The sequence below is a fragment of the Mesorhizobium sp. L2C084A000 genome, from assembly GCF_000502875.1.
In the GTDB taxonomy this organism is placed as follows: domain Bacteria; phylum Pseudomonadota; class Alphaproteobacteria; order Rhizobiales; family Rhizobiaceae; genus Mesorhizobium.
In genome coordinates, this window is sequence record NZ_AYWX01000009.1 from 392,447 (window position 1) to 450,117 (window position 57,671).

Genomic DNA, 57,671 nt, shown 5'->3' on the forward strand with positions numbered 1-57,671 from the left:
GCGAGTGCAAAGAACTCGACGGCTTTGGATTCATAGAGAACGGCGGCACGGTTGAGGATGGCAGCGCGCTCGGCGACGGAACGTTTTGCCCATGCCGGCTGCGCTTCCACCGCAAAGCGCACGGCGGTCGCGACTTGCTTGGCGGCGGCTTCGCTGACCGTACCGACCACTTCGGAAGGCTTTGCTGGGTTGACTATGGGACGCTGCTTGCCGTAGCCGGCGGCACGGGTGATCGGCTTGGCATGCCAACGATCCGGCCCAGCGAAGGCCACCCTGGCCTTGTCGATCGCCGCCAGCGTCACCGTGTCGGTGATGTCGAATCCTTTCGAATTGCGACGCCCGGCCCCAAAAATCTCGGAAGGCCGGGCAATCGCCGGATTGGTGGCCGGACCCTGGCTCTCGACCGTTTCGAGCGGATCGCGCGCAATGTCCTCCGGCTCGACGTCCTCGTCGGTCAGTTGGTGCACGAAGGAGGAATTGGCGCCGTTCTCCAGCAACCGGCGGACCAGATAGGCCAGCAGATCGGAATGCGCACCGACCGGCGCGTAGATGCGGCAGCGTGTGCCTTCGGACCGTCGCACCGTCTCGTGCAGCGCCTCGCCCATGCCGTGCAGGCGCTGGAACTCGAAGGAATCGCGATTATCCGCCATCGCCAAGATGGCGGCGACGGTGTGGGCATTGTGGGTGGCGAATTGCGGATAGATGCGGTCGGTCATCGATAGCAGCTTTTTCGCGCAAGCCATGTAGGAAACGTCGGTGTTGGTCTTGCGGGTGAAGACGGGATAGCCTGACAGTCCGAGCGTCTGCGCCCGCTTAATCTCGGTGTCCCAATAGGCACCCTTGACCAGCCGCACCATGATGTTGCGGTCGTATTTCCTGGCCAGCGCATAGAGCCAATCGATGGCGAAGGCCGCGCGTGGCCCATACGCTTGCACCACCACGCCGAAGCCGTTCCAGCCGGCGAGCTCCGGCTCGGCCAGCACCCGCTCGATGACGTCGAGCGACAGATCGAGGCGATCGGCCTCCTCGGCATCGATGTTGAGGCCCATACGCGAATGGCGCGCGGCAAGCGCCAGCGACAAGAGCCGCTCGGCCATCACAGGCAGCATCTCTTCCTTCTGCGCCACCTCGTAGCGAGGATGCAGCGCCGAAAGCTTGACCGAAATGCCGTGGTTCTGCCTGATGTCAGGACCGTTGGAGCCGGAATCGAGCGACGAAATCGCGTCGGCATAGGCCTTGTGATAGCGCAAGGCGTCGGCCTCGGTGCGGGCCGCCTCGCCCAGCATGTCGAAGGAATAGAGGTAGCCCTTCTGCGTCATCGGCCGGCCGCGCTTGACGGCTTCCGTGATGGTGCGGCCGAGCACGAACTGCTCGCCCATCTCGCGCATGGCGGCGGCCACCGCCTTGCGGATGACCGGCTCGCCCAACCGCCGCACCATCGAGCGCAGCGTGCCTTCGATGCCGCCCTCGCCCTCATCGAGGACGCGGCCGGTCAGCATCAGCGCCCAAGTCGAGGCGTTGACGAAGATGGAGCTCGAACCGCCCGAATGCGCCGACCAGTCGTGCGGCGCGATCTTGTCGGCGATGAGGTCGTCCATCGTTTCGGTATCGGGCACGCGCAACAGTGCCTCGGCCAGGCACATCAGCGCGACGCCTTCCTTGGTGGAGAGACCATAGGCCGAGAGGAAGACTTCCATCAGCCGGGGATCGGACGAACCGCGCACCGCCCGCACCAGATCGGCGGCGCGGGCCGAGATCGCCTTGCGGTCTTTCCCGGAGAGCGCCGTCGCGTCGGCAAGCCGCTTCACGGCCTCGTCTTCATCGGGCAGGTAGTTGGCGCGGATCTGCTGGCGGATGGCATCGAGCGCTGGCATGGCGGTCCCATGGATCGAGCAAAGGGATCGGGCCGGCGGTCACCGGACCGAATGGTGGAAGCTAGCACAGATGCGAATTTTCAATCGGTCCGAAGAAATCGACATTGCAGGTCATTCGATCTATCGTAGCAGCTCAAAACCGACATATGGACTGCATTTTCGATGACAGAAGACCAATTGGACCGCATCGACAGGAATATCCTGGCGGCGCTGGCAAGCGATGGCCGGCTTTCGATGTCAGAACTGGCGGCAAACGTCGGCCTGTCGAAAACGCCGGTGCAGGCGCGGGTGAAGCGGCTGGAGAAGGACGGCTACATCAGGGGCTACCAGGCGATCATCGACCGCGAGCGCATGGGCGAAGGCCATGTTGCATTCGTCCAGGTGAAATTGTCCGACACCAGGTCCGCCGCGCTCGATGCCTTCAACCGATCCGTGCAGGCCGTGCCGGAAATCGAGCAGTGCCACATGATGGCGTCGAGCTTCGACTATCTGCTGAAAGTCCGCACCAGGGACATCGCCGCCTACCGCCGCGTCCTCGGCGAACGCATCTCGGCCCTGCCCCACGTCGCCCAGACCTCGACCTTCGTGGCGATGGAGACAGTCAAGGATCGATGACCATGATCCCGAAAAGTGGAAGCCGGTTTTCGGACAAGATCATGGTCAAACGTAGAGCCCCATCCCGATACATCGGGATGGATCGGGCTCTAACTCACTCCGAAAGCGTCTTCAGGAAAGCCACCAGCGCCGCACGTTCACGATCCGACAGCCCCAGCGGATGAACTTCGGACGTACCCTCCACGCTGGGTGCAGCCTTGGCGTAGTGCGCCACGACCTCGTCGAGCGACGAAAACTGCCCGGCATGCATGTAGGGCGACCGCGTTGCCGCACCGCGCAGCGATGGCGTCTTGTAGGCGCGAACGAGTTCGGGCGCATCCTTGACCATGAAGCGCAACTCGCCGCAGGCGCTGGCGTCGCCATCGCGATAGGCGCCGAAGCAGTTGAACGGGTCCGCCTCGACTTGGCGCACGGCATCGATGCGGCCGCGGTCCGGCGGCAGGCCCGCAATGGGTGGCACGCCGGTGTTGTGAAAGCTGTTGTCGGTGAAGCGCGGGCCGTTGTGACAGGTCACGCAATTGGCCTTGCCGATGAACAGTTTCAGCCCAAGGATTTCTTGCTTGGAAAAGACCGCATGGCCTTTCGGCTCAGCGCCGGTGACGAGATCCAGCGCAAAACGGTCGAAACGCGTCGGCGCCGGCTCGATCGAGCGTTCGAAGGCGGCGATCGCCTTGCCGATATTGGCAAAGACGCCGTCGATTGCGCTGCGCTGCGCGCCGCTCATCGCATTCCAGGCCGCCTTCTCGGCATCGTTTCCAAGCGGGCTGGCATTCGACGGCATGCCCGAAAGATCGGGCAGCGGCCCGAAGATGCGCTCATAGCGCTCGCCGAAGCGCGCCTTGATGTAATGCGCGTAGGCGGTGCGGTTTCCCGCCTGCTCCAGCGGGTTTTCGAGCGGCGTCAGCGCTTGCGCCCACAGGCTGTCGCGGCGGCCGTCCCAGAAGAACCAGGGATCGCGCGCGACGCCGGCCAGCGGCATGGTCCGCCGGCTGGTACGGCCGACGCCGACGGCTTGCGGCAGGTCGTCCTGGAACTGGCGGTCGATCTTGTGGCATGTCGAACAGGATATCGACCCGTCACCGCTCATGCCCTGGTCGAAGAACAGCGTCGAGCCGAGTGCGGCAGCCGCCGGCACGTCGGCAAAACGATCGGTGGTGTCGGGCTTGAGCGCCGGCAGCGACGACAGCGCCAGCGAGGCGATGGTCGTCTTCTCGGCGTCGGAAAAATCCGGCTTCGTGCAGCCGGTAAGGACAACGGCCACCATTAGCGCCAGAAAACGCGAACGCCGCCTCATGTCCTGCTCACAGCACCACGTTGAAGAGCACCGTATCGGAGCCTGCGGTGGCCGAGATGGCGAAATGCAGCTGCCACCAGCCGCTCATGGTGAATTTCACCCCTTCGATCCGGTAACGCCCGTCGCCGAGATAGTCGGTCGCTTGCGGGCTGGTCGGCAGGCCGTGACTGTGCAGCGGCATGCCGCCGGAGATCGCGATCGCCGCCCCTTCCACCGGAGCTCCAGCCTTTGTCTTCAGCGTCAGCAGCCAGGATTGCAGTTGGCCTAGCCGCACAACGCCTCGCTCCGGCGCGAAGCTTGCCACGAACAGCCCGTTGGCGGTGTTCTTCGTCCGAGAGACATCCGGGCCGGCGGGCCGCGCCGACCGCGGCGCCGTCAGGTAAACGACCGCGAGAATGCCGACCAGCAAGGCAGCCAGACCAAGACCTGCCAGAAGATAACGCCATATCGATGCCAAACCGGTTCCTCTTCTGCAGACAACGCTCTGCCGAACGGATCGCATCCCGCCAGCCTGTGGGAAAACGCTGTGGCGGAAAAAACCCTGCTTGCCAAGCATGGCGCTGCCGGTGGCAAAAAGCTACAGCACCGAGATCACTGGAGGATTGCAGATGGCGGGAAACGGCGTCGCCTCGATCGGCGAATGCATGCTCGAACTGTCGGGCCAGACGGGACCGAACTGGCGCATAGGCTTTGCCGGCGACACGTTCAACACGCTGTGGGCGCTGCATGCNTCGGCATCGGCTCCAGCCCGCTCATAGCGGGCGCGCGGCCCGGCCTCTATGCCATCACGCTGACGGGAGCCGAACGTTCCTTCACCTATTGGCGTGGCGACGCCGCCGCGCGGCAGCTTGTCTCGGACCCGGCCGCATTATCGAAAAACCTGGAAAATCAGGCACTTGTCTATTTTTCCGGAATCACTTTGGCAATTCTGGACGAAGCCGCGCGCGCTGAGTTGCTGGCCGCCGTCGCCAAGGCGCGTTCGGCTGGTTCACTTATCGCCTTCGACCCCAACTATCGGCCGCGGCTCTGGCGTGAGCGCGAGGATGCGCAGGCAGCGATCGTCGAAGCCCTTGCCGCCACCGACATCGCATTGCCGACCTTCCCCGACGAGCAGATGCTGTTCGGCGATCCAACACCGCAAGCCACAGCGAAGCGGCTCGGGCAACTCGTCGGCGAGGTCGTCGTCAAGAACGGCGAAGCACCGGCACTGATTGCCCAAGCAGGAACGCTGCGCGAAGTCCCGGCAATCCATGTCGCCGCTCCCGCCGATACGACGGGCGCCGGCGATTCCTTCAACGGCGGCTATCTTGCGGCTCGACTTGCCGGCCACGACCCGCTTGAAGCAGCACGCCGTGCGCATCGCGTCGCCGCCGCCGTGGTGCAGGTGCGCGGCGCGCTGGCGCCGTTCGAGACGCTGCGCGCGGCCTTCGCCGGCTAAAGTCTGTTGCGATTCTGGTCAGGCGGGCTTCACCTGAACATTGGCAGGCCTCAGGGCAGACGGAATCTGTATTCCGTCACGTGGTGGTAGATCGCGCCCGGCCACAGCGTCGCCTGCGGGAAATAAGGCCGGTTCGGCGCGTCCGGCCAAATCTGCGGCTCCAGGCAGAAGCCGCAAAAAGCCTTGTAGTCGCGGCCTTCCAACCCGGTGCGCGGCGTCACGTACTGGCCGGTATAGAGCTGGACGCCCGGCTCAGTGGTCCAGACCTCCATCTCGACACCGGAACTGGCGCCTTGCGCCCATGCCGCCTGCTTGAGCGGCCCGCGTGCCGAAGCGAGGCAGAAATTCTGGTCGTAGGGCAGCTGTTCGCCCTCGGTCTCCATGCGCAGCGGCCGCGCCTGGCGGAAATCGAACGGCGTACCGTCAACCGGCTTGACCACGCCGGTCGGGATCATGTCGCCATCGACCGGCAGGTAGGCGCCGGCATTCAGCATCATCCTGTGGTCGAGAATGTCGCCGGCGCCGCCATCATCCAGGTTGAAATAGGAATGCTGGGTCAGATTGCACAGCGTCGGCTCCTCGCAGGTGGCGGTCAGCTCGACGCTGAGCGTGCCGGGGATCTTCAACCGGTAGGTGCAGGTGACATCGAGCGCGCCGGGAAAACCCATCGCGCCGTCGGGATCGTGCAACGTCAGCGTGACGAAATCCCTGCCATGCAGCGAAACCGTCCACGGCCTGTGGGAATAGCCTTGCGAGCCGCCATGCAGCGTATGCTTGTCGAGGAAGTTTTGCTCGGTCTGGTAGCGGCTGCCGGCGATGGTAAAGCGGCCGTCGCGGATGCGGTTGGCATAGCGGCCGACAACCGCTCCAAAGAAGCCCGTATCCGTCTCGTAGGCCGCCAGATTGTCGTAGCCAAGCACCAGCGGCGCATCGTGCCCGGTCAGGCGCAGATCCTGGATGATCGCGCCCAGACCGATGATGTTGGCGGTGATACCGCCGCCCCTGATCGTGAAGCGACGCACCGGCTCGCCTGCCTGCGTCGTGCCGAAAACCTCGCCGTCCTTCATCGCCATGCCCGTAAATGCCAGTTGATCCAGAAGACTTCGGCTGGTTTTCCCATGAGAGATGGGCAGGCTATCGGCCTGCTCATCTCCGGGATAGAATATCAGAGGCCGAGGCCGCCGATGCAGACATATTTGGTGTCGAGGTAATCCTCGATGCCCTGATGTCCGCCTTCCTTGCCGAGGCCGGATTCCTTAACGCCGCCGAACGGCGCCTCCGGCGTGGTGATGAGGCCTTCATTGACGCCGACCATGCCGTATTTCAGCCCTTCCATGACGCGGAAGGCGCGGCCGAGATCGCCGGTGTAGAAATAGCAGGCGAGGCCGAATTCGGTGTCGTTGGCGAGTGCTATCGCCTCCTCTTCGGTCTCGAACTTGAACACCGGTGCGACCGGGCCAAAGATCTCTTCCTTCATGAAGCGCATCTTGGGCGTCGCATTGGCAATGACCGTCGGCTGGAAGAACGAACCGCCGAGCGCATGGCGCTTGCCGCCGGCAACGATCTTGCCGCCCTTGGATGTGGCGTCGGCGATCAGTTCTTCGACCTTCTCGACCGCCTTCTCGTCGATCAGCGGCCCCTGCTGCACGCCGTCCTCGAGGCCGGAGCCGACCTTCAGCCCGTTGCTGGCGGCAGCGAGCTTCTCGACGAACTTGTCATAGACACCAGCCTGGACAAGGAAGCGGTTGGTGCAGACGCAGGTCTGGCCGGAATTGCGATACTTGGCGGTGATCGCACCAGCGACCGCACGCTCGAGGTCGGCGTCATCGAAGACAATGAACGGCGCGTTGCCACCGAGCTCCATCGACACTTTCTTGACGGTGACCGACGACTTCTGGATGAGAAGCTTGCCGACTTCGGTCGATCCGGTGAAGGTGATCTTCGACACCAGCGGATTGGCGCAGATCTCGTCGCCGATCTCGCTTGCCGAACCGGTCAGGATGTTGACGACGCCCTTGGGGAAGCCGACCTCCGCTGCGAGCGCACCCCAGGCGAGGCCCGAATATGGCGTCTGCGAGGCCGGCTTGACCACTGCGGTGCAGCCGGCGGCGAGCGCCGGGCCGAGCTTGCGGGCCAGCATCGAGGACGGGAAATTCCACGGCGTGATGGCGGCGATGACGCCGACCGGTTCCTTGGTCACCAGGATACGGCGATCCGCCCACGGCGACGGCACCACGTCGCCATAGGTGCGGCGGCCTTCCTCGGCGAACCACAATATATAGGCCGCGGCGGAGCCGATCTCGCCCTTCGATTCGAACAGCGACTTGCCCTGTTCGATGGTCAGCAGTTCGGCCAGCACGTCCTGATTGTCCATCATCGCGTCATGCAGCTTGCGCAGCAGCTTCGAGCGCTCGAGCGCGGTCGTCTTGCGCCAGGTCTTGAAAGCTTCCGCGGCGGCTTCGATGGNGCGCAGCAGCTTCGAGCGCTCGAGCGCGGTCGTCTTGCGCCAGGTCTTGAAAGCTTCCGCGGCGGCTTCGATGGCGCGGCGGGTCTCGGCTTTGCCCGACTTCGGCACGGTGCCGATCTTGAGACCGGTGGCCGGGTTGTTGACGTCGACCGTCTGGCCGCTGTCGGCCTGCACCCATTCGCCGTTGATGAGATTGGCCTGCCGCATGAAATGGCTGGTTTTCTGAAGCATGGTCTATCCTCCGTTCGGCGCGCTGACGGGCCGGTCTGTGAAATCTTCGGTGAGCGTGCGCCATGGACTGAAGCCGGCACGCCGGAGCCACTGCTCTTTACCGAGGGCAAGGCCCGCAAGCAATCGCAAGATGGCATATAGGGGTTGGACCAGCCAGAGGCGAGAGCAGGCCGGACATATGCCGTGCCGATCGCTGGCCGCACTATCTGACTATCGACATATCCTATCCGAAAACGTGGAGCACCACCGTCAGCCAGAAGGCGGTTGTAACAACCGCGCTCGCCGTGGCGATTGTCATCTGGTTCGACGCCAGCGCCTGGCCGGTGTTGAACTGCACGGCGATGAGATAGGAATTGATGCCGGATGGTAGCGCCGCCACCACCACCGCCACTTTGGCCGTCAATGGCGGCAGGCCAAGCAGCCAGACCAGACCGAGAACCAGAGCCGGCATCAGGAACAATTTCAGCACCGAAAGCGCCAGAGCCGGCCGGACATTGCCGGAGATACCGAAGCGGCGCAGGCTGAGGCCCATGGCGAACAGCGCCACTGGCCCGGCAGTGTCAGCCAGCGCATCGACCAGCCGCGTGGCAAGGTTCGGCAGCGGCGCGCCGGTTAGGCGCCATGCCAGCCCGGCCAGGATGCCGATGATCAGGGGATTGGTGAACAGTCTTCTCAGAAAGCTCTGGATGATGCGCAGCGGGTGTACGGGCTCGCTGCCACCGCGGCCAAATATCTCGAACATGATGATCGACGCCATCATCATGGTCGGCAGATGCACGGAAACGAGCAGCGACAGCACTTCGAATCCGCTGGACCCGAAAGATCGGAAGAGCGTCGTGTAGNGGCCAAATATCTCGAACATGATGATCGACGCCATCATCATGGTCGGCAGATGCACGGAAACGAGCAGCGACAGCACTTCGAATCCGCTGGACCCGAATACGCCGAGAACGAAGGGAATGCCCAGCAACACCACATTCGAGAAGGACGACGACACTCCACCGACGATACCTGTGCGTGCGTCCCGCCCGAAGATTCGCGTCGTCACCAGATGGCCGGCAGCCCATGTCATTGCAACCGCGGTGAAGTAAGCGCCCCACAGCGACCATGGCGCCACGCCATGGAAATCGGAATTCACCATCGTCCGAAACAGCAGCAGCGGCATCGCCACGTTGATGGCGAATTCGGAGATGCCGTCCCCGCTGGCCGGCTTTAGATAGCCGGTGAGCCCGGTGAGATAGCCGAGCGCGACGAGGCTGAAGACGAAAAGAACGGTTTCGGTGAGCGGCGACATTTTTCAGGGATAGGCGAGCCACGGCCGCGGCGCAATCGCGCCCGAATTTGATCATGCCCTAATTTGATCATGGCCAAATTTGATCATGGTCCATTGGCAGCGTTATAGAGGGCTTGGATCATCAGGGCGGATGCGAACGACAAATGACCTTTGTCGAAACCTCGAAGCTTAATCTTTTGCGGCGGGCATGGCTGACGGCTTTCATCGCCGCACTGCTTTGCCTTGCCGCGACCGCGCTTGCAGTTGCCGAGACAAAAAGCCTTAAGGGCGTGGCGCTGATCATCGGCCAGTCGAATTACCTGCACATCGCCGCCCTGCCCAACCCCGCCAACGACGCCCGCGACATGGCCAAGATGCTGACCGACCTTGGCTTCGACGCCCGCAGCGTCACCGACCGCGACGCCACCAAGCTGAAGCGCGACCTGGAGCGGTTCACCGAAGATGCCGACGGCGCCGATGTCGCCTTCATCTACTACTCCGGTCATGGCATCGAGGCCGGCGGCGAAAACTATCTGGTTCCGGTCGATGCCGACGTCCCGTCGCTGAAGGATGCCGGCACCAGCCTTGTGCCGATATCGGCCGTCATGGAGGCATTGAAAAAGACAGTGCCGGTGACGATCATGCTGCTCGACGCCTGCCGCACCAATCCATTCCCCGCCGATGCCATGGTCCGGCGCTCACCGACCGCTTCCGCCTCGCCCATCGGCGCCGGCGGCTTGGAGCCGGTGCGCGGCGCGAAGGCGCTCGGCAATGCGCCGGCGGCCGACGCGAGCCTGGGTACGGTGGTCGGCTTTGCCGCAGAACCGGGTCGTCCGGNCAGACGTGTGCTCTTCCGATCTAAACAGCGCCCTTGGGTCAATGAAAGCCTGCGCCGGCTGCTCTATTTCGGCGTCGCGCCAGCGGAGCCGACCGGCGACGACGGACTGATCACAGGCGAGAGGCGCCAGCTCCTGCTGACGATTTCCGACCTGCCCGACCCGAAACGGGCGCAGGTGGAACTGGCCTCGCTGCAGGAAGGCGTGCCGCTCGATGCGCTTTATGGCGTGCTGAAAGCGCTCGGCACGGAAAAGATCCCGGAAGATCCGACCGACCTGCAAAAGGTGCTCGACGCCCAGGCCGAGCGCCTGAGGAAGATGATGTCCGAGCGTGCAGCGCTTCGCACCGACGATCCGGAGATCAAACGGCTTGTCGGCTCCGCCGACAAGGCGATCGGCCAGGGCGCCATCGTGACGGCGCGTAAATTCCTCGACGATGCCGTCGGCCGGATCGAACAGACCAACGACGCGGTCGATGAAGCCGAGGATCTCGTCAAGCAGAAGCGTCTTGCCGATGCCGCGATCTATGCCAGGCGCGCCGATGCTTCGGGGCTGGTCTTCGATTACAAATCCGCTGCCGGCGACTATGCCAAGGCGTTTTCGCTGGCCGGAAAATGGGACGACAAGCTGCGCTGGAACTACAAGAACCAGGAAGCCGAGGCGCTCAACGCCTACGGCTACGCCACCGGCGACCTCGATGCGCTGCAGCACTCCATTGAGGCCTATCGCACCATCCTGAACTTCATCCCCAATGGCGAACAGAATCGCGACTGGGCCATCACCCGCAACAACATGGCGGTGGTCCTGCAGACCATCGGCGAGCGCGAGACGGAGACCGCGCGCCTTGAGGAGGCAGCCCGGATCTTTCGCGATTCGCTTGCCGTGTTCGAGCGCGAGAAGGACGATCTCAACTGGGCCGCAGCGCAGAACAATCTGGCCAATGTGCTGTTGAAGATCGGCGAACGCGAGAGCGACCCGAAACGCCTGAACGAGGCGGTGGTGGCGATGCGCGCCACACTCGAAAAACGCCCGCGCGACAAGGTCCCGCGCGACTGGGCCGCTTCGCAGAACAATCTCGGCCTGGCACTCTATGCGCTTTCCGAGCGCGAGGCCGCCGGCGAACATCTGACGCAAGCCGAGGCGGCCTACCGGCTGGCACTTGAGGAATACACACGCGAAAAGGCGCCGGTTGAATGGGCCATGGTCGAGAACAATCTCGGCAACACGCTGGTGTCGCTCGGCATTCAGCTCAACGACAAGGCGAAGATAAACGAGGCGGCCAACGCGTTCCGTGCCGCGCTTGAAGTGCGAACCCGTGAAACCTTCCCCGTCTCATGGGCGACCAGCAGGCTCAACCTCGGCAACGCGCTGAGCGGTGTCGCCCGTTTCGATATGGGCACCGGCGCGCTTGAAGAGGCCGCGGCCGCCTATGATGATGCACTGACGGTCTTTACCCGGCAGCGTTTCCCGATGGACTGGGCGTCGGCGCAGAACAATCTCGGTTCGATCTACCAGACGCTTGGCCAGCGCACCCGCGACGCGGCCAAGCTGGAGCAGTCGGCCGCGGCCTTCCGGGCGGCCCGGCAGGTCTATGTCAGACGGAAATTCCCTCTCGACTGGGCAATGAGCCACTACAATCTCGGCAACACGCTGCAGCTCCTCGGCGGCGTCACCGACAAGCCGGAACATTATGGTGAAGCCATTGCCGCCTACCGCGATGCGTTGCGCGAGTACAAGCGCGAGACGAACCCCCGCCAATGGGCGCTGGCCCAGGCCGGCCTCGGCTCGACGCTGCACTGGCTGAGCATGAGCAATGCCGACTCCAGGACGCTGCTTGAGTCCATAGCGGCCCGCCGAGCAGCCCTCGAAGTACTCACCGTCGACGCGGCACCAGTCGACTGGGCCAACGCCCAGAACGGCATCGGCATGAGCCTGCTCAACCTCGGCAATCTCGAACGCACCGGCAAATACCTCGGTGATGCCGAGGCCGCCTTCGCGGCCACGCTGAAGGTATTCACCAGGGAAAGCCTGCCCATGCAATGGGCCTTCGCGCAGAACAATCTCGGTGACGTCAGCTGGAACCGAGCCAGCTATGGCGGGGGCAAGGCCGAATATCAAAAGGCGATCGAATTCTTCGAGAACGCCAAGCAGGGCTTTACCGAAGCCGGCTACACAATCCCCATCCCGCTCACCGACCAGAAGATCGATCTGGTGAAGAAGCAGATGGCGAAGAAGTAGGTCTACGCATCCCGCCGACCGCGCCTTGTCTTTCGGCTGGCTTTACCGTCCCTATATGTCCCGTCACCGGAACCCATTGCCGGGAACCGGAGAAGGATAGCGGATGATTCGATTTGCCTTGGCGTTGTTCCTGTTTCTTATTCCCGGCGTGGCCCACGCCACGGATGCAGGCTGGGCGCTGCTGCGCGATGGCGGACATGTCGTGCTGCTGCGCCATGCCATGGTCACCGGCACCACCGACCCGGCCAATTTCGACATCGACAGTTGCGCCACCCAGATGAACCTGTCGGCCCGTGGCAAGCAACAGGCGAGCAAGATCGGCGCTCTGTTTGCCGCCCGTGCGGCACCGATCGAGCGCGTGTTGTCCAGCCGCTATTGCCGCTGCCTCGATACTGCCCGCATCGCCTTCGAGGCCGAGCCGGAGCTGTTTGCTCCGCTCGATCTCCTGAAGGGCGACGAGGCGCAGAAAGCCGCGCAGATCGCGGCGATCCTGAAAGAAATCCGCGCCTATTCCGGCTCCGACAATCTGGTCATGGTCACCCATCTGGAAGACATCGTGGCGCTGACCGGCATCTCGCCGCGCGAAGGCGAGGCCGTGGTCGTGGAGCCGCAGGGCGATAGCCTGCGCGTGCTCGGCCGCGTCACCTTCTGAGCTCCCTGCGCGCGATCGCTGACGTCGAAAGCGGTGTTGCCGAAATGCCACCGCCGCAAGAAGCCGCAAATCCGCCACGACAATGCCGCTTGCGACAACCCGTCGCAGGGGCTATAGGCGCGCTCCCGGTCACGAGAACCGAAGCGAGCACAACGGTTGGAGCTTTCGCCTCCGCCCGTGCAGGCGGCTTTGCCGCCCTGTATACGGCGCCGCTTTGGGGATTGGGATCGCGGATGTAGCTCAGCGGGAGAGCGCCGGATTTGGGTCCGGAGGTCGGGGGTTCAATTCCCTTCATCTGCACCACGGATAGCTCAGTTTGGTTAGAGCATCAGATTGTTAATCTGACTGTCGAAGGTTCGATTCCTTCTCCATTGGCCTGAAAAGCCATCCGAAAAACGGTCAGGGGACTGGAATGCGAAAGACTGAACGGATGGCCCAAGCCCTCGGGCGCGGATCATCCCAAGCGTCTTTCGCCATCGGCTCGCGGCCAGGCCCGCGGTGACGATCAAGGCGCAGTGTCGCCGGCAAAGGAAGCTCGGCCTCCGGCGCCCGCTTCGCTGCCCCGCGATCCGCTCCCGAAGGCCCGCCACGGATTGATGCCACCAGTCCCCGGATCATTCGTGCCCGGACGATGACGCAAGACGACGATGTGAAACGAGAAACGAAAGGAACGATCGACGCATGACTTGACGCCTCGCATGTGGCCATGCCCGACAGGAGTGAAACAATGACAATTCTCGACAAGGTTCTTGGACGCGAGCGCGTCCTCGTAAAGGAAAACGAACGTGCCCTCACCCTCCACAAGGGTGAGATCAAGACTGTCCTGCTGCCGGGCGAACATTGGCTCGCCAACCGGCGCGGCAGCCTTGAAGTGTCCCGGCACGATCTGAAGAACCCGGAATTCGTTTCGGCATACGAGAAGGCGTTGTTCGACAAGCTCCCGGATGTGGCCGCGCGTCATTTCACCGTCGTTCGCACCGGGCGCACGGATGTCGCCATCATCGAGCGTGACGGCAATCTGCACGCCGTTCTGGCGCCGGACCGCAAGCTCGTGCTGTGGACGGATGCCGGTCCGTGGAAGGTGACGCTGATCGACACATCGGTCGATCTCGCCATCGATGCGGCGGTCATGCGCCGGCTCGGCCAGGCCCGGAAGGCGGAATTGATGTCCGTCCACCCGGTCGTCGACGGTCAGGCCGGACTGCTGTTCATCGACGGTGTCCTGGTCAGGACGCTGACGGCGGGCGTGCATGGCTTCTGGAACGTCGGACGCATGGTGCAGATCAAGGTCGTCGACCTCAAGCGCCAGTCGCTCGACGTTGCCGGGCAGGAAGTGCTGACCAAGGATCGCGTGACGATCCGCGTCAACATCGCAGCCGAATACCGGGTCGTCGATCCTGTCAAGGCGGTGAGCATGGTGAAGGACTTCTCCGAAGCCCTTTACCGCGCCCTGCAGTACGCCTTCCGCAAGACCCTTGGCGCGCTGACACTCGATCAGATCCTTGAAAAGAAGGTGACGATCGACGAAGAAGCCGCTGGCAAGGTCCGCGCTGATATGGCCGAGATCGGGGTGGAGGTCAGCGATATCGCCCTCAAGGATGTCATCCTGCCGGGCGAGATGCGCGAGATCCTCAACCAGGTGGTGTCGGCCGAAAAGCAGGCCGAGGCCAACATCATCCGTCGCCGCGAGGAGACGAACGCGACGCGTTCCCTCCTCAACACGGCCAGGGTGATGGCGGAAAACCCGGTGATGCTGCGGTTGAAGGAGCTTGAGGCTCTGGAAACCATCGCCGGCAAGGTCGAGCGGCTGACCGTCCACAACGGAACGGGCGGGCTGCTGAACGATCTGGTCAAGCTCCGCGACAGCTGATGCATGTCGCCCAAAGTGGTTCCGGTTTGGGAAAACGGCATGCCTCGAAACAAAGGCTGACGTAGCGTCAACAAGAAGGGCCGCCGGGTAAACCGGCGGCCTTCTTGCGTTTTCCAGACACCCTACCCATCTGCGCCCGGCGTATCAGCCCTTTTCCTGCCGGGAAAAACCGATTAGACAGCGCCCAAACAAGATGCGGACAGATTCCGCCCGCAACCGAAGGAAAAGCCCTTGTCCACCACGTTCGACAAAGTCGCCAAGATCATTGCCGACACCAGCGAGATCGATATCGAAACCATCANCGAGGGCGAAGCGGTGGTGGTCGAGCCGCAGGGCGATGGCTTGCGCGTGCTCGGCCGCGTCACGTTCTGAGAAAGCCAGTGGTCAAGCTCCGTGAAAACTAAGCTGACGTGACGTCAACTGGAAGGGCCGCCGGCTTGTCGGGCGGCCCTTCTTGTCTTCACGGGAGGGCCATCCCATCTGCGCCCCGCGTATCAGCCCTTTTCCTGCCGGGAAAAACCGATTAGACAGCGCCCAAACCAGATGCGGACAGATTCCGCCCGCAACCGAAGGAAGAGCCCTTGTCCACCACGTTCGACAAAGTCGCCAAGATCATTGCCGACACCAGCGAGATCGATATCGAAACCATCACGCCCGAGAGCCACACGATCGACGATCTCGGCATCGACAGCCTCGATTTCCTCGACATCGTCTTCGCCATCGACAAGGAATTCGGCATCAAGGTGCCGCTGGAAAAATGGACCCAGGAAGTCAATGACGGCAAGGCTTCGACCGACGATTACTTCGTCATGAAGAACCTGTGCGCCAAGATCGACGCACTGGTTGCCGCCAAGACCGCCTGACTTCGGTTGAGCGCGTGATCTTGACGCGCCCTGCCGCCTGACCCACAAAGCCGCTCATGAGCAGCCCCCGCGACGTCGTCATCACTGGTATCGGCCTTGTCTCCTCGCTGGGGGAAGGTCCGGACGCCCATTGGCAGAAGCTCGCGCAGCCGGGCCTGGAACCGGTGCTCGAAGCGGCGCGCTTTGCACCCTATACCGTCCATCCATTGCCGGAGATCGACTGGAACCTGCAGATCGCCAAACGCGGCGATCAGCGCCAGATGGAAACCTGGCAGAGGCTCGGCACCTATGCCGCAGGCCTGGCGCTGGACGACGCCGGCATCAAAGGCAATGACGAACTCTGCACGACCATGGACATGGTCGTGGCCGCAGGCGGCGGCGAACGCGACGAGGCAGTCGATGCCGCCATTCTCGCCGCTTCGGAAAACCGCAACGACCGCGATGTGCTGCTCAACGAGAAATTGACCACCGAATTGCGGCCGACATTGTTCCTGGCCCAGCTTTCCAATCTGCTCGCCGGCAACATCTCCATCGTCCACAAGGTGACGGGCTCATCCAGAACCTTCATGGGCGAGGAAGGTGCCGGTGTCGCCGCCGTCGAGACAGCAGCCGCGCGCATCCGCTCCGGCCAGTCGACGCACATCCTGGTTGGCGGCGCCTTCCAGACCGAACATTCCGACATGCTGCTCGGCTATGAACTCGCCGGCTATTTGCATCGCGGCCCGTGGAGGCCGGTCTGGCAAAGACAGGGGGCTGAGGGCGGCGGCGTCGTGACTGGATCCGGCGGTGCCTTCCTGGTGCTGGAGCAGCGCGAACACGCGATGAGCCGCGGCCGCAAGATCTATGCCGAGCTTGGGCCGGTCGTCTCCGGCCGCGCCAGGCGCCCACGGGGAGAACTCGACGCCGAGATCGCCGCACTGCTCAAGCAGGCTGCAATGCCGAACGGCAAATTGCTGGCCCTGTCGGGCGCGTCGGGCGCCCATACGGCAACCATCGCCGAGAAAGCCGCGCTCGACGCCAATCCGGCGATTGCCGCGCGCGGTTTCTCGACGCTGACCGGACACATGAAGGAAGCACAGTTTCCCTTCGCTGTGGCACTGGCGGCGCTGGCCGTCGATCGCAAGGCCGCCTACCCTGTTTTTGATGCCGCAGCCGAGAAGCCGTTCGAAGGGGTTCCCGCAACCGTCCTTGCAACGGCGATCGGCTATCACCAATTCGAGGGCATGGCGCTCGTCAACGCCGCCTGAGGCGGTGGTCCACGATCCATGCCGCAACGATAGACGATCGAGGGCTACCGCATGGCCAATTTGAACGATCATATGGGCAGGCCGATCGTTGCCGTCACCGGCATCGGCGTGGTGACCTCGCTTGGCGTCGGCAAGGCCGATAATTGGGCGGCGCTGACCTCGGGCAAGTCGGGCATCCACCCGATTACCCGTTTTCCGGTCGATCATCTCAACACCCGCATCTCCGGCATGGTCGACTTCCTGCCATCGAGCTCGAAGGGCTCCAGCCACCTCACCTATGAACTGGCGGAAACCGCCGCGCGTGAGGCCGTGGCCGAATCCGGCCTCGATTCCGGTGATTTCGGTGGTCCTCTCTTCCTCGCTTCACCGCCGGTCGAACTCGACTGGCACGACCGCTTCGCGCTCTACAATTCCAACAAACTGGACTCCGGCGGCGAACGGCTGCTGCGGGTGGCGCGCGGATTGAAGGAACTAGACATTTTCGAGACCACGCAGTTCGGCTCGATCGCCGACCGGCTTGCCGACCGTTTCGGCACACGCGGGCTGCCGATCACGCTGTCGACCGCTTGCGCTTCCGGCGCCACCGCCATCCAGCTCGGTGTCGAGGCGATCCGCCGCGGCGAATGCGACCGGGCGCTGTCGATCGGCGCCGACGGTTCGGCAACCGCCGAGGCGCTGATCCGCTTCTCGCTGCTGTCGGCGCTGTCGACCCACAACGACATTCCCGAAAAGGCGTCAAAACCCTTCTCCAAGGAGCGCGACGGCTTTGTGCTGGCCGAGGGCTCCGGCGCTCTCGTGCTGGAATCGCTGGAAGCCGCGATGGCGCGCGGCGCCACGATTCTTGGCATCCTGCGCGGCTGCGGCGAAAAGGCGGACGATTTCCACCGCACCCGCTCGAAGCCGGACGCTTCGCCGGCGATCGCGGCGGTCCGTGCTGTGCTTGCCGATGCCGGCTTGAGCGAAGACGAGATCGACTACGTGAACGCTCACGGCACTTCGACGCCCGAAAACGACAAGATGGAGCATCTGTCGCTGTCGACCGTGTTCGGCGAGCGGATCGGCTCGATGCCGGTTTCGTCGAACAAATCGATGATCGGCCACACGCTGTCGGCGGCGGGCGCCGTCGAGGCGGCGTTCTCGCTGATGACGATGCGCGAAAGCGTCATTCCGCCGACCATCAACTATGACAATCCCGACCCCGCGATCGTGCTCGACGTGGTGCCGAACAAGAAGCGCAATGCCGAGGTTCGCACCGTTCTGTCGAACTCCTTCGGCTTCGGCGGCCAGAACACTTGCCTTGTCATGGCGCGGGAACCGGTCTAAGCGACCTTTTTCAGCCAGACCGAAACCGACAGGCCCAATGCGCGCATTGCAACTTATCGAGGACCGCCGTCTTGAAACGGTGGACCTGCCGCCCCCCTCACCGCCGGCACTTGGCGAAGTCACGCTGCGCATCAAGGCGGTGGCGCTGAACCATATCGACGTCTGGGGCTGGCGCGGCATGGCCTTCGCCAAGCGCAAGCTGCCTCTGGTCGTCGGCGCCGAAGCCTCCGGCGAGGTCGAGGCGGTAGGCCCCGGCGTTTCCAGCCTGCTGCCCGGACAATTGGTATCGATCTACGGCGCGCGCACCTGCGGCCTCTGCCGAGCCTGCCGCGAAGGCCACGACAACCTCTGTGAACATGTTTCGGGTGTGCACGGTTTCCATCTCGACGGTTTCGCGCAAGAGAAGATCAACCTGCCGGCTCGCCTGCTGGTCCCTGCCCCGCCCGGCGTGACCGACATCGGCGCGGCGGTCGCGCCCGTCACCTTCGGCACGGTCGAGCACATGCTATTCGACAACGCCAGGCTACAGCCCGGCGAGACGATCCTTATCCATGCCGGCGGATCCGGCATCGGCTCGGCGGCCATCCAGCTGGCCAGGCGGATGGGCTGCACCATCATCACCACGGTCGGCTCCAACGACAAGATCGACAAGGCCAAGGCGCTCGGCGCCGACCATGTCATCAACTACCGCGACGACCGTTTCGAGGGCGTCGTGCGCAAGCTGACCAAGAAGAAGGGCGTCGATGTCGTCTTCGAACATGTCGGCGCCGACACTTTTGCCGCCTCGATGTTGTGCCTGAAGCGTGGCGGCCGCCTGGTGACCTGCGGTTCGACTTCCGGCGTGTCGACGCAGATCAACCTCATGCAGCTGTTCCAGCAGCAATTGAAACTGCTTGGCTCCTTTGGCTGCCGCATGGAGAACATGGCAGACGCCATGCAGAAAATGGCGGCGGGACAGGTCGCACCTGTCATCGATACCGAAGTCGACTTCGACGGTATAGATGCCGCGCTGAAGCGCATGGAAGGCCGCGACGTGTTCGGCAAGATCATCCTGCGCGTCGGCTAGAGCCTTGACCTCTGTGTTCAAGAAGTTCCGCCGGGATCTAAAATTTCGTTACGGCAGGCAACTGCGCCAGCTCAATTACTGGCTGGTGGCGCGGGCGGCGATGATGATCATCTCGGTCCTGCGTCTGCTGCCGGCCGACAGTGCGCTGAATTTCGCCGACCGCGTCGCACGCCTGGTCGGCCCCCGGGTGGGACGCCATCAGGTTGCCGTCGACAATCTGCGCAAGGCCTATCCGAAAAAGAACGAGGCCGAAATCCAGGAGATCGCCTCCGACATGTGGGGCAACATGGCCCGTCTTGCCGCGGAATACATCTTTCTCGACGCCCTCTTCGACTATGACCCCACGGCCAGCAAGCCCGGCCGCATCGAGGTCAAGGGAGCGGACCACTTCCTCGAAATCGCTGCCGAACAGAAGCCGCATATCGTCTTTACCGGCCATCTCGGCAATTTCGAATTGCTGCCTGTCGCGGCGGCGACCTTCGGCATGAACATCACGGCGCTGTTTCGGCCGCCCAACAATCCTTATCTTGCCGACTACATCCTCTCGACGCGCCGCTCGACCATGGGCTCGTTGCTGCCATCGATGGCCGGTGCCTCATTCGCCTTGGCCGGGGTCCTGGAGAACGGCGGCAACATCGGCATCCTTGTCGACCAGAAATTCTCCAATGGACTGGATACGACGTTCTTCGGCCGTCCGTGCCAGAGCAATCGGGTGCTGGCCACCCTTGCCCGTCACTATGACTGCGACGTCTATCCGGCGCGCTGCATCAGGCTGCCAGGCAACCGCTTCCGGCTCGAAATCGAGGACAAGCTGACATTGCCGCGCACCGCTGACGGCAGCGTCGATGTCCACGCCACCACCCAGCGTCTCAACGATGTCGTCGAACGCTGGGTGCGAGAAGATCCCGGCCAGTGGATGTGGTTCCACAAAAGGTGGGAGATCAGCGGCGGGCGTCGAAAGCGGCCCTCGCAGGCAAAAGCGGTCCCAAACGCTTAAACAGAACTGCTGGCGAGGGTGTTAGCCCTGCGCCAGCCGACAACAGCGAACCTGAATCTCTTCAGTTCGTCACGACAATCCGCGTATTGCCGAAGCCGGCTTGCCGAACCATCGCATAGAAGGCGGCGGCGTTGGTCGGGTGCAAGCGCACACAGCCATGCGATGCCGGGCGCCCGAGCTGCCTCACCGCGCCGGTGCCGTGAATGGCATAGCCGCCGCGGAAGAACACGGAATGAGGCATCGGCGACATGTCGTATTTGCGCGAATACCACATCCGCGCCGTCCGTTGCGGCCGATAGCTGCCGCGCGGGGTAATGTAGCCTTTGCGCGCGGTGGAGACGCTCCACCGGTAAACCGACGCACCATATCTGACGGTCATCGTCTGCGACGACACGTCAATATTTGCAACGAGGCTGGCTGCCCAGCCCTGCCCCGAAGCACCGAACAGCATCGCAACAAACACGGCTGCCATGAGAACTGTCTTTTTCATGCGATCAAACCCCTTTGATTGCCCCTAACCTGTCTGCCCTCAAATTGTCTTTCATCTTTTTAATGGCAGATGAACGGGCTAACACACACACCTTGACCAATTCGCCAATCCAAAGCAGCGAATTTGAACGATTTCCCGCAATAGTTGCCGCAACGACACGCCGCCCAGGCTCGATCACCAACGGGCTTGCAAAACCGCTGAGATCGCTGCTCAACTCTGGGTATGAACGAGCGACTCCTCCGGGCAATCGATGACAGGCGCGACGATGTCGTCGCGCTGACCACTGAGCTGATCCGTTTTCCGACCATCAATCCACCCGGCGAGGCCTATCGGCCATGCGCCGAATATCTCGGCGCGCGGCTGAAGAAGAGCGGTTTCGAGACCGAATTCATCCGCGCAGAAGGCACGCCCGGCGACACCGACCGCTACCCGCGCGTCAATGTCGTTGCCCGTTTCGACGGAAGATCGTCAGGCGCCTGCGTCCACTTCAACTCACACATCGACGTGGTCGAAGCTGGCGACGGCTGGACCGTCGATCCTTTTGCCGGCATCGTCAAAGACGGCAAGGTCTACGGCCGCGGCGCCTGCGACATGAAGGGCGGTCTTGCCGCCTCGATCGTCGCAGCCGAAGCCTTCCTGGAAGTCTTCCCCGATTTTCCCGGCGCCATCGAAATATCCGGCACGGTCGACGAGGAGTCCGGTGGTTTCGGCGGCGTCGCCCATTTGGCCAGGCTCGGCTATTTCTCGAAGCCCAGGGTCGACCATGTCATCATTCCCGAGCCGCTGAACAAGGACCGCATCTGTCTCGGTCATCGCGGTGTCTGGTGGGCGGAGATCGAGACCAAGGGCGAGATCGCGCACGGCTCGATGCCGTTTCTCGGCGACAATGCCGTACGTCACATGGGCGCCGTGCTGAGGGCTTTCGAGGACGAGCTGTTCCCCGCACTCGACCGCAAGATGACGCGCATGCCGGTCGTGCCCGAAGGGGCAAAACGCTCGACCATGAACATCAATTCGATCCATGGCGGCCAGACCGAGGACTTCCGGCCCGGCCTGCCGTCGCCCAACGTGCCCGACTCCTGCCGGCTGACCATCGACCGCCGTTTCCTGCTGGAGGAAGATCTCGACACCGTCAAAGGCGAAGTGACCGGTATTCTCGACCGGCTAAAGCGCGAGCGGACAAAATTCGACTACGAAATCCGCGACCTGATGGAAGTGCTGCCGCTGATGACCGAGCGCGACGCCCCGGTGGTCAAGGCGGTTGCGCAAGGCATAATGGCGATCTTCGACCGCGAACCCGACTACGTCATTTCGCCCGGCACCTACGACCAGAAGCACATAGCCCGCATCGGCCATATCTATGATTGCATTGCCTATGGGCCGGGCATTCTCGACCTCGCCCATCGGCCGGACGAATGGGTCGGCATATCGGACATGGTAGAATCGGCCAAGGTGATGGCAATAGGGCTCAACGTGCTGCTGCGCGGCACAGCCACGGAATAAGGTGCGCACCGCGACAAGCTTCGACCTGCCGATGCGGTCGCCAGGACAAAAAGATTCCCGGCCACGCCAATGGGCAGAACGAAACGCAATTTACTCCGTGGCGAAATCACGCTTCTATCGCCCGGGTTCGAGCACGTGTCTGAACGCATGGGGAGTTGCACGATGAAACTGTGGAAAACCATTCTGGCGGCCGCGGTGCTGTCGCTGGCCGCCGGCACCTCTGCGTTTGCCGCGCGAACCGACCTGGTCATCGGCATCGCGCTCGAACCCCCGCATCTCGATCCGACCGCCGGGGCGGCCGCGGCGATCGACGAGGTTCTCTACGCCAATGTGTTCGAAGGCCTGACGCGCATCGGGCCGAATGGCGAGGTGCTGCCGGATCTGGCCGAAAGCTGGACCATTTCCGATGATGGAAAGGTCTACACCTTCAAGCTGCACACCGGCGTGAAATTCCATGACGGCACAGACTTCGACGCCAGCGACGTGAAATTCTCGCTCGATCGAGCCCGCGCCGAAAATTCCGTCAACGCACAAAAGGGCCTGTTCGCCGCCATCGACAAAGTCGACGTGGTCGACCCGGCAACCGTCAAGGTCACGCTGAAAAACCCGCAGGGCTCGTTCCTCTACAATATGGGCTGGGGCGACGCGGTAATCGTGGCGCCGGAATCTGCCGATACCAACAAGGAGAAACCGATCGGCACCGGCCCGTTCAAGTTCCAGAGCTGGGCCAAGGGATCGTCGATCACCTTGGTCAAATCGGATAACTACTGGGGTACGCCGGCGTCCCTCGACAAGGCCGAGTTCCGCATCGTGCCGGATGCAGCCGCCTATGTGCCGGCGCTGCTCTCGGGCGACATCCAGGCTTTCCCGTTCTTCGATGCCGACAGCGTCGCCCAGGTCAAGGACGACCCGCGCTTCAAGGTTGTGATCGGCGCGACCGAGGGTGAGACCATCCTGTCGATCAACAACAAGAAGCCGCCTTTCGACAAGCTGCAGGTAAGACAGGCGATCTCCTACGCGCTCGACCGCAAGGCGATCATCGACGGCGCCTCGGCCGGCCTCGGGCAGCCGATCGGCTCGCATATGTCGCCGGCCAACAAGGACTATGTCGACCTCACCGGCCGCTACCCGCATGATGTCGCCAAGGCCAAGGAACTGCTGAAGGAGGCAGGCCTCGAGAACGGCTTCAAGGCGACGCTGAAACTGCCGCCGCCCGCCTATGCGCGGCTCGGCGGCGAGATCATCGCCTCACAACTTCGCGACGTCGGCATCGATCTGGAAATCATCCCGGTCGAATGGGCACAGTGGCTGGATCAGGTGTTCACCAAGAAGGATTACGACCTGACCATCGTCTCCCACACCGAGCCCAACGACATCGATATCTATTCGCGCAAGGACTATTATTTCAACTACGACAACCCGGCCTTCGACAAGGTGATTGCCGACCTCGGTGTCACCTCCGACGAAGCCAAGCGCAAGGAATTGCTGGGGCAAGCGCAGAAGATCCTGGCCGACGACGCCGTGGTCGGCTTCCTCTACGAATTGCCGAAGGTCGGAGTCTGGGACGCCAAGCTGCAAGGGCTGTGGGAAAACGCGCCGATCCAGGCCAATGATTTGACCAAGGTGAAGTGGTCGGATTGAAGACTCAGGCTGCCTGGCGGAACTTGCGCTCCGTCACACCCCCCTCTGCCCTGCCGGGCATCTCCCCCGCAAGGGGGGAGATCGGCAGTTTGGCCGATGGTGCACCCTTTGCAACCTTCTTGGTCTGCGCACCGTCAACGATTGGCGAAAGCCTCGATGAGAGCACAATCTCCCCCCTTGCGGGGGAGATGTCCGGCAGGACAGAGGGGGTGTGCGGGAACGCAACCTTTGCCCGGTGGACAAAATAACAGTGCCTCCGCTTCCATGACCGCCTATCTCCTAAAACGCATCGCCGTCGCCATCGCCACGCTGCTGCTGGCTTCCATGGTGGTGTTCGCCGTGCTGGAGATCCTGCCCGGCGATCCGGCACGGCTGATGCTGGGCATGAACGCAAGCGCCGACCAGATCGAACTTCTCCGCAACCAGATGGGCCTCAACGCGCCACTGGCCTTGCGCTATCTGCACTGGGCCGGCGGCCTGCTCAGCCTCGATTTCGGCCGTTCCTACACCTATTCGGTGCCGGTCATCGACCTGGTGAGCGAGCGGCTTGCCGTCTCGCTGCCGCTGGCGCTGATTGCACTTGCGCTCTCCACCATCATCGCGATTCCCGTTGGCCTGTTTTCCGCCAGCCGGCGTGGACGCGCCGGTGATACGATTTCGATGGGTGCCGCACAGCTTGGCGTCGCCGTGCCCAATTTCTGGTTCGCGCTGATGCTGATCTATGTGTTCGCCGTCTGGCTGCGGCTGGTCCCGGCCGGTGGGTTTCCCGGCTGGAGTGCCGGCGTCTGGCCAGCCCTGAAATCGCTGCTGCTGCCGGCGGTCGCACTTGCCTTGCCGCAAGCCGCGATCCTGGCGCGCGTCACCCGCTCGGCGCTGATCGAGGTGCTGAGCGAAGACTACATCCGCACCGCCCGCGCCAAGGGCCTGCCCTATCGCGCAGTCTTGTGGCGGCATGCACTGCGCAACGCCATGATCCCGGTCCTGACCATTCTGGGCCTGCAATTCGCCTTCCTGCTTGCCGGCACCATCATCATCGAGAATGTTTTCTATCTGCCCGGCCTCGGCCGGCTGGTATTCCAGGCGATCACCCAGCGCGATCTGATCGTCGTCGAAAGCGTCGTCATGCTGCTGGTCGCCGCCGTCATCGCCGTCAACCTTCTCGTCGATCTTTCCTATGCGGTTGTCGATCCGCGCCTGAGAAGCCGGCAATGACACTGCACATCGACATCCCAGAGGAGACGTTCGGCAGCATCCTGGCCAAGGCATTCAGGAACACCGCCTTCGTGGCCGGTTTCGTCATCACCCTGCTGATCCTGGCAATGGCAATCGTCTCCTATGCGTGGACGCCCTACGACGTCACCAAACTGGTGATATCGGACAAGACGCAAGCCCCCTCTCTGACGCACTGGTTCGGCACCGATCATTTCGGCCGCGACATCCTGTCGATGGTCATGGTCGGCGCCCGCAATTCGATTGCCGTGGCGCTGGTCGCGGTTGGCATCGGCATGGGGGTCGGCGTGCCGCTCGGCGCCTTTGCCGCGGCACGCGGCGGCCTCGTCGACGAGGCACTGATGCGGCTGAACGATCTCGTCTTCGCCTTCCCGGCTTTGCTGTCGGCGATCATGATCACCGCCATCTTCGGGCCGGGCGCGATCAACGCCATCATCGCCATCGGCATCTTCAACATTCCGGTCTTTGCCCGTGTCGCCCGCGCCGGCGCGCTGGCGATCTGGCCGCGCGAGTTCATTCTGGCCGCGCGCGCCGCCGGCAAGAGCAGCACGCAGATCACAATCGAACATGTGCTGCCCAACATCGCCACGCTGCTCCTGGTGCAGGGCACCATCCAGTTCGCGCTGGGCATCCTGGCCGAGGCCGGGCTTTCCTATCTGGGCCTGGGTGCCCAGCCGCCGATGCCGAGCTGGGGCCGCATGCTGTTCGACGCGCAGACCCGCATGGTGGTGGCGCCATGGATGGCGATCTTTCCGGGCATGGCGATCGTCGTCGCCGTGCTGGGACTGAACCTGCTGGGCGACGGCATTGCCGACATCCTCGATCCGAAATCGCGGCGGCAGCGATGAGCCTGCTCGACATTGAGAACCTGTCGCTGACTATCGGCGACACGCAGATCCTCAGGGGTATGGAGCTTTCCGTCGCGCCCGGTGAGGTAATGGGGCTGGTCGGCGAATCCGGTTCGGGCAAATCGATGACCGCGCTGACGGTGATGCAGCTTCTGCCCCATGCCGCGCGCGCCACCGGACGCGTCACATTCGACGGTATCGACATCCTGGCAGCAACCGAGGACCAGATGTGTGCGCTGCGCGGCGACGACATCGGCATGGTGTTTCAGGAGCCGATGACCGCGCTTAACCCGGTCAAGACCATCGGCGAACAAGTCGCCGAAGGCATCCGCTGGCACACCAAGGCCAACCGCGCCGAAGCCGAAGACCGGGCGCGAAAGATGCTCGACCGCGTCGGCTTGCCCGAGGCGAAATTCCCGATGGCGCGCTTTCCGCACGAACTGTCCGGCGGCCAGCGCCAGCGCGTCGTCATCGCCATCGCCTGCGCGCTGAAGCCGAAGCTGCTGATCGCCGACGAACCGACGACGGCGCTCGACGTGGTGCTGCAGGCACAGATCCTCGACCTGTTGCGCGACCTCGTCGCCGAAAGCCGCATGGGCCTGCTCCTGATCTCGCATGACCTCGCCGTGGTGACCGAGATGGCCGACCGCATCACCATCCTGCGCCATGGCGAGGTGATGGAGGCCGGCGACACGGCGCGCACGCTGTCCGAACAGACCCACCCCTACACGCGCCAGCTGGCGCAGGCCTCGATGCATGTGCCGGCGCGCGCCAGGCCGCATGACATCGAGACGGGCCAACCTTTGCTTCAGGTCGAAAGCGTGACCCGCGACTATCCCGGCCGACGCACCTCATTGTTCAAACGCGCGCCTGGTATCCGAGCCGTCGACGATGTCTCCCTGTCGATGGCGCCGGGTCAGTCAGTGGCGCTGGTCGGCCGCTCCGGTTGCGGCAAGTCAACGCTCGCCCGCATGATCCTGGCGCTGGACCAGCCAAGCTCGGGCACGATCCGGTTCCGAGGCGAGACCGTCACCGGCAAGAGCGAAGCCGAGCTGAAGCCGGCGCGACGTAACATGCAGGTCGTCTTCCAGGATCCCTACGGTTCCTTCGACCCGCGCCAGAAAGTCGAAAAACTGATCGCCGAACCCCTGCATGTGCTGGAGAAAAAGCCGACGCGCGCCGAACGCCGCGAGATGGTGGCGCATGCGCTGCACGAAGTCGGTCTCGGCATCAGCGACATGGACAAATACCCGCACGAATTTTCCGGCGGCCAGCGCCAGCGCCTGTCGATCGCCCGCGCCATCATCACCCGCCCCAAGCTGGTCGTCGCCGACGAGCCGGTCTCGGCGCTCGATGTCTCGATCCGCGCCCAGATCCTCGATCTGTTCGCCGAACTCAACCAGAAGCTCGGCATCGCCTACCTCTTCATCACCCACGACCTGACCGTCGCGCGCGCCATCACGGACGAGGTGCTGGTCATGCATGACGGCAAGGTTGTCGAGCGCGGCAAGACGAGCGAGGTGCTCGACCACCCGCAATCCGAGGCTGCCAAGGCGCTTGTCACCGCCGCCCCTGACTTGCACCGGGCAATCGCGAAGCGGCTGCGAGAGCAAGGCTGATCAGGAGAGAAGGCGGCCCAATCACTCCTGCGGCTTCACCACATCGACCGGGCTGATATCGAGCAGGTCGAGCGTGCGGCGCAGCAGGCGTATCTCGCTCTCGGCCAGTTGCGAATTCGCCTTGGCAATCTCCGCCATATGTTTGGCCAATTGCCGGCGCCGCTCGACATCGAGGTCGCGGAACAGTGCGATCGCCTGCGAACCATTGGTCTCGTAGCCGAACTCGTTGAGATATTCGATGACGCTGTCGATACTGCTTTCCGCAATGCCGAAGGCGTCCTTGCAGATGCGCCGGAAGGCAACCATCTCGCTCTCGCTGACAGACCCGTCGGCCAGGATCATGCGAAACAACATCAGCAGTTCCGCCGACAGGACCGGATCGTCCGCCACCTTGCGCACACCCGGGTCGCCGTCGAATATTTGACGTATCTGGTCCAGCAATGCGAATGCCATCAGGAGCCTCTTTCCGGGTTAACCACACAAATACAAATCCAAGCGCGATGCGCTTGGATAGAGGTAGCGCGGAATCGACCTTGCGCAAACAGGGTGGCCGTGGTCGAACGCCCGATATTTCAGCCGGCCGGATACCCCCATACATCAGATGATCGACCTTAGCATCCAGACCGTCGCCATGCTCGCCTTCGCCGCCTTTGCCGCGGGTTTTGTCGATTCGATCGCCGGCGGTGGCGGGCTGATCACGGTGCCGGCGCTGCTGCTTGCCGGCTTCACACCGGTCCAGGCGCTCGCCACCAACAAACTGCAAGGCATGTTCGGCTCGGGCTCGGCGACCATCCACTACGCATCGAAGGGTCATGTCGATCTGCGCCGGCAATTGCCGTCGGCGCTTCTGGCCCTTGTCGGAAGCGCCATCGGCGCCTTGCTGGCAACGATCGTGCCGGGTGACATTCTGCGTGCTGCCCTGCCTATCGTGCTGATCGCCATCGCGCTCTACTTCGCGTTTAAGCCCAACATGAACGACATCGACCGCGCCGAGCGGCTGTCGCCCTTCCTGTTCGGACTGATCCTTGTGCCCGCCATCGGCTTCTACGATGGCCTGTTTGGACCGGGCGCAGGCTCCTTCTACATGCTGGCCTTCGTGGCGCTCGCCGGCTATGGCGTGCTCAAGGCGACGGCGCATACCAAGCTGCTCAACTTCGCCTCCAACATCGGCGGCTTCATCGTCTTCGCGGCCTTCGGCGTCGTCTACTGGAAGATCGGCCTGATGATGGGCGTTGCCCAGTTCCTCGGCGCCCGCGTCGGCGCCAGCCTGGCCATGCGCATCGGCGCGAAACTGATCAAGCCGCTGCTGGTAATCGTGTGCCTGGCGCTTGCTGTGAAGCTGCTGGCCGACCCGGCGAACCCACTGCGCGCCTTGATTGGTGTGTGATCACGCGCCCTGATAGAATGCCGCTGTTCGAATCATGTTGGAGAGGCAGACATGAATCTTAGCGCACCTACCCAGATCGTTTTTATCATCTCCGTTGTTATCGCCATCATCGGCGTCCTCGCCGCGCTTGGCGTTCTTGCATTCATTCCACTCGCATCGGTGTGGATCGTACTTATTGCTTTCATCGTGCTTGCCGGCGGCTGCTTGATGCGCGGCGCCTGACCATTTCCCTTGAAGTGGGGACGAGGAGCGCCCGGCCAAAAGCCGGGCGCTTTTGATTCCGGCCTCGAGTCTGCTAGATTTGACTTGGCGCAAGGATGGCCAATGCCCGTCGATATGCAACCCCAGCAAGAGCAGGACCGATCCGTCGCCGGGCGGTTCGAGATGCGCCGGCGCCTGCCCGACCCTCGACTTGAGGGCATTGTGTCAGACATTTGCGGCTATCGCGAAATGGCGCCCGGCCATATGCGCAACGTCGAATACGCGTCGCTCACCGTACCGCTGGTCATCAGCTTCGCCGAACCCTTCGCCATCGGCCTCGGCAAGGCGCCCGGCGACAATGACCGCTTCGCCAGTTTCGCCGCCGGTCTCTATGCCGGACCGGTGGTGATCGAATCCTTCGGCGGCGCCTGCTGCGTCCAGGTCAACTTCACGCCGCTTGGCGCACGCCGTTTCTTCCGCCTGCCGATGAGCGAGCTGGCTGACAGCATGGTCGCCCTCGACGACGTGCTTGGCGCGCAAGGCATGGCGCTGCGTGAACGGCTTGGCAACGCGCCGGACTGGGCCACGCGTTTCGACGTGGCCGAAGCCTTCGTCACCGCCCGTCTCGAGAACGCCGCGGAAACGCCGCTCGAAATCGCCTGGGCCTATGACCGCATCATCACATCCGGCGGCCGGACCCGCATTGCATCGATCGCCGAAAGACTGGGCTGGAGCCGCAAACATCTCGCCGGCAGTTTTTCCAACGCCATCGGCATCGGCCCCAAGACGCTGTCGCGCATCGTCCGCTTCAACCGGGCGCTCGGCCTGTCGAGACAGCCGGCAGCCGACTGGGCGGATATCGCCGCCGATTGCGGCTATGCCGACCAGGCGCATCTGGTGCGCGAGTTTCGCGACCTCGCCGGCGAAACGCCGACCGCGCTCTCTGTCAGGTAACATTTCTTCAAGACGCCGGAACGGCCTTTGAGCAGGGTGGGTTGTCGACCAACCCAAATGAAGGAGGTTCCCATGCCAACCACCACTGAAACGCCCCGCCTCTATCCCGCTTTGCGCTACAAGAACGCGGCAAGAATGATCGACTGGCTGGGCGAAGCTTTCGGCTTCAGCGTCCGGGCCCGCTATGGCGAAGGCGATGTCGTGCACCATGCCGAACTGGTCTTCGGCTCCTCAATGATCATGCTGGGCACGGTGCGCGACGACGACTACGGCAAGATGGTCGGCGAGCCCGGCTCAGGCGGCGGCAAGTCGATCTACATTGCAGTCGATGATGCCGATGCCGCCTATGCCAAGGCCAAGAAGGCCGGCGCCACAATCATCCAGGAATTGACCAACCGCGACTATGGCAGCCGCGAGTTCATCTGCCGCGACCCGGAAGGCAATGTCTGGTCGTTTGGCACCTACTGGCCGAAGGCTGGCGAGAAGGCCTGAGTTATTGCGCTGCTGGCTGGGGATTGACCGAGGCGTCCTCAACTTCGTCATCCTAGGGCGAAGCAGGAGCGAAGCTCCGTCGCGGAGACCCTAGGATCCATGCCGCGACCTCAGTCGTAGAGTGCAGCGGTGCAGAATTCTGCACCGAAGCAACGCTTCGAAGTTGCGGCATGGATCCTCGGGTCTGCGCCGCGTCGCTACGCTCCTTGCTCCGCCCGTGGATGACGACGTGATCGGCGTTTATCGCTAATTGCCAAGGTGGTTCGCCAACGGGGATCTATCGAGCCAACCCAAAAATCGCGTCACAGTCGAGATTAGTCTCCAGCTCGGCCGCGATCTCGTCCAGCGCTTTCTCGACCTCGGCGCGATAATCGACGCCGCCGCCGCTGACGCCAAGGCTCGCAAGGTAGGCAGCGCGAAAGCCATCGGCGCCAAACAGGCCATGCATATAAGTACCCAACACCTTGCCGTCGGCCGACACCGCCCCATCCTCGATGCCATTGATGATTGCCGACGGCCGCAGCGTATCCGGTCCGGTGGTGCGGCCGAGATGGATTTCGTAGCCTTCGAGCGGCAGGTCGAATTGCACCGAACGGGCGCTGATATTGCGCACCGTCTTTTCCGGTTCCATCACCGTTTCGACGTCGAGCAGGCCTAGCCCTTCGGCTTCGGTGACGCTGCCCTCGACGCCGTCGGGATCGCGGACAGCACGGCCGAGCATCTGGAAACCACCGCAAATGCCGACGACATGGCCGCCGCGCTTGCGATGGGCCAGCAAGTCGCGATCCCAGCCGTTCTCGCGGAATTTCAGGAGATCGCCGATGGTCGACTTGGAGCCCGGAATGACCACCAGTCCGGCATCGGCCGGCAGCGGCCTTCCCGGCGGCACGAACACCACCTCGACCTGCGGTTCGGCCTTGAGCGGGTCGAGATCGTCGAAATTGGCGATGCGGCCAAGCATCGGCACCGCCACCTTCAGCGCGCGCGCTTCGCCGGATGCCAGCCGTTCCAGCACCACCGAATCTTCCGAAGGCAGGCGTGCCGCCGCCTTCAGCCACGGCACGACACCGAAACAGCGCCATCCCGTGAATGTCTCGATCGACTTCAGACCGTCGTCGAACAGCGAAACGTCGCCGCGAAACTTGTTGATGAGGTAGCCGACGATCATGCGCCGGTCCTCTTCCGGCAGGATCAGATGCGTGCCGACGACCGAAGCGATGACGCCGCCGCGATCGATGTCGCCGACCAGCACCACGGGCACGTCGGCGCGCGTGGCAAAGCCCATATTGGCGATGTCGCGGCTGCGCAGGTTGATCTCGGCCGGCGAACCGGCGCCCTCTACGATGACCAGATCGGCGCCCTCGCCGACCTTGCCCCAGGAGTCCAGCACGGCATCCATCAGCCGGCCCTTCATCGCCTGGTAGTCGCGCGCCCGCGCTTCGCCGAACATTTTGCCCTGCACGATGACCTGCGCGCCGACATCGGTCTGCGGCTTGAGCAGCACCGGGTTCATGTGAACCGATGGCGCAACACCGCAAGCGATCGCCTGCAGCCATTGCGCGCGGCCGATCTCGCCGCCGCCATGATTGTTGTCGCCCGGAATGTCGGCGACGGCGGCGTTGTTCGACATGTTCTGCGGCTTGAATGGCCGCACCTTCAGCCCACGCTTTTTTGCCGCCCGGCAGAGGCCGGCGACCAGCACCGTCTTGCCGACATCCGAACCCGTGCCTTGCAGCATGATCGCTTTGGCCATCAGCCCCTGCCCTGCGCCACGGTTCCGGTAATATCGGATTTCTGCGCCAGCGGCCCGCCGCGCCAGATGTAGAGCGCCAGCAATGGGTCCTTGCCGGTGCGCATGGCGTGATTGACGTTGGACGCGTGGTGGACGACCTCGCCGGCCGTGCGCATGCAAAAGCCGCTCTCGCCCATGCGCCATTCGGTACCGCCGGTCAGCGGAATGTAGATTTCCTCGGCAATGTGATGGTGGTCGGGATAGACGATATCAGGCCCAAGGATCAGCACGCCGGCGGCGACCGCGTCATTGGCGAAGTGGCCTCGGTTGCCGAACACTTCCAGCCAGCCGTAATTGTCGATGAACTCTTTTCCGAAATCCGCCTCGCTGTAGGTCTGCCCCCAGCGGAAATCATTCCGACGCTCGGCAAGCAGTTGCACCAGCGGCTTGGCATCCGACGGCGCCAGTTCGGCGGCGCGATCAAGATGGCGCAGGCAGGCAAGCGGATGTGGCTCCAGCGTGCGGGCCGGCATGCCCCAGCCAATGCGCGCCACGGCTTCGCGCACCAAGGCGTGATCCACGGACGCAAGGTATGCGTGGAACCGGCCCAGCAGTTCATCGAATTTTGTCGTCACATTGTGCTCCGGACATGCATTGATGCACAGCCGCTCCCCAAAGGGCCGGTTGATAGGCTCGGGTTGCGCGGCGGCATCATTGGTCTAGATTGGTGCGCGCGCAAAGCCAAAAACGACAGGCCAACAGGTCGAAGATTAGGGAGCACGCCATGGACGCCGCGGTCGATGCGAGCACCAGCCAGTTCGAACTTAACGAGGAGCAGGGCGCCATCCAGGAGATGGCGCAGGCCTTCGCCGCAGACCGTGTCGCGCCGAATGCGTTAGACTGGGACCGCAACAAGCATTTCCCGGCCGACGTGATCCGCGAGACCGGGCCGCTCGGCCTTGGCGGCATCTATATCAGCGATGACGTCGGTGGTTCCGCGCTCGGCCGGCTCGATGCCGTACTGATCTTCGAGGCGCTTGCGCACGCCGATCCGGCCTTCTCGTCCTTCATCTCGATCCACAACATGGTGGCCTCGATGATCGACCGTTTCGGCAATGACGAGCAGCGCCAGCGCTTCCTGCCCAAGCTCACGTCGATGGAATGGCTGGCGAGCTACTGCCTGACCGAGCCCGGCTCCGGCTCCGATGCCGCGGCGCTCAAGACCCGTGCGGTCAGGAGCGGCGACGACTATGTCCTCAACGGCACCAAGCAGTTCATCTCCGGCGCTGGCGACAGCGATGTCTACGCCGTCATGGTGCGCACCGGTGCCGAGGGGCCGAAAGGCATTTCCACCATCATCGTGCCGAAAGACGCGCCAGGCCTCTCCTTCGGCGCCAACGAGCACAAGATGGGCTGGCACATGCAGTCGACCCGCCAGGTGATTTTCGAGGATTGCAAGGTGCCGGCGGAAAACCTTTTGTCCGGCGAAGGCGCGGGCTTCGGCATCGCCATGGCCGGGCTCGACGGCGGCCGGCTGAACATATCAGCCTGTTCGCTGGGCGGCGCGCAGTCGGCGCTCGACAAGGCGCTTTCCTACACCGCCGAGCGCAAGGCCTTCGGCTCGAAGATCAACCAGTTCCAGGCGCTGCAGTTCAGACTGGCCGACATGGAGACCGAGCTGCAGGCGGCGCGTATTTTCCTTTATGCCGCCGCCTCGAAGCTCGACAGCAAGGCGCCGGATGCCGGCAAATGGTCGGCGATGGCCAAGCGCTTCGTCACCGATACCGGCTTCAACGTCGCCAACGACGCACTGCAGCTGCTCGGCGGCTATGGCTACCTGCATGACTACGGCATCGAGAAGCTGGTGCGGGACCTGCGGGTACACCAGATCCTGGAAGGCACGAACGAGATCATGCGCGTCATCATCGCGCGGGCGCTGATTGGTAGGCAGTAGGCAGTAGGCAGTAGGCAGTAGGCAGTAGGCAGTAGGCAGTGAGATGACCGGCAAGATCAGTTCGTACAAGGATCTTATCGTGTGGCAGCAGGCGATGGATCTGGCTGTCGCCACCTATTCTTTGACCAAGGCATGGCCCAAGGAAGAATTGTACGGGTTGACCAGCCAAATCCGCCGTTCAGCGACCTCTATCCCTGCAAACATCGCCGAAGGTTATGGTCGAGACAACAGAGGCTCTTATCAGCAATTTCTCCGGATCGCCCAAGGCTCGCTGAAGGAGTTCGAGACACACCTCCAGATCGCCGAACGCATTGGCCTTGCCACGCATGATCAAGCTGATCACTTGCTGATATCGACCGAGGGCATCGGCAAAATGCTTCGCCAACTCATTGTCAGACTTACACCGGAATAGACATGCCTACTGCCTACTGCCTACTGCCTACTGCCTACTGCCTAGCCCAAATCACGGAGCACCATTATGAGCACCATTGCCTTCATCGGCCTAGGGAACATGGGTAATCCGATGGCCGCTAACCTGGTCAAGGCGGGGCATGCGGTGAATGGTTTCGACCTTGTGCCGGAAAGCCTCACCGTCGCCCGAGAGCATGGCGTGACTGTGATGGCCAATGCCGTTGCCGCAGCGAAGGATGCCGATGTGGTGATTACGATGCTTCCCGCTGGCAAGCATGTGCTCTCCGTCTACGAAGACATCGCGCCCAAGGCGAAAAAGGGGGCGCTGTTCATCGATTCCTCCACCATCGATGTGGAGTCGGCGCGCAAGGTGCACGCCATAGCCGCCAAACACGGCCTGCTATCCATCGATGCGCCCGTCTCAGGCGGCACCGGCGGTGCCGCAGCCGGCACGCTGACCTTCATGGCCGGAGGCTCCGATGACGCCTTTGCAACCGCGGAGCCGATCCTGAAGCCGATGGCCGGCCGCATCGTCCATTGCGGCGGCGACGGCGCCGGCCAGGCGGCAAAGATCTGCAACAACATGATCCTCGGCATTTCGATGATCGGTGTCGCCGAAGCCTTCGTGCTGGCGGAAAAGCTCGGCCTGTCACACCAGGCGCTGTTCGACGTCGCCTCAACCTCGTCGGGGCAATGCTGGTCCTTGACCACCTATTGCCCGGTGCCCGGCCCGGTGCCGACTTCGCCCGCAAACAGGGACTACAACCCAGGATTTGCAGCAGCACTGATGCTGAAAGACCTGGAATTGTCCCAGGAAGCCGCGCAAAGTGCGGGTGCTGTAACGCCGCTTGGTGCCGAAGCAGCCCAGCTCTATGCCTTGTTCAACGCCCAGGGACATGGCGGCGTCGATTTCTCCGGCATAATTAATTTTCTCAGGGGTAACCCAGCGTAACCCTTGGATTTGGCGGGTTTTTCCGGTTTCCTTCGGTGGAAAAAATGCAAATTTAGATTTGCTTAAGCTCTCGATAACTCCGCGGTAACGATGTCCCTATAAAACGGACTGCGAGGCGGACATATCTCATCCGCCCGGCGCTCCGGATCAGGTCTCGCGTACCGGAGCCCGTAAGTTTCGACAAGTGCCATAAGTTTCGCAAAGTGTTTGCGTAGCGAAGCGCCATGCGTATCTGGCAAAGCCGCGTTCCTGATGGAGCGCGGTTTTTGCGTTTTGCCCTGCAGCACGTTTTGAGACATCGATAACCCGGAAACTGTACTCCGGGATGCCTCACATGCGCCCGCGGGCACCTTCCGGATCATAGGGCGAGTCCGCGATCACCTTGGCCGCGCGGCGCTCGCCGAGGATGGACACCTCGAGCTCGATACCGGGCGACACAAGTTCCAGGGGCAACAGCGCAAGTGCGATGTCGTGACCGAAAGTGTAGGAGTAGCCCGCAGAGGTGATGTGGCCGACGAGCTCGCCTTCGCGGTAGACGCCCTCGAAGGCGAACGCGCTCGCACCGTCCGTATCGATCGACAGCGTGGCGATCCGGCGTGCCGCCCCCTGCTTCTGTTTTGCGACCAGTGCCGCGCGGCCGATGAAGTCCCCTTTGTCGAGGCTCATGAATCGGTCGAGGCCGCTCTCCCAGGCTGACAATTCGAGATTCATGTCGCGATACATGGCGCGGTAGGATTTATCGAGACGAAGCGATTCCAGCGCTTGAAGTCCAACCAGCCTCAGCCCATGCGCCTCTCCCGATGCCAGGAGCGCATCCAGCAAATGCCGCTGGTAGCAGAGCGGATGATAGAGTTCCCATCCCAATTCGCCCGAATAGTTGACGCGCAGCAGTCGCACGTCGCTGGCCATGCCGACAGTGCCGGACTGCACGCTGAACCAGGGGAAGGCCTCGTTGGAGAGATCTATCTCCGTCAGCGGCTGCAATATGTCGCGCGCCTTCGGCCCAACCACCGTGAAGCTGCCGCGATCCTCCGTGACGTTGCGCAGATGCACGCTGCCGTCCTTCGGCAACAGCCGGCTGAGTTCGTCAAGGTTCCAGCGCTCGGCGCGCGGCGTCGATATGAGATAGAACAGGTCGCTCTGCAGCCGTGCCACCACATACTCGGCCTGCACGCCGCCGGCCGGCGTCAGGTGATGGGCAAGAGCGACACGGCCGGGACGAGGCAAGTTGTTGGCCAGGATTCCGTCGAGCCAGCCCTTGGCGCCCGGCCCGCTGACCTCGAACTTGGTCATCGGTGTCATCTCGACCAGGCCTGCGGCCTGGCGGACAGCCTGGACCTCTGCGGCGACGTGGTTCCCTTTGGGGGTCCAGCGCCAGCTGTAGACATTGCGCGCTTCGACACCCGCGGGCGCAAACCAGCTCGGCATCTCCCAGCCGTTCAACACATCCCATACCGCGCCGAGCTGGCTTAGACGGTCATAGGACGGGGCCGTCTTCTGCGGTCGCGCCGCCGGCATGTCCTGGCCAGGATAGTGCTGTGCGGCGTGGGTGCCCCAAGCTTCCCGGACCTTTGCCCGGGTCCAGTTCTTGTTGGCATATTGGCCGAACCGACGGGGATCCAGCTCCGCCGTGTCGATGCTGTTGCCACCCTCCACGATCCGTTCGGAGAGGTAGTAGCCAATCGCACCGCCCCAAAGGATGCCCCCCGGCACCCCTTCGGCGAGCCAGACATTCTCTAGGCCCCACGCCTGCCCCATCAGCGGCAGTTCATCGGCCGTCATCTGGAAAGGCCCTCGCACATTCCGCTTGATGCCGGCGCGGCCTAGTGCGGGGACCAGTTCGGTCGCGCGCTCCCAGTTCCAGGAAACGGCGTCGAAATCTTCATCGAGCAGATCGGCGCCGAACCATTCCGGGACGCCGTTTTCGGCGAACAGCTTGAGCTGCTCGGTACGCTCATAGGGGCCGAACATCAGCCCGTCCCCCTCTTCGCGCAGATAGCCCTCGTAACCCTCGTCCCTGAGGATCGGCATCTCCGGAAGACCAAGCCGTTTGCGTTCCACCACCTCGGGAACCGACTCGGTGATCCAGTACTGATGCAGGATCGGGATCGCGGGAATGTCCAGGCCCAGCATGGCGCCTGTCTGGCGTGCGTAATTGCCGGTCGCAAGGATGACATGTTCGCAAACGATGTCACCGCGCGAGGTCTTGACCCTCCACTCGCCGCTCGGCATCCGCTCGAAACCCACGACCTCGGTATCAAGATGGATCTTCGCGCCGAGGTCGCGTGCACCCTTGGCCATGGCCTGGGTGACATCGGCGGGTGCAATGTGGCCGTCATCGGGATGGTAGAGGGCGCCCAGCATGCTGTTGTTGTCGAGCAGCGGCCAGATCTCTCGCGCCTCCGCGGGCGATACGATCCGGGCCCGCACACCCTGGACCTCGGCAACGTCCATGTAGCTTCTGTACTCGTCCAGCCTGTCGCGCGTGTTGGCAATGCGCAGCTGGCCGCATTTGTGCCAGCCGACGTTCTGGCCCGTCTCCGCCTCCAGCCCCTCATAGATTTCGATCGACCTGGCGATCATGCGGCCGACATTGCGGCTGCGCGCGTAAGAGGGGATGAGCCCCGCGGCATGCCATGTCGACCCGGCCGTAAGCTGCGTTCGCTCCAACAATGCCACATCGGTCCAGCCGCGCTTTGCCAGGCCGTAGAGAATGCCGGCACCCACACAGCCGCCACCGACCACGACCGCACGAAAGGAACTCACCATATGCGCGTGCCCTTGTATGAAATTGCCACCGGCCCACATGAACGCATGCGCATACTGTCAGACAGCATCCGGCTTTTCAGCATATTTCCTTGTCTGGAACGCAGCAGTGGTGACCCGATTGTTGGGCCACAAAGCCGACCGAACTGTCAGCCTTCGCGCCCGTGTTTAGGCTGCTTTTTTTGCGTTTTGCCCAGCTATATTCCGATTGCAGCATTCGGGATCGGGACATGATCTTCGTTGATCAGCACGATCGGCGCATTGGTTCCCTCGACCCTGACGACCAGCAGGCGCAAGCTCCATGTGCCGGCTGTCCGGACAGCGGTCGAATAGGCCGTGCCCTTGCCCTTGGCGCCGTGGACCGGAATGCCGAACTGGGCGTCGCCGGCCCCATTTGCATTGACGTTGAGATGGCCGCCGACCCAGAAACTGTCGGTCAAATCATCACCCAACGCCGCCTTGACGCGGTCGTCGGCGCGAAGCCTGTCCATCGTCATGTGATAGGCATCGCTGCCTTTCAGGACGTAGGGAATGCTGCCCACCATCGTCGCGCAGCCGCCAATCCCGACAACCCAGACGGCAAGGCCGGCGATTGCCCAGTTGCGCTGCGTCTTGCGAAACTGTTCCGCGTCACGCCAGGCGCGGTTCTGCCAAGCCCAGCGGCTGCCGCGCGCGCCCAGCACGATGATCATGATGATGTTGACGACAGGGATCAGCGCCAGCAACGCGATGAAAGTGCTGTTGCCGATGCCCCAGATCCAGTTGAGGAAGAAGGCGCCCCAGTTCCAGCGGTCGAGTTCGGCTGGAATTTCAGCCGGCTGGTTGAGCGGTTGTCCGGCCATCGTGTCCCCCATCGGTGACGTACTGACTGATTCTAGCGCATGCGCCCGTCAATGCGCAAAATCAAAGTTCTGCAACTTCTGTCAGGTCTTGTTGGACAGCCGGCGAAAGTTCGCTTTCACGGCACGGCTTGCCGGCTTCAGCGCGGCGCTGATCGAGCGCTCCGCCGCGACCCCGTTGAACAGCGACGGCGTGCGGCCGGAAAAGATTTCCGGCCAGAACCGCGATGCCGATTGCAGGAAGGACATTTGCGCCGCAAACACGCCTTCGGCCATAGCGGCGGTCTTCTCGTTTACCGCACGCGCGGTCTCCGTGCTCCATGGCTGGCTGCTCCCGCCATCCATGGTCATCAACGGCAGCCGCATCATCGCCACCAGCGGCGCCAGCATCAGGTCGCCGCCGATGCTGGCCGCTTCTTGCGTCCGTCGGCTCTTGCCGGTCTTTCTCATGGAAACAAAACCCCTTGTCGCGGCCGAATCAGCCGCAGCCCCACACACTACGCGCTTGTGGTGGAATTCGTTCGCTCCCCGCGTCAGCATGGCCTCAAGGCTGGGCGCTCCCGCCGAGGAGCGCCCAGCCGAGGGGTCGAGTTCTACCGCTTGCGCAGATCGGCTTGCGCCAGATCCAGCGCCTTCGAGATGCGATCGCAGGCCATATCGATCGTATCGCGGGTCCAGATCAGCGGCGGCGACAGGATCATCGTGTCGCCGGTAGCGCGCAGCATCATGCCGTGCGCGATGGCATGATCGCGCACGGTCACCGCCGCACTTCCAGCCGGCAGGAACCGCTCCTTGGTCGCCTTGNGCCTTGTCCTTGACGATCTCGATCGCGCCCATCAGTCCGATCGAACGCACCTCGCCGACCAGATCATGTCCGGCAATGCGCTCCTGCAACGCCTTGGCGAAATAAGGACCGGTGTCGTTCCTGACGCGGTCGACCAGCCCTTCGCGCTCGATGATCTCGAGGTTCTTCAGCGCCACGGCGCAGGCCACCGGGTGGCCGGAATAGGTGTAGCCATGGTTGAACTCGCCGCCCTTCTCGACCAGCGTCGAGGCGATGCGGTCGCCAACCAGCAATGCCGACAGCGGTTGATAGCCCGAGGTCAGAGCCTTGGCGGTGGTGATCGTGTCGGGCTCGATGCCGAGCGTCTGGGCGGCGAACCATTCGCCGGTGCGGCCATAACCGGTGATGACTTCGTCCAGCATCAGCAGGACATCGTATTTGCGGCAGATGCGCTGCACTTCCGGCCAATAGCTCGCCGGCGGTATCTTCACGCCGCCCGCCCCCATGACCGGCTCGCCGATAAACGCGGCAACCTTGTCGGCGCCGGCTTCGAGGATCGCCTCCTCGACAGCCCCGGCCGCGCGCAGGCCGAAATCATGATCGCTCTCGCCGGGCAGCGCCAGTTCATAGGCGTAGGGCATCATCACATGGACTATGTTGGGCACCGCTCCGTTGAGCTGCTTGTGCATACCATCCATGCCGCCGAGCGAGGTGCCGGCAACGGTCGAGCCGTGATAGGCCATCTTGCGCGAGATGATGCGGTTCTTCTCCGGCTGGCCTTCCAGCACCCAATAGTGGCGCACGAGACGCAGGGCCGTGTCGTTGGCCTCCGAGCCCGACGAGCCATAGAACACCTGGTTGACGTGCTTCGGCGCGATCTCCGCCAGCTTCTTGGACAGCAGCACTGGCGTCGGCGTCGAGCATTTGAAGAAGGAGTTGTAATAAGGCAGTTCCTTCATCTGGGCATAGGCGGCGTCGGCCAGCTCGTCACGGCCATAGCCGATGTTGACGCACCACAGCCCGGCCATGCCGTCGAGGATTTCAGCCCCTTCGGAATCGTAGATGAAAGGGCCGTTGGCATGGGTGATGATGCGCGACCCGGCCCCGCGCATTTCCTTGTGGTCGGTGAACGGATGCAGATGATGCGCGGCGTCGATCTGCTGAAGCTGCTTCAGCGAATAATTCTGATAGGTCATGTCTGATCTTTCCTCTGGATTCTATCCGGCAAGCCGGGGCGAATGCTTCAGAGGCAGAGAGGTGGCGAATAGCCGATGCGGGCGCACAGCCGCAAAAGCTCGGCGCGCAGCGTACGCGGTGACGGCGTCACCGCGACCCGCAATGCGCGAGCCTCAAATGCGTCAATCAACATCCTGACGAGAGCCATGGAAGCCATCTTAGAGCAAAGGCTGGTCGAGGAGAACCACCCTTTGCTTGGCCCATAACGGAATGAGTCTAGGCCTTGGCTGTCAGCGCCCTCTGCAGGAAGACATATTTCATCGCCGTCTGCGCCGCCTGCGGCCGGCGGTCGCCACGCCCGCCATGGCCGCCCTCGGTCTCCTCGAAGAACAGCGTCCTGGCATGGCCGGCTTCCTGCAGGCGGGCGGCCATCTTGCGCGCATGGCCGGGATGGACCCGATCGTCAGCGGTCGATGTGGTCAGCAGCACCGGCGGATAGGCGGCAGCGGCGTCGACATGCTGGTAGGGCGAGTAGGCTGAAAGCCACTTCGCGTCTTCGGGTTTCGACGGATCGCCGTATTCGGCCATCCACGAGGCGCCGGGCGGCAATTCGGCGTAACGCAGCATGTCGAGCAGCGGCACCTCGATAATGACGGCGCCGAAAAGCTCGGGATGCTGCGTCAAGGAAACGCCGGTCAGCAAGCCGCCATTCGAACCACCCTGGATGCCGAGTGAGCTTGCTGTCGCGATGCCGCGCTTGACGACGTCCTGCGCGACCGCTGCGAAATCATCGAATCCGTTTTGGCGATTGCCCTTGAGCGCCGCTTGATGCCAGGCCGGGCCGAACTCGCCGCCGCCACGGATGCAGGCCTGCACATAGGCATTGCCCTTTTCCAGCCATAGCCTGCCGCGCACGCCGGCATAGCCGGGCAGCAGCGGCACTTCGAAACCGCCATAGCCGTAAAGCAGCGTCGGCACCGGCCCCTTCTGATCGCGCCGCCTGACGACGAAATAAGGGATCATCGTGCCGTCCTTGGAGCGCGCCTCGAACTGTTCCGAGATCAGCGGCGAGGCATCGAAACGCGCCGGCTGCGACTTCACGGTTTCTAGCGTCTCGCCATTGTCGTCAGACCAGATGATCGAACTCGGCGTCAGGAAATCGGTGAAGGAGAAGGACACGCTCGAGCCGAACTGCTCGGCATGGCTGATGCCGACATTGCCATTTTCGGGCAGCGCCACCGGTTTCAGCGACCAGTTGCCATCCTTGCGCTCGCAGACGACGACCTTGCCGCGCACATTGTCCATCAGGCTGATGAACAGCCGGTCCCGCGTGCGGGCAACGCCGGCTATGGAAACGCGATATGCCGGCTCGAACAAGGTTTCGACAGGCCCGAGCGCGCCGATCTTGACCCAGTGCGCGAGATCCAGCGAATAGAGGCCGTCGGGCTTGCAAACCGTGCCGTCGGGCGCCGTCCATGGACTGCGCACGCCGAACACGAGCTGATCCCTGAATATTGCCGTATCGGTCATGTCGTCCGGTAGCGGCAGTTGTTTGTTTTCGCCGGAAGGCAGCCGAAGGAAGATGTGCGAAGCGAAGAAATTCAGCGTTCGAGCCAGGACCAGATAACGTCTGTCACCGTCGTACTCGACAGCGGCACCAACGGCGAGATCCTCTTTCTGCGCCTCGAAGATCGGCGTCGCGTCTTCCAGCTTGGTACCGCGCTTCCACAGCTTTATGACTCGCGGATAGCCGGACTCGGTCTTGTCGGCCTCGTCGAAAGCGGCCGAAACAATCAAGGTGTCCTTATCCAGCCAGCTGAAGCCCGACTTGGAAGCGGGTGCACGAAACCCACCCTCGACAAACGACTTGGTCGCGATGTCGAATTCGCGCATCTCGCTGGCGTCGCCGCCATCCGGCGACATACTCACCAGGCAACGGTTGAAGTCCGGATAGAGTCGGCTTGCGCCGCCAAAAACCCATTTTACCCCCTCCTTCGCCGCAAGCTGGTCGAAGTCGATGATCGTTTCCCAGTCGGGCTTCTCGGTCTTGTAGGAAGCGACGGTCGTGCGGCGCCAGAGTCCGAGCACATTGGTCTTGTCCTGCCAGAAATTGTAGACATGGCCGGCTTTTGCCGCGCCGACCGCGATGTTGTCCTCGGCCGTCATCAGGTCGAGCGCGGTCTGGAACGACGCCTGATAGGACGGATCGCCCTGCAATTCGCCAACCGTGACCTCGTTCTGGCGATGTACCCAGTCCAGTGACTGCTTGGCCGTCCTGTCCTCCAGCCAGAGGAAGGGATCGTCGGTCGAGGGGGTGGAATTCGGCGTCTGGGTGGCAGGCTTGGTCATGAGGTCTCCGATAAACGCGTTGCTTTGAAAAGGCCAACGCCGACAGGCTGTATCGATATTCTCAGCGCACGATTGAGGCTTTCCGCCGACCAGCGAGGCTAGCAATAGCCAGCGCCAGGCACAGCAGCCCAAGCGTGATCGGCAGCCCGCCGGCACCCAAAATATCCATCGCGCCGCCCGCCAGCGGCGGCACGGCGATACCGCCGACGCCCCACATCAAGGAAAAGGCCGCATTACCGGCAACCAGTGCGGAGCCGGTGAAGCGTTCGCCGAGCTCAATGATCGACATCGTGTAGATGCCGTAGGAAACCGCGCCCCAGACAAAGATCATTGGCCAGATGAGCGGCGATTCGATGAGAAGCGGAAGCAGGACGCAGCCGAGCACCGTGATCGCGACGCAGGCGAGCCGCACCAGGCGCGCGGAAAGCCTTTCCGCCAGCAGGCCTAGCGGTACCTGCATAGCGATATTGCCGGCAATCATCACCGACAGCAGCGCCGACATGCGGATCTCGGTAATGCCGTGATGGGTGCCATAGACAGGCAGCAACGCCAGCGCGCCCTGTTCGAAACCGGCGGCGACTATGACGGCAAACAAAAGCAGCCACGCCAGCGGCACGAAACCCAGGACGGAAACTTGATGCCCGGCCTCGTCGACCTTGGGCAAGCGCGGCAGCACCAAGCCCAGGCAGATGCCGCACAGCACGAAGGCGGAGATGCCGACGAGGAAGGGCGGCCAGCCCTCGGTGCCGACTGCAAGCAGGCATAGCGGCCCGGCCGCGAAACCGGCCGAGATGATCGTCGAATAGACACCCATGACGCGCCCTCGCCGCGCCGGCGGCGCCAGCGCGATGACCCAGATTTCGCTCAGCACATAGAGCGGGTTGGTCACCACGCCGATCAGGAAGCGCAGCGGAAACCACAAATAAACATTTTGCGTCCAGCCGATCAGCGCCAGCACGACAGCCGAAAGGGCCGCACAGGTAAGCGCCGTGCGCCCTGCCCCGAACCGCCGCGCCAGCGCCGGGATCAATGGCGACGACAGGATGAAACCAATCGGCGTCATGGCTGCCGACAAGCCGATCATCGCGGGCGAAACGCCTTGGCGCTGCAGGATGAAACTCAGCAGCGGATAGGACAACCCTTGCGCGATGGCGAACACCGAGACGGTCGCGATCACACCGGTGATCGCTGCCCATTGCATCGTCTCGTCCTTGTTCGATTCAACCAAATTCATGTGCGCACCGCTATCGAGGCTGCAGGATTAGCGATTGAGCAACGTGGTGGTAAGCCCCTGGCAGGGGAAAACGGCTTTCTCCGGACAATGCCTGTCAGGAGGTTGGGCCTGTCAGGAGGTTGGGCCTGTCAGGAGGTTGGGCTCGTCAGGAAGCTCGGCGCACGGACGACCGGTACAGCGCGAACATCACCAGCACCGCGTCGAGGCCGGCGATCACGACCGGCAGCCCGAGCGGGCCGATGCCTTGCATGAGCAGGCCGGCACCGGGTGGGCCGACGATGCCACCGATGCCCCACATCAGTGCAAAGGCAGCGTTGCCGGCGACCAGCACAGAGCCCTTGAACCGGCTGCCGAGTTCGACCAATGCCATGGTGTAGACGCCGTAACCGACCGCGCCCATCACCAGCAGCACGACCCAGATCAACGGCGTTGTGATCAGCAGAGGCAGCAAAAGCGCGCAAACGGTTGTTGCCAGCGCGCAGACGATGATCATGGCGCGTGCGCCAAAACGCTCCGCCAGAAGACCGAGTGGTATCTGCAGCAGGATGTTTCCGAGGGAAAGCGCCATCACCAGCGAGGCCAGAACGGCTTCGGCCAGGCCGTAGCTGGCGCCGAAGACGGGGACCAGCGCATAGGTGCTCTGCTGGACCGCCGCCGAGACAAGCACGGCAAGCAGCAGCGCCGGCGCCATCCTGGCAAAGCCGACGAGGCCGCTGGCAGGCTGGCCGTCATCCTCGAAACCGGTGAGCTTAGACGAGACCGCGTGCAGGATCACCGCGCAGAGCGCGAAACCGGCGACGCCGACCATGAAGGGCGCCCAGCCCGACGTACCGAGCAGGGTCAGCGCGAATGGTCCGGCGGCGTAACCGGCGCCCATCAGCGTGTTGAACACGCCCATCACCCTGCCGCGCCGCGATGGCGGCGCCAGCGACAGTGCCCACACCTCGCCGAGAATGTAGAGCGGGTTGATGACGACGCCGATGATAAAGCGGATGACGAACCAGGCCACCCAGTCCTGCAGATAGCCGATGCCCAGGAAGCAGAGCGCGCCGATCAGCGAGCAGCCGACCGCCAGGTTGCGCCCACCGACCAGCCGCACCGCGGCCGGCACGAAGGAAGCCGAAAGGATCAGCCCGAGCGGTATCATCGCCGCCGACAAGCCGATCAGCGCCGGCGACATGCCCTGTTTCCGCATCAGCGCGTGAACAGCGGCGAGCTCAACCCCTGCGCAGCGCCGAACATGGCAAGTGCCGCGGTGACGCCGGCAAGCGCTGCCCATTGCGTTCCTGCTTCGCCTTCGCTCGAGCCGGTCGCGACCATGCTGCCATCCAAATGAACTGCTGGCCATCCGGCCGGCAAGCCGAGTAGCTATCGGTTCGATCCCGGGAAAGGAAGGGCCGGCCGCCGAAATCCGCTTAAGCCAACGAGGCGGCGGGATCAGGCCGATGTCGTGGCCGCGCAACTGCCGTTCCGACATGTCGCTTCCCTCGCCCTAGTGGTCGCCGCCTCCGCAATGGCTGGGCAGCCGCCGGTCCATTATGCCGCCCGCTATCGCATCCTACGAGGACCATCATGACCGCCGCCCTACAACCCTTGGAACCGGCATTGGCCACTGACCGCGCCCGTCGCGGCGGCCGCGCCGGAAAGCGCGCCGGCGGCTCGGCCGCGTTCGAGCAGCCGGCTTTTCGCCAGCTGAAGAACCCGCTGGCGCCAACCAGGCTGGTCTCCGACGACGAGCTGGAATCGATCCACCTCGCTTCCCTGCGCGTGCTGCGGGAAATCGGCGTCGACGTGCTGCACGACGAGGCCCGCAGCATCATGAAGGCGCATGGCGCCGATGTGCGCGACGGCAGCGAACGGGTGCGCTTCGACAGCGACATGATCCTGGAACTGGTGTCGCACTGCCCGTCGGAGTTCACCATCCATGCCCGCAATCCCGCTCACAATGTGCGCTTTGGCGGCAACAATGTGATCATCTCGATGATGGCGTCAGCGCCCAATTGCTCCGACATCGATCGCGGCCGCCGGCCCGGCAACCAGCAGGACTACCGCAACTTCCTCAAGCTTGCGCAGATGCACAACATCCTGAACTGCACGGGCGGCTACCCGGTCGAGCCGACCGATATCCATCCGTCCGTCCGCCACCTCGAATGTATCCGCGATCTCAGCGTGCTGACCGACAAGGTGTTCCACATCTATTCGCTCGGCAAGGAGCGCAATGTCGACGGCATCGAGATCGCCAGGATCGCGCGCGGCATCAGCCACGAGCAGATGCTGGAAGAGCCGTCCGTCTTCACCATCATCAACACCAATTCGCCGCTCAAGCTCGATGTGCCGATGATGGAAGGCATCATCCAGATGTCGAGCAAGGGCCAGGTCGTCGTCGTCACGCCGTTCACCCTGTCGGGGGCCATGGCGCCTGTCACCATCGCCGGCGCACTGGTGCAGCAGAACGCCGAGGCGCTTGCCGGCATCGCCTTCGCCCAGATGGTGCGCAAGGGCGCGCCCGTCGGCTATGGCGGCTTCACCTCCAATGTCGACATGAAGTCCGGTTCGCCGGCGTTCGGCACGCCGGAATACATGAAGGCGCAGCTTGTCGGCGGCCAGCTTGCCCGCCGCTACAACATCCCCTACCGCACCTCCAACACTTGCGCCGCCAACACGGTCGACGCGCAGGCGGCTTATGAAAGCGTGTTCTCGCTGTGGGGCGCCATCCAGGGCGGCGGCAATCTGATGATGCATGCCGCCGGCTGGCTCGAGGGCGGCCTGCGCTGCTCCTACGAGAAGACCATCCTGGACATCGACCTGCTGCAGATGGTCGCCGAATTCCTGACCCCCCTCGATCTTTCCGAAGAGGCACTCGGCTTCGACGCCATCCAGTCGGTCGGCCCTGGCGGCCATTTCTTCGGCACGCAGCACACGCAGGACCGCTACAAGACCGCCTTCTACTCGCCGATCCTCTCCGACTGGCGCAATTACGAGACCTGGGCGGAAGCCGGCTCGCCGACGGCGCTCGAAAAGGCCAACAAGGTCTGGAAGGAGCGGCTGGCGTCCTATGAGGAGCCTTACATGGACCCGGCCATCCGCGAGGAACTCAACGCCTTCGTCGCCAAGCGGCGGTCCGAAGGCGGCGCGCCGACCGATTTTTGATCGGCCGTGTTGTTGATGAACAGTCGACCCCCACTCCGTCGAGCTGCGCTCGACACCTCTCCTCCAATCGACGGCGGAGAGGGAAGGCGCGAGCTTATGCCGGCTGGCGCCCTTCCTCTCCCCCCGGAGGGGTCATCCGATTCAATCTCTTCAAAAACGGACTTATCTAGATGAAATCTCACGTAAAAGCGGTTGTCATCGGCGGCGGCGTCGTCGGCTGCTCGGTTCTCTACCATCTGGCCAAGGCCGGCTGGACCGACATCATGCTGATCGAGCGCTCGGAGCTCACCTCCGGCTCGTCCTGGCATGCGGCGGGAGGCTTCCACACGCTGAACGGCGACCCCAACGTCGCCAAGCTGCAGGCCTATACGGTGCAGCTCTACAAGGAGATCGAGGAGATATCCGGCCAGTCCTGCTCGCTGCACCTGACCGGCGGCGTGATGATGGCTGATACGCCAGAGCGCATGGATTTCCTGCGGCTGGCTCACGCCAAGGGCCGCTATCTCGGCATGGACACAGAGCTGATCACCCCGTCCGAAGCCAAGGCGATGTTTCCGCTGATGGACGAGACCAATTTCGTCGGCGCCATGTGGGATCCGGTGGAAGGCCATCTCGATCCGTCGGGCACCACCATCGCCTACTCCAAGGCGGCAAAAAAACTCGGCGCCGAGATCGTGCTGCGCAATCGCGTTGTGGAACTGACACAGGAGGTCGACGGCACCTGGAACGTCGTCACCGAACAGGGCACGGTGAAGGCCGAGCATGTCGTCAACTGCGGCGGCCTGTGGGCGCGCGAGATCGGCCGCATGGTCGGCGTCGAGCTGCCGGTTCTGGCCATGGAGCACATGTATCTCTTGACCGAGCCGATGCCGGAGGTCGAGGAGTTCAACAAGTCGACCGGCCGCGAAATGATCGGCGTGCTCGACTTCAAGGGCGAGATTTACACCCGCCAGGAGCGCAACGGCATCCTGCTCGGCACCTATGAGAAGGCCTGCAAGCCGTGGTCGCCGGTCAACACGCCGTGGGATTTCGGCCATGAATTGCTGCCGCCGGACCTCGATCGCATCGCGCCGTCGCTGGAAATCGGCTTCAAGCATTTCCCCGGCATCGAGAAGGCCGGCATCAAGCAGATCATCAACGGCCCCTTCACCTTCGCGCTCGACGGCAACCCACTGGTCGGCCCGGTGCAGGGCCTGACCAATTTCTGGTGCGCCTGCGCCGTGATGGCCGGCTTCAGCCAGGGCGGCGGCGTCGGCTTGGCGCTGTCGAACTGGATGGTCCATGGCGATCCCGGCTTCGACGTCTGGGGCATGGATGTCACCCGTTTCGGCGAATGGGCAGGCCTGCGCTACACCAACGCCAAGGTGCGCGAAAACTATTCGCGCCGCTTCTCCATCCGCTTCCCCAATGAGGAACTCCCGGCGGCACGCCCGGCGCAGACGACCCCGCTCTACGACACGATGCTGGCCAACAACGCCGTCATGGGCGACAGCTGGGGACTTGAGACACCGCTCTGGTTCGCACCTGAAGGCAAGGAACCCAGGGATATCGTCTCCTTCCACCGCTCCAACGATTTTGGGCCGATCGGCGAGGAAGTGCGCGCCACGCGTGAGCGTGTCGGTGTCACCGAGATCGCCAATTTTGCCAAATACGAAGTCTCGGGACCCGCGGCCGAGGATTTCCTCAACCGGCTGATGACCAACCGCATGCCGAAGACCCGCCGCATCGTGTTGACGCCGATGCTCAACGAATTCGGCAAGCTGATCGGCGACTTCACCATCGCCAAGGCGGCAGAAGACCGCTTCATGATCTGGGGCTCGTCGGCGGCGCAGAAATACCACATGCGCTGGTTCGAGAAGCACCTGCCGAAGGACGGAACGGTGCGCATCCACCGCTTCGACCAGACCCTGGTCGGCCTGTCGATCGCCGGGCCGAAATCACGGGACTTGCTGCAGAAACTGGTCGATGTCGACGTCTCGACAAAAGCCTTCCGCTTCATGGATTTCCGCGAGATGGCGGTTGGCGGGGCGCCCTGCATGGTCAACCGCATCACCTACACCGGCGACCTCGGCTATGAAATCTGGATGGTGCCGGCCTACGAGCGCCTGGTTTACAAAGCGATCAAGGACGCCGGCGAGGAATTCGGCCTTGTCGATTTCGGCATGCGCGCGCTGCTCTCCATGCGCCTCGAAAAGAATTTTCCGACCTGGTTCCGCGAGTTGCGGCCGATCTACGGCCCGTTCGAAGGGGCGATGGACCGCTTCATCAAACTGGAGAAGAACGACTTCATCGGCCGCGAGGCTGCCGCCAAGGAACAGGTCGAGGGTCCGAAGCTGCGCCGCGTCTCCTTCATCGTCGATGCCGCCGACGCCGACGTCATGGGCGACGAACCGATCTGGGCCAAGGTCAGCAAGGACTACGGCACGGTGGAAAAGCCGCATGGCTATGGCGCGCCACGCTTCGACAAGGGCGGCAAGGAAATACGCGGCTCCAAGGCTGCCGAAGGCGCGTCCGCCGTGCGCGGCATCGTCGACGGCGACTGGCGCGTGGTTGGCTGGGTCACGTCGGGCGGCTATGCGCATTATGTGCAGAAGTCGATGGCGCAAGGCTATGTGCCGGCGGCTCTTGCCGAGGACGAAAGCGCGGGCCTGTTCGAGATCGAGATCCTCGGACACCGCCGGCCGGCCCGCATCAACGTCGAAGCGCCTTTCGACCCGAGCGGCGAGAAGATGCGGACCTGAGGTTCGACCATGGACAGCGCGGGGCCGAAGGGCAGCTTTGGCCGCCATCGCAAGATCATGCCGTTCGAGCCAGGCTCGATCGAGGCCCTCCGCGACGCCTCCCGCCGGAAGGCGGCTTCGCTCAACCAGCATGTGCTGGGCTATGGCGCGCAGGCCGAAGCTGAATGGGCCGCGGCAGGCATTGCCGCGCCCGATCTGCCTGCCATGCGTCAATACCGGCTGGAGCGTATCCGCGCCGAGCTGAAGCGGCGCGGCTATGCCGGCGCCCTGCTCTACGACCCCGTCAACATCCGCTACGCCACCGACTCGACCAACATGCAGCTGTGGGTGGCGCACAACCCGACGCGGCATTGCTTTGTCGCCACCGACGGCCCGGTGGTGCTGTTCGACTATTTTTCCTGCGAGCACCTGTCCGATCATTCCGGCGTCGTCGACGAGGTGCGGCCGGCGGTGTCGTGGATGTACCTCTATAGCGGCGAGTTGACCGAGCAAAAAGTCCGCCGCTGGGCCGCCGGGATCGCCGATCTGGTGAAAGAGCATGGCGGCGGCAACAGCCGCATCGCCGTCGATCACATCAACCCGGAAGGCGTCGAGGAACTGGCGCGGCTTGGTATCTCCATCGGCAATGGCGAAGCGGTGATGGAAAATGCGCGGCTGATCAAGTCGCCTGACGAAATCCTCGCCATGCGCCGCGCCATCGTCGCCTGCGAGGCGGCGATGGGCGAAATGGAACAGGCGCTGAAGCCTGGCATTTCCGAAAATGAGTTGTGGGCGGAACTGCATCGCGGCAACATCGCGCGCGGCGGCGAATGGATCGAGACCCGGCTGCTGACGTCAGGTCCGCGCACCAACCCATGGTTCCAGGAATGCTCGTCACGCAAGATTGTATCAGGCGACCTCGTCGCCTTCGACACCGACCTTATCGGCCCCTACGGCTTCTGCGCCGACCTGTCGCGGACATGGCTGTGCGGCGATGCAAAGCCGACCAATGAACAGCGCGACCTGTTCCGTATCGCCGCCGATCAGATCGAGCACAACACGGCACTGATGCAGCCGGGCATCTCGTTTCGCGACCTCGTCGAGCGCTCGGCCGTGCCACCGGGAGACTGCTTCCCGACGCGATACGGCGTGCTCTATCATGGCGTCGGCCTGGCCGACGAGTATCCGACACTACCGCATGCCAGCGACTGGACATCGGACACGCCGGACGGCGTGCTGGAACCGGGCATGGTGCTGTGCGTGGAAAGCTATATCGGCCGGCTTGGCGGGCGCGAAGGCGTCAAGATCGAGGAACAGATCCTGATTACCGAGACCGGCAACGAACAGCTCTCAACCTACCCGTTGGATGCGAGGCTGCTCGGCTAGCCCGGCAAGGGCCTCGCGCAACGCCCCAACCGTCTTTTCCGGTGTCACCGCGGCGGTGATGTAAGGCAGGCCTTTGCGCCGCCCGGTCCAGCCGATGACCACCACCTTTTTCGCCGCCGGCTCGAAACGCTGCGCCAGTGCCCAGCTCTCGCAGTCGATGGCCGCTATATCGGCCTTGCCCTCGGCAATTGCCACGATCGAGGAACGGTGCCCACCGCTTTCGCTGCGCGAGGCAAAGAGGTCAAGGCTCTCGCCCATCGCCTCCAGGTCGCGCGTCAAACCGAGGAACCCCGACATCGAATCGAGGCTGTTGAAGGTGAAGCGCTTGCCACGGATGCGATCGAGTGGGACCAGCGGGCTGCCGTCATTGGGCGAGGCAACCGACGGCGCGCCATCCGCCAGCATGACGATAGCGCTGGAATAGAGCTCGCCCTGCCCGCCTTCGTAGGCGTCGTAGCTTGGCTGGGCGACCACCTGCACATGCCTGGACAGGCCGAGTTCCATCGGCCCCCAGCAGGTCTGCGCGAACAGCAGCGCCGGGTGCAGCCACAGTCTGTGAAAATCGAGTTCGTCCGGCGGCAATGTCGCTGGATCGGGTGCGATCAATGCACCGGCAGCATCACGAATTCCGCCCGGCACCGGCGGCAGGTCACCATTGCGACGCGCGATGGTTTCCGGCGCGTCAATGCCCTTTCCCCGGAAAGCATCGCGCAGCAGCACCCATTGCGCGTCGACCTCGCCGCGCACTTCGGGCCAATCATACATCGGCAACGCCGCAACCAATTCACTCATGCCGATATCAAATCATCATGTCGGGAAAAAGGATCGCAAAAACGCGGCGTCCAATCAGAATTGGCCGACACGGACCCCCGGATAGGCCGGATTATTCCTTGGGCGGCTCGGCGGGAACCGGCGCACTGCCAAGCCCGCTGATGCTGCGCGCCCTGATGCGCGGCTTGAAGGCCCTGCCCGGCTCGGCTTGACGCCGCAGCACCGGGTGCACGATCGGCTCTTTTGCCTTGAAGGCGTAAGCCTTGATCAGCGCGAAATAGTTCGGATAGGCATAGCCATTGTTCATCCGCAGCCATTCCTCACGGCGGTCACGAAACAGCTTGGGTAGCTTGTACCAGGCCACGGTCGGGGTCTTGTGGTGGACGAAGTGCAGATTGTTGTTGAGGAACAGGAACGACAGCGGCGAACGCTCGACGATCACCGTGCGACCTTCCGGATGTTCCGACCATTGATGCTCGGCGAACGTGCGGATCGAGATCAGCGACTGGCCGAGCCAGACCGGCACGAGAATGTAAAGCCACAGCGGGATGCCGAAGCCGAACTGGACGATCGGCAGCACGACGGCAAGGCCGATCGCGTGCAGCAGCCACGCCTTGCGGATCGCCTTGTCGCCGGCGAACATCTGCTTGGCGTCGTCGATGAAGAAGCCGACGCAGGACAGCCACGGGCCGAGCACGAAGCGGCCGGCCATGGTGTTGTTGATCTTGAGCAGGAATTTCATCGTCGGCGGCAGCTCGTCATGCTGCCAGAGCGCCTGGTAATAACTCTCTGGATCGTCCAACGGGTCGGTCAGCCGCTCGTCGGCGTGGTGGCGCAGATGGATGGTCTTGAAGCGGCGGAATGGCCAGACCAGACCGATCGGCAGGAACACGAAGGCTTCGTTGACCCGTGCATTGCGTGTCGGATGCCCGTGCAGCACTTCGTGCATGATCGACGATTGCAGTGCGGCGGTCAAAGCCAGGATGGCGAGCGCCAGGACGGGGTAGGATGGCCAGAGCAGGAAACCGGTGGCGAGCCAAGTTGCGTAACAGAAAAAGGCGAGTACCACGGTCGGCCACTCGATGGCCGGTGCGCTGTGTCGCCTGATGCTCTTGCTCGTCATGCTATCGACCACTGTCCCTCAGTCGCCGGAAACCCCAATTGGCTCCTGACAGCATAGTGTCAGGAGAAATGATTCCACTCAACGAGACAAAGTGCACAAACTGTTGCGATTGCGCATTTTCGGCCGCACATGTTATACATTGTAAACAAACTTAGGGATTCATTTACGCCTGAGGCGCGCTCGGAAGCGATTCGGCGCAAATTTTTCCTCAATCGAGGTGGAGCCCGCACATGGACAAGCGCGACCTGTCGACGATCTTCCGCGAACGCCTGAAAATGCTCTTGACACGCTCCGACCTGAACCAGTCGGCCTTCGCGACCGCGGTCGGCATCGACCGCTCGGCGCTATCGCAGCTGCTGTCCGGCGCCTCGACCCGCCTGCCCCGCGCCGAAACGCTGCTCAACATCGCCGCCGAGTTCAAAGTGTCGCTGGACTGGCTACTCGGTCTCAGCCAGGACGAGGGCCTCACCGGCGAAATCCGCGAGAGCCTGGAGATCGAGGAGGCACCCGACGGCTTCGACCGCACCCTGCTGGCCAAATGGCATGCCGAGGCGGCCGGCACCAAGATCCGCTACGTGCCTGCCGGCATTCCCGATCTTCTGCGCACCGAAGCGCTGGTCGACTACGAAGCCGGCATCACCAACAAGAGCCGCCTGGCGCAGGCCGGAGAAACGCAATACCGCATCGACTACAACAGGCGCCCGGAAACCGACATGGAAGTCTGCATGCCGCGCCACACGCTGGAGATCTTCGCCCGCGGGCTGGGTGTCTGGGACCGTTTCCCCGAAGCCGACCGGCGCGCCCAGTTGCTGCACATGGCGACGCTGCTCGACGACCTCTACCCGACCTTCCGGCTGTTTCTCTATGATGGGCGGATGCGCTATTCGATCCCCTACACCATCTTCGGCCCCTATCGTGCCGCCATCTATGTCGGCGACATGTATCTGGTGCTCAACGCCACCCAGCCGATCCAGACGCTGATCCAGCATTTCGACAATCTGATCCGGGCTGCCGACATCAATGCGCACGAGGCGTCCGGCTTTGCGCACAGGCTGGCCGGCATGTCGTTCCCAACAGGCACTGTCTGATTTTCGGCAGCCAAGATCACCACCGCGCCATGGCTCAAGGCGCCGCATGGGCGAACTCCGTCCTAGCTATTCATTGACTACACATAAAGACTTCTTTATATCCTTATCCGACTTCGAACATGAAAGCCAATCCGATGACGACCACCAACCCGATCGATGCGCTGCTGGCTGAAAAGGGCGTGCTGCTGGCCGATGGCGCCACCGGCACCAATCTATTCGCCATGGGTCTGGAGGCCGGCGAGGCGCCCGAACTGCTGAACGAGACGGCGCCCGACACCATCACCAGCCTGCACCAGAATTTCGTCGATGCCGGCGCAGACATCATCCTCACCAATTCGTTCGGCGGCACCCGTCACCGTTTGAAGCTTCACCATGCGCAGGACCGCGCGCATGCGCTGAACAAGCGCGCCGCCGAGCTTGCTCGTGCCGTCGCCGACAGAGCCGGCCGCAAGGTGATCGTCGCCGGTTCGGTCGGCCCGACCGGCGAATTGCTGGTGCCGCTGGGCGCCATGACCTATCACGAGGCGGTCGACGCCTTCGCCGAACAGATCGAGGGTCTCAAGGCCGGCGGCGCCGAAGTTGCCTGGATCGAGACGATGTCGGCTCCCGACGAGATCCGCGCCGCCGCCGAGGCGGCCATCCGCGTCGGCTTGCCCTACACCTACACCGGTTCCTTCGACACCGCCGGCCGCACCATGATGGGTCTGCTGCCGAAGGATATCCACGGCGTCACCGACGGGCTGTCGCAGGCGCCGCTCGGCGTTGGCGCCAATTGCGGCGTCGGCGCCTCCGACATCCTGGCCTCGCTGCTCGACATGACCGAGGCGAAGCCGGAAGCGACGGTGATCGTCAAGGGGAATTGCGGCATTCCCGAATTCCGCGGCACCGAGATCCATTATTCCGGCACACCCGAACTGATGGCCGACTATGTCAGGCTCGCCGTCGATGGCGGCGCCAAAATTATCGGCGGCTGCTGCGGCACCTCGTTCCAGCACCTCGCCGCCATGCGCAAGGCGCTCGACGCGCACACCAGGGCGGATCGTCCGACGGTTGCCGCGATCGTCGAACGCATCGGTCCGATGCGCAACAAGGTGGCGACGGAAAACACCGCCGAGACCAGCGAAGCCCGCCGCGAGCGCCGCCGCAGCCGGGCCTGACCCATCGGTTTTCGACTATTCGCTGTTGTCGGCGTAGCTCGACTGCGCCGACTTGAAGTCGACCACATTGTCGCCGCGCATCGTCATCAGCGCGCCTGAAGCGCTGGGGTCGGTGATCTGTTCCAGCATGATGCGGAACCGGTCGTTGGTCAGTGCCGACAGGGCGGTATGGCGCGCCTGCGCGACATCGTCACTGATACGCCTGGATTCCGATGATGGGGCCGATGAAACCGCCGAGGCGTCTGGCGCTGGGGGTATCGAGTTGGCGATAGTCCTGATCTGCAATTTCGGCTCCCTCAAGCCCAGTACACCTGTCCTGCGTAACAAGGAGAGGGTTGCCATCCAGTACCGGAAATGCCGCGCAATTTAACGACCCGGAAAATCCGCGAAAAAAGGCCGGCAAGATTTCCCTCGCCGGCCTGCCTCACCCGCCCGTAGGTCGGTTTCCCCTGTCAGAACGATCCCATCTGAAAGAAACCGGCCGTCATCACCACTACCGGTTACCGCCCAGCGCCGAGGCAAGGCGCACAAGTGAAAGGAACTCGGACCTGTACCCAAACGGGTCGGCTCCTCGAGCGGCAGTGGCGATCTCCATGATCTTGTCGTAGCCAAACTTCGCGGTCGCATCCTCGTCGCGCAGCTTCTGGCCGAAGGCGGCAACCGCGACGGAGAAGCGCTGATCGGCGCTGGCCTGGTCGAAGGACGAAATCTCGTTGGCCGAGGTCACCGGCGTGGTGATCAGCTTCGAGACGTCTTCATTCGGCAGCTTGTAGCGGATCTTGACGAAGGCATATTCGTCCGCGTTGGCGACGCCGCCATTGTCCACCGACGCCTGGCCGTAGCGCAGCGGATCGATCTGCTCGCCGCCGCTGCCCTTTGGCGTGATTTCATAGATCGCGGTAACGGAATGGCCCGAACCAATGTCGCCGGCATCGACGCGGTCATTGTTGAAATCCTCGCGGTTCAAGGCGCGGGTCTCGTAGCCGATCAGGCGATATTCCGAGACCTTGTTCGGGTTGAACTCGACCTGGATCTTCACGTCCTTTGCGATAGTGAACAACGTCGACGAAGCATCCTCGACCAGCACCTTTTCGGCCTCGGCCAGCGTATCGATATAGGCGGCGGTGCCGTTGCCGTTCTGCGCGATGGTCTGCATCATCTGGTCGTTCAGATTGCCGCGGCCGAAGCCGAACACCGACAGGAAGACACCGCTCTTGCGCTCGCTTTCGATCAGCCGCTTAAGGTCGTCGTCATCGGTCTGGCCGACATTGAAGTCGCCGTCGGTGGCGAGCATCACCCGGTTGACGCCGTCCTTGACGAAGGATTTTTGCGCCAGCCTGTAGGCTTCCTTGATGCCCGCCTCACCGGCCGTGCTGCCGCCGGGCGTCAGATTGTCGATGGCGCTGAGGATCTTGTCCTTTTCGGACGCC

At 63.1% G+C, this 57,671-nt stretch carries 45 protein-coding genes, 2 tRNA genes and 3 pseudogenes (2 of these 50 running past the window's edge); 29 read left to right on the forward strand and 21 right to left on the reverse strand.

Going from position 1 to position 57,671, the window contains the following annotated elements; translation table 11 throughout:
- A protein-coding gene (gene putA, locus X735_RS146280; RefSeq protein ID WP_023812251.1) for a bifunctional proline dehydrogenase/L-glutamate gamma-semialdehyde dehydrogenase PutA crosses the window boundary here: on the reverse strand, window positions 1–1,874 show its 5' portion. It extends 1,738 nt beyond the left edge of the window; only the first 1,874 of its 3,612 coding nucleotides appear in the window; the start codon lies at window positions 1,872–1,874; the stop codon falls past the left edge of the window.
- Window positions 1,875–2,036: 162 nt separating this feature from the next.
- Between putA and X735_RS146275 the strand changes: the two genes are divergently transcribed.
- On the forward strand, window positions 2,037–2,489 hold the full coding sequence (locus X735_RS146275; protein ID WP_023812252.1) for an Lrp/AsnC ligand binding domain-containing protein: 453 nt from the start codon (window positions 2,037–2,039) through the stop codon (window positions 2,487–2,489).
- 94 nt (window positions 2,490–2,583) lie between these two features.
- Here X735_RS146275 and X735_RS146270 read toward each other — a convergent pair whose 3' ends face one another.
- Window positions 2,584–3,783 (reverse strand): cytochrome c peroxidase, encoded by a 1,200-nt coding sequence (locus X735_RS146270; protein WP_023812253.1) that lies wholly within the window; start codon window positions 3,781–3,783, stop codon window positions 2,584–2,586.
- Between the two features lie 7 nt (window positions 3,784–3,790).
- Window positions 3,791–4,240: a FixH family protein gene (locus tag X735_RS146265; RefSeq protein WP_023812254.1), complete on the reverse strand. Its 450-nt coding sequence runs from the start codon at window positions 4,238–4,240 to the stop codon at window positions 3,791–3,793.
- 151 nt (window positions 4,241–4,391) lie between these two features.
- On the opposite strand from X735_RS146265, the pseudogene X735_RS01000000166035 reads away from it, so the two are divergent.
- Window positions 4,392–5,221 (forward strand): annotated as a pseudogene (locus tag X735_RS01000000166035) (sugar kinase).
- Window positions 5,222–5,271: 50 nt separating this feature from the next.
- Here the strand turns inward: X735_RS01000000166035 and X735_RS146260 are convergent.
- The 3 genes from X735_RS146260 to X735_RS1000000169885 all read right to left on the reverse strand — a co-directional run bounded on the left by X735_RS146260 (window position 5,272) and on the right by X735_RS1000000169885 (window position 9,213).
- Window positions 5,272–6,294, reverse strand: coding sequence for an aldose epimerase family protein (locus tag X735_RS146260; protein WP_023812255.1), 1,023 nt, complete (start codon window positions 6,292–6,294; stop codon window positions 5,272–5,274).
- A gap of 92 nt (window positions 6,295–6,386) precedes the next feature.
- Entirely contained in the window at window positions 6,387–7,919 is a 1,533-nt protein-coding gene (locus X735_RS146255) for an NAD-dependent succinate-semialdehyde dehydrogenase (protein ID WP_023812256.1), read from the reverse strand.
- A 223-nt stretch (window positions 7,920–8,142) separates the two neighbouring features.
- Window positions 8,143–9,213: an AEC family transporter gene (locus X735_RS1000000169885; protein WP_023812257.1), complete on the reverse strand. Its 1,071-nt coding sequence runs from the start codon at window positions 9,211–9,213 to the stop codon at window positions 8,143–8,145.
- Window positions 9,214–9,356: 143 nt separating this feature from the next.
- Here X735_RS1000000169885 and X735_RS146250 point away from each other — a divergent pair, with 143 nt between their 5' ends.
- From X735_RS146250 to X735_RS146205, 10 genes are all read left to right on the forward strand, one after another.
- Window positions 9,357–12,266 (forward strand): caspase domain-containing protein, encoded by a 2,910-nt coding sequence (locus tag X735_RS146250; RefSeq protein WP_023812258.1) that lies wholly within the window; start codon window positions 9,357–9,359, stop codon window positions 12,264–12,266.
- 103 nt (window positions 12,267–12,369) lie between these two features.
- Window positions 12,370–12,918: a histidine phosphatase family protein gene (locus X735_RS146245; protein ID WP_023812259.1), complete on the forward strand. Its 549-nt coding sequence runs from the start codon at window positions 12,370–12,372 to the stop codon at window positions 12,916–12,918.
- Between the two features lie 229 nt (window positions 12,919–13,147).
- Window positions 13,148–13,221 (forward strand) — tRNA-OTHER (locus X735_RS146240).
- 2 nt (window positions 13,222–13,223) lie between these two features.
- Window positions 13,224–13,293, forward strand: a tRNA-Asn gene (locus tag X735_RS146235).
- 352 nt (window positions 13,294–13,645) lie between these two features.
- The gene (locus tag X735_RS146230) at window positions 13,646–14,788 is read left to right on the forward strand and encodes a slipin family protein (protein ID WP_023812260.1); all 1,143 of its coding nucleotides are present in this window, start codon (window positions 13,646–13,648) and stop codon (window positions 14,786–14,788) included.
- 581 nt (window positions 14,789–15,369) lie between these two features.
- Window positions 15,370–15,651, forward strand: coding sequence for an acyl carrier protein (locus X735_RS146225; RefSeq protein ID WP_006203389.1), 282 nt, complete (start codon window positions 15,370–15,372; stop codon window positions 15,649–15,651).
- A gap of 56 nt (window positions 15,652–15,707) precedes the next feature.
- On the forward strand, window positions 15,708–16,898 hold the full coding sequence (locus X735_RS146220) for a beta-ketoacyl-ACP synthase (RefSeq protein WP_023812262.1): 1,191 nt from the start codon (window positions 15,708–15,710) through the stop codon (window positions 16,896–16,898).
- Between the two features lie 51 nt (window positions 16,899–16,949).
- The gene (locus tag X735_RS146215) at window positions 16,950–18,221 is read left to right on the forward strand and encodes a beta-ketoacyl-ACP synthase (RefSeq protein WP_023812263.1); all 1,272 of its coding nucleotides are present in this window, start codon (window positions 16,950–16,952) and stop codon (window positions 18,219–18,221) included.
- Window positions 18,222–18,258: 37 nt separating this feature from the next.
- On the forward strand, window positions 18,259–19,287 hold the full coding sequence (locus X735_RS146210) for a zinc-binding dehydrogenase (RefSeq protein WP_023812264.1): 1,029 nt from the start codon (window positions 18,259–18,261) through the stop codon (window positions 19,285–19,287).
- 13 nt (window positions 19,288–19,300) lie between these two features.
- Window positions 19,301–20,284, forward strand: coding sequence for a lipid A biosynthesis lauroyl acyltransferase (locus X735_RS146205; RefSeq protein ID WP_023812265.1), 984 nt, complete (start codon window positions 19,301–19,303; stop codon window positions 20,282–20,284).
- A gap of 61 nt (window positions 20,285–20,345) precedes the next feature.
- On the opposite strand, the gene X735_RS146200 is transcribed toward X735_RS146205, so the two are convergent.
- Complete coding sequence (locus X735_RS146200) at window positions 20,346–20,774, reverse strand: L,D-transpeptidase (protein WP_023812266.1); 429 nt, start codon at window positions 20,772–20,774, stop codon at window positions 20,346–20,348.
- A 222-nt stretch (window positions 20,775–20,996) separates the two neighbouring features.
- Here X735_RS146200 and X735_RS146195 point away from each other — a divergent pair, with 222 nt between their 5' ends.
- From X735_RS146195 to X735_RS146175, 5 genes are all read left to right on the forward strand, one after another.
- The gene (locus tag X735_RS146195; protein ID WP_023812267.1) at window positions 20,997–22,277 is read left to right on the forward strand and encodes an acetylornithine deacetylase/succinyl-diaminopimelate desuccinylase family protein; all 1,281 of its coding nucleotides are present in this window, start codon (window positions 20,997–20,999) and stop codon (window positions 22,275–22,277) included.
- Window positions 22,278–22,439: 162 nt separating this feature from the next.
- Window positions 22,440–23,918, forward strand: coding sequence for an ABC transporter substrate-binding protein (locus X735_RS146190; RefSeq protein ID WP_023812268.1), 1,479 nt, complete (start codon window positions 22,440–22,442; stop codon window positions 23,916–23,918).
- Window positions 23,919–24,182: 264 nt separating this feature from the next.
- Window positions 24,183–25,130 carry an ABC transporter permease gene (locus X735_RS146185; RefSeq protein WP_023812269.1) on the forward strand — a complete coding sequence of 316 codons (948 nt, stop codon included), beginning with the start codon at window positions 24,183–24,185 and terminating at the stop codon, window positions 25,128–25,130.
- Complete coding sequence (locus X735_RS146180) at window positions 25,127–25,996, forward strand: ABC transporter permease (RefSeq protein ID WP_023812270.1); 870 nt, start codon at window positions 25,127–25,129, stop codon at window positions 25,994–25,996. Before X735_RS146185 ends, X735_RS146180 begins: the two co-directional genes overlap by 4 nt.
- On the forward strand, window positions 25,993–27,615 hold the full coding sequence (locus X735_RS146175; protein ID WP_023812271.1) for a dipeptide ABC transporter ATP-binding protein: 1,623 nt from the start codon (window positions 25,993–25,995) through the stop codon (window positions 27,613–27,615). The genes X735_RS146180 and X735_RS146175 overlap by 4 nt, the downstream gene beginning before the upstream one ends.
- Before the next feature lie 21 nt (window positions 27,616–27,636).
- On the opposite strand, the gene X735_RS146170 is transcribed toward X735_RS146175, so the two are convergent.
- Window positions 27,637–28,068, reverse strand: coding sequence for a TerB family tellurite resistance protein (locus X735_RS146170; RefSeq protein WP_023812272.1), 432 nt, complete (start codon window positions 28,066–28,068; stop codon window positions 27,637–27,639).
- A 148-nt stretch (window positions 28,069–28,216) separates the two neighbouring features.
- Here X735_RS146170 and X735_RS146165 point away from each other — a divergent pair, with 148 nt between their 5' ends.
- From X735_RS146165 to X735_RS146155, 4 genes are all read left to right on the forward strand, one after another.
- Window positions 28,217–29,002, forward strand: a complete 786-nt coding sequence (locus tag X735_RS146165; RefSeq protein WP_023812273.1) for a TSUP family transporter — start codon at window positions 28,217–28,219, stop codon at window positions 29,000–29,002.
- Between the two features lie 51 nt (window positions 29,003–29,053).
- Complete coding sequence (locus X735_RS1000000167750) at window positions 29,054–29,224, forward strand: hypothetical protein (RefSeq protein WP_023812274.1); 171 nt, start codon at window positions 29,054–29,056, stop codon at window positions 29,222–29,224.
- A 102-nt stretch (window positions 29,225–29,326) separates the two neighbouring features.
- Window positions 29,327–30,157, forward strand: coding sequence for an AraC family transcriptional regulator (locus X735_RS146160; RefSeq protein ID WP_023812275.1), 831 nt, complete (start codon window positions 29,327–29,329; stop codon window positions 30,155–30,157).
- Between the two features lie 72 nt (window positions 30,158–30,229).
- The gene (locus X735_RS146155) at window positions 30,230–30,649 is read left to right on the forward strand and encodes a VOC family protein (protein ID WP_023812276.1); all 420 of its coding nucleotides are present in this window, start codon (window positions 30,230–30,232) and stop codon (window positions 30,647–30,649) included.
- Window positions 30,650–30,926: 277 nt separating this feature from the next.
- Here the strand turns inward: X735_RS146155 and X735_RS146150 are convergent, their stop codons facing one another.
- Entirely contained in the window at window positions 30,927–32,402 is a 1,476-nt protein-coding gene (locus X735_RS146150) for a cobyric acid synthase (RefSeq protein ID WP_023812277.1), read from the reverse strand.
- Complete coding sequence (locus X735_RS146145; RefSeq protein WP_023812278.1) at window positions 32,402–33,016, reverse strand: dimethylsulfonioproprionate lyase family protein; 615 nt, start codon at window positions 33,014–33,016, stop codon at window positions 32,402–32,404. Before X735_RS146145 ends, X735_RS146150 begins: the two co-directional genes overlap by 1 nt.
- Window positions 33,017–33,165: 149 nt before the next feature.
- Between X735_RS146145 and X735_RS146140 the strand changes: the two genes are divergently transcribed.
- The 3 genes from X735_RS146140 to mmsB all read left to right on the forward strand — a co-directional run bounded on the left by X735_RS146140 (window position 33,166) and on the right by mmsB (window position 35,698).
- Window positions 33,166–34,335, forward strand: a complete 1,170-nt coding sequence (locus X735_RS146140) for an isobutyryl-CoA dehydrogenase (RefSeq protein ID WP_023812279.1) — start codon at window positions 33,166–33,168, stop codon at window positions 34,333–34,335.
- 43 nt (window positions 34,336–34,378) lie between these two features.
- Window positions 34,379–34,747 (forward strand): four helix bundle protein, encoded by a 369-nt coding sequence (locus X735_RS146135; protein WP_023812280.1) that lies wholly within the window; start codon window positions 34,379–34,381, stop codon window positions 34,745–34,747.
- 66 nt (window positions 34,748–34,813) lie between these two features.
- Window positions 34,814–35,698 carry a 3-hydroxyisobutyrate dehydrogenase gene (gene mmsB / locus X735_RS146130; protein WP_023812281.1) on the forward strand — a complete coding sequence of 295 codons (885 nt, stop codon included), beginning with the start codon at window positions 34,814–34,816 and terminating at the stop codon, window positions 35,696–35,698.
- A gap of 330 nt (window positions 35,699–36,028) precedes the next feature.
- Here mmsB and X735_RS146125 read toward each other — a convergent pair whose 3' ends face one another.
- The 7 genes and pseudogenes from X735_RS146125 to X735_RS01000000166045 form a co-directional block, all read right to left on the reverse strand.
- Window positions 36,029–38,467, reverse strand: coding sequence for an FAD-dependent oxidoreductase (locus tag X735_RS146125; RefSeq protein WP_023812282.1), 2,439 nt, complete (start codon window positions 38,465–38,467; stop codon window positions 36,029–36,031).
- A gap of 194 nt (window positions 38,468–38,661) precedes the next feature.
- Entirely contained in the window at window positions 38,662–39,306 is a 645-nt protein-coding gene (locus X735_RS146120; protein ID WP_023812283.1) for a cytochrome c oxidase assembly factor Coa1 family protein, read from the reverse strand.
- 81 nt (window positions 39,307–39,387) lie between these two features.
- Window positions 39,388–39,753, reverse strand: a complete 366-nt coding sequence (locus X735_RS146115; protein WP_023812284.1) for a hypothetical protein — start codon at window positions 39,751–39,753, stop codon at window positions 39,388–39,390.
- A 143-nt stretch (window positions 39,754–39,896) separates the two neighbouring features.
- A pseudogene (locus tag X735_RS01000000166040) lies at window positions 39,897–41,283 on the reverse strand (aspartate aminotransferase family protein).
- 256 nt (window positions 41,284–41,539) lie between these two features.
- Window positions 41,540–43,612: a prolyl oligopeptidase family protein gene (locus tag X735_RS146110; RefSeq protein ID WP_023812285.1), complete on the reverse strand. Its 2,073-nt coding sequence runs from the start codon at window positions 43,610–43,612 to the stop codon at window positions 41,540–41,542.
- Window positions 43,613–43,673: 61 nt separating this feature from the next.
- Window positions 43,674–44,846 carry an MFS transporter gene (locus tag X735_RS146105; protein WP_023812286.1) on the reverse strand — a complete coding sequence of 391 codons (1,173 nt, stop codon included), beginning with the start codon at window positions 44,844–44,846 and terminating at the stop codon, window positions 43,674–43,676.
- A gap of 145 nt (window positions 44,847–44,991) precedes the next feature.
- Window positions 44,992–46,166 (reverse strand): annotated as a pseudogene (locus tag X735_RS01000000166045) (MFS transporter).
- 252 nt (window positions 46,167–46,418) lie between these two features.
- Between X735_RS01000000166045 and X735_RS146100 the strand changes: the two are divergent.
- The 3 genes from X735_RS146100 to X735_RS146090 all read left to right on the forward strand — a co-directional run bounded on the left by X735_RS146100 (window position 46,419) and on the right by X735_RS146090 (window position 52,102).
- Window positions 46,419–47,996 carry a trimethylamine methyltransferase family protein gene (locus X735_RS146100; RefSeq protein WP_023812287.1) on the forward strand — a complete coding sequence of 526 codons (1,578 nt, stop codon included), beginning with the start codon at window positions 46,419–46,421 and terminating at the stop codon, window positions 47,994–47,996.
- 170 nt (window positions 47,997–48,166) lie between these two features.
- On the forward strand, window positions 48,167–50,737 hold the full coding sequence (locus X735_RS146095) for an FAD-dependent oxidoreductase (protein ID WP_023812288.1): 2,571 nt from the start codon (window positions 48,167–48,169) through the stop codon (window positions 50,735–50,737).
- A 9-nt stretch (window positions 50,738–50,746) separates the two neighbouring features.
- Window positions 50,747–52,102, forward strand: a complete 1,356-nt coding sequence (locus tag X735_RS146090) for a Xaa-Pro peptidase family protein (RefSeq protein WP_023812289.1) — start codon at window positions 50,747–50,749, stop codon at window positions 52,100–52,102.
- Here the strand turns inward: X735_RS146090 and X735_RS146085 are convergent.
- Complete coding sequence (locus X735_RS146085; protein WP_023812290.1) at window positions 52,067–52,894, reverse strand: PhnD/SsuA/transferrin family substrate-binding protein; 828 nt, start codon at window positions 52,892–52,894, stop codon at window positions 52,067–52,069. The two genes, X735_RS146090 and X735_RS146085, sit on opposite strands and share 36 nt — an antisense overlap.
- Before the next feature lie 91 nt (window positions 52,895–52,985).
- The gene (locus tag X735_RS146080) at window positions 52,986–53,996 is read right to left on the reverse strand and encodes a fatty acid desaturase (RefSeq protein ID WP_031213520.1); all 1,011 of its coding nucleotides are present in this window, start codon (window positions 53,994–53,996) and stop codon (window positions 52,986–52,988) included.
- 230 nt (window positions 53,997–54,226) lie between these two features.
- Between X735_RS146080 and X735_RS146075 the strand changes: the two genes are divergently transcribed.
- On the forward strand, window positions 54,227–55,084 hold the full coding sequence (locus X735_RS146075) for a helix-turn-helix transcriptional regulator (protein WP_023812292.1): 858 nt from the start codon (window positions 54,227–54,229) through the stop codon (window positions 55,082–55,084).
- A 134-nt stretch (window positions 55,085–55,218) separates the two neighbouring features.
- Window positions 55,219–56,241 carry a betaine--homocysteine S-methyltransferase gene (bmt, locus tag X735_RS146070; protein WP_023812293.1) on the forward strand — a complete coding sequence of 341 codons (1,023 nt, stop codon included), beginning with the start codon at window positions 55,219–55,221 and terminating at the stop codon, window positions 56,239–56,241.
- A 15-nt stretch (window positions 56,242–56,256) separates the two neighbouring features.
- On the opposite strand, the gene X735_RS1000000169315 is transcribed toward bmt, so the two are convergent.
- Both X735_RS1000000169315 and X735_RS146060 read right to left on the reverse strand, forming a co-directional pair.
- Complete coding sequence (locus tag X735_RS1000000169315) at window positions 56,257–56,526, reverse strand: hypothetical protein (protein ID WP_023812294.1); 270 nt, start codon at window positions 56,524–56,526, stop codon at window positions 56,257–56,259.
- Window positions 56,527–56,734: 208 nt separating this feature from the next.
- Window positions 56,735–57,671: the end of a VWA domain-containing protein gene (locus tag X735_RS146060; protein WP_023812295.1), read on the reverse strand. It continues 1,178 nt past the right edge of the window; the window shows 937 of its 2,115 coding nt (coding positions 1,179–2,115); its start codon lies beyond the right edge, outside the window — the gene reads right to left on this strand; the stop codon is at window positions 56,735–56,737.

What these genes read in the sequence shown, in the direction of transcription:
- X735_RS146275 (WP_023812252.1), top strand. Translation starts at nt 2,037, where the DNA reads ATGACAGAAGACCAATTGGACCGCATCGACAGGAATATCCTGGCGGCG.
- X735_RS146270 (WP_023812253.1), bottom strand. Translation starts at nt 3,783, where the DNA reads ATGAGGCGGCGTTCGCGTTTTCTGGCGCTAATGGTGGCCGTTGTCCTT.
- X735_RS146260 (WP_023812255.1), bottom strand. Translation starts at nt 6,294, where the DNA reads ATGGCGATGAAGGACGGCGAGGTTTTCGGCACGACGCAGGCAGGCGAG.
- X735_RS146245 (WP_023812259.1), top strand. Translation starts at nt 12,370, where the DNA reads ATGATTCGATTTGCCTTGGCGTTGTTCCTGTTTCTTATTCCCGGCGTG.
- X735_RS146230 (WP_023812260.1), top strand. Translation starts at nt 13,646, where the DNA reads ATGACAATTCTCGACAAGGTTCTTGGACGCGAGCGCGTCCTCGTAAAG.
- X735_RS146220 (WP_023812262.1), top strand. Translation starts at nt 15,708, where the DNA reads ATGAGCAGCCCCCGCGACGTCGTCATCACTGGTATCGGCCTTGTCTCC.
- X735_RS146215 (WP_023812263.1), top strand. Translation starts at nt 16,950, where the DNA reads ATGGCCAATTTGAACGATCATATGGGCAGGCCGATCGTTGCCGTCACC.
- X735_RS146210 (WP_023812264.1), top strand. Translation starts at nt 18,259, where the DNA reads ATGCGCGCATTGCAACTTATCGAGGACCGCCGTCTTGAAACGGTGGAC.
- X735_RS146200 (WP_023812266.1), bottom strand. Translation starts at nt 20,774, where the DNA reads ATGAAAAAGACAGTTCTCATGGCAGCCGTGTTTGTTGCGATGCTGTTC.
- X735_RS146195 (WP_023812267.1), top strand. Translation starts at nt 20,997, where the DNA reads ATGAACGAGCGACTCCTCCGGGCAATCGATGACAGGCGCGACGATGTC.
- X735_RS146190 (WP_023812268.1), top strand. Translation starts at nt 22,440, where the DNA reads ATGAAACTGTGGAAAACCATTCTGGCGGCCGCGGTGCTGTCGCTGGCC.
- X735_RS146185 (WP_023812269.1), top strand. Translation starts at nt 24,183, where the DNA reads ATGACCGCCTATCTCCTAAAACGCATCGCCGTCGCCATCGCCACGCTG.
- X735_RS146180 (WP_023812270.1), top strand. Translation starts at nt 25,127, where the DNA reads ATGACACTGCACATCGACATCCCAGAGGAGACGTTCGGCAGCATCCTG.
- X735_RS146175 (WP_023812271.1), top strand. Translation starts at nt 25,993, where the DNA reads ATGAGCCTGCTCGACATTGAGAACCTGTCGCTGACTATCGGCGACACG.
- X735_RS146170 (WP_023812272.1), bottom strand. Translation starts at nt 28,068, where the DNA reads ATGGCATTCGCATTGCTGGACCAGATACGTCAAATATTCGACGGCGAC.
- X735_RS146165 (WP_023812273.1), top strand. Translation starts at nt 28,217, where the DNA reads ATGATCGACCTTAGCATCCAGACCGTCGCCATGCTCGCCTTCGCCGCC.
- X735_RS1000000167750 (WP_023812274.1), top strand. Translation starts at nt 29,054, where the DNA reads ATGAATCTTAGCGCACCTACCCAGATCGTTTTTATCATCTCCGTTGTT.
- X735_RS146160 (WP_023812275.1), top strand. Translation starts at nt 29,327, where the DNA reads ATGCCCGTCGATATGCAACCCCAGCAAGAGCAGGACCGATCCGTCGCC.
- X735_RS146155 (WP_023812276.1), top strand. Translation starts at nt 30,230, where the DNA reads ATGCCAACCACCACTGAAACGCCCCGCCTCTATCCCGCTTTGCGCTAC.
- X735_RS146150 (WP_023812277.1), bottom strand. Translation starts at nt 32,402, where the DNA reads ATGGCCAAAGCGATCATGCTGCAAGGCACGGGTTCGGATGTCGGCAAG.
- X735_RS146140 (WP_023812279.1), top strand. Translation starts at nt 33,166, where the DNA reads ATGGACGCCGCGGTCGATGCGAGCACCAGCCAGTTCGAACTTAACGAG.
- X735_RS146135 (WP_023812280.1), top strand. Translation starts at nt 34,379, where the DNA reads ATGACCGGCAAGATCAGTTCGTACAAGGATCTTATCGTGTGGCAGCAG.
- mmsB (WP_023812281.1), top strand. Translation starts at nt 34,814, where the DNA reads ATGAGCACCATTGCCTTCATCGGCCTAGGGAACATGGGTAATCCGATG.
- X735_RS146125 (WP_023812282.1), bottom strand. Translation starts at nt 38,467, where the DNA reads ATGGTGAGTTCCTTTCGTGCGGTCGTGGTCGGTGGCGGCTGTGTGGGT.
- X735_RS146120 (WP_023812283.1), bottom strand. Translation starts at nt 39,306, where the DNA reads ATGGCCGGACAACCGCTCAACCAGCCGGCTGAAATTCCAGCCGAACTC.
- X735_RS146115 (WP_023812284.1), bottom strand. Translation starts at nt 39,753, where the DNA reads ATGAGAAAGACCGGCAAGAGCCGACGGACGCAAGAAGCGGCCAGCATC.
- X735_RS146110 (WP_023812285.1), bottom strand. Translation starts at nt 43,612, where the DNA reads ATGACCAAGCCTGCCACCCAGACGCCGAATTCCACCCCCTCGACCGAC.
- X735_RS146105 (WP_023812286.1), bottom strand. Translation starts at nt 44,846, where the DNA reads ATGAATTTGGTTGAATCGAACAAGGACGAGACGATGCAATGGGCAGCG.
- X735_RS146100 (WP_023812287.1), top strand. Translation starts at nt 46,419, where the DNA reads ATGACCGCCGCCCTACAACCCTTGGAACCGGCATTGGCCACTGACCGC.
- X735_RS146095 (WP_023812288.1), top strand. Translation starts at nt 48,167, where the DNA reads ATGAAATCTCACGTAAAAGCGGTTGTCATCGGCGGCGGCGTCGTCGGC.
- X735_RS146090 (WP_023812289.1), top strand. Translation starts at nt 50,747, where the DNA reads ATGGACAGCGCGGGGCCGAAGGGCAGCTTTGGCCGCCATCGCAAGATC.
- X735_RS146085 (WP_023812290.1), bottom strand. Translation starts at nt 52,894, where the DNA reads ATGAGTGAATTGGTTGCGGCGTTGCCGATGTATGATTGGCCCGAAGTG.
- X735_RS146080 (WP_031213520.1), bottom strand. Translation starts at nt 53,996, where the DNA reads ATGACGAGCAAGAGCATCAGGCGACACAGCGCACCGGCCATCGAGTGG.
- X735_RS146075 (WP_023812292.1), top strand. Translation starts at nt 54,227, where the DNA reads ATGGACAAGCGCGACCTGTCGACGATCTTCCGCGAACGCCTGAAAATG.
- bmt (WP_023812293.1), top strand. Translation starts at nt 55,219, where the DNA reads ATGACGACCACCAACCCGATCGATGCGCTGCTGGCTGAAAAGGGCGTG.